At 50.7% G+C, this 57671-nt stretch carries 41 protein-coding genes, 1 tRNA gene and 1 pseudogene (1 of these 43 running past the window's edge); 23 read left to right on the forward strand and 20 right to left on the reverse strand.

Annotated features, from left to right (window positions below; all coding sequences use genetic code 11):
• Nucleotides 1–88 precede the first annotated feature (88 nt).
• Complete coding sequence (locus JSQ97_RS05580) at nucleotides 89–691, reverse strand: hypothetical protein (protein ID WP_205075146.1); 603 nt, start codon at nucleotides 689–691, stop codon at nucleotides 89–91.
• 45 nt (nucleotides 692–736) lie between these two features.
• Between JSQ97_RS05580 and JSQ97_RS05585 the strand changes: the two genes are divergently transcribed.
• A complete protein-coding gene (locus tag JSQ97_RS05585; protein WP_205075147.1) occupies nucleotides 737–2566 on the forward strand; it encodes a hypothetical protein in 1830 nt (609 codons plus the stop codon).
• Here JSQ97_RS05585 and JSQ97_RS05590 read toward each other — a convergent pair.
• Together JSQ97_RS05590 and JSQ97_RS05595 are read right to left on the reverse strand one after the other, a co-directional pair.
• Nucleotides 2556–3107 (reverse strand): MBL fold metallo-hydrolase, encoded by a 552-nt coding sequence (locus JSQ97_RS05590; protein ID WP_205075148.1) that lies wholly within the window; start codon nucleotides 3105–3107, stop codon nucleotides 2556–2558. The genes JSQ97_RS05585 and JSQ97_RS05590 overlap by 11 nt on opposite strands.
• On the reverse strand, nucleotides 3104–3769 hold the full coding sequence (locus tag JSQ97_RS05595) for a pentapeptide repeat-containing protein (protein WP_205075149.1): 666 nt from the start codon (nucleotides 3767–3769) through the stop codon (nucleotides 3104–3106). The genes JSQ97_RS05590 and JSQ97_RS05595 overlap by 4 nt, the downstream gene beginning before the upstream one ends.
• A gap of 23 nt (nucleotides 3770–3792) precedes the next feature.
• Between JSQ97_RS05595 and JSQ97_RS05600 the strand changes: the two genes are divergently transcribed.
• Complete coding sequence (locus JSQ97_RS05600) at nucleotides 3793–4107, forward strand: hypothetical protein (protein ID WP_239446981.1); 315 nt, start codon at nucleotides 3793–3795, stop codon at nucleotides 4105–4107.
• The gene (gene murI / locus JSQ97_RS05605; protein ID WP_205075150.1) at nucleotides 4104–4949 is read left to right on the forward strand and encodes a glutamate racemase; all 846 of its coding nucleotides are present in this window, start codon (nucleotides 4104–4106) and stop codon (nucleotides 4947–4949) included. Before JSQ97_RS05600 ends, murI begins: the two co-directional genes overlap by 4 nt.
• A gap of 155 nt (nucleotides 4950–5104) precedes the next feature.
• Here the strand turns inward: murI and JSQ97_RS05610 are convergent, their stop codons facing one another.
• The 3 genes from JSQ97_RS05610 to JSQ97_RS05620 all read right to left on the reverse strand — a co-directional run bounded on the left by JSQ97_RS05610 (nucleotide 5105) and on the right by JSQ97_RS05620 (nucleotide 13951).
• A complete protein-coding gene (locus JSQ97_RS05610) occupies nucleotides 5105–5794 on the reverse strand; it encodes a metallophosphoesterase (protein ID WP_205075151.1) in 690 nt (229 codons plus the stop codon).
• A 112-nt stretch (nucleotides 5795–5906) separates the two neighbouring features.
• Nucleotides 5907–8267: a penicillin-binding protein 1C gene (gene pbpC, locus JSQ97_RS05615; protein ID WP_205075152.1), complete on the reverse strand. Its 2361-nt coding sequence runs from the start codon at nucleotides 8265–8267 to the stop codon at nucleotides 5907–5909.
• Nucleotides 8264–13951 carry an alpha-2-macroglobulin family protein gene (locus tag JSQ97_RS05620; RefSeq protein WP_205075153.1) on the reverse strand — a complete coding sequence of 1896 codons (5688 nt, stop codon included), beginning with the start codon at nucleotides 13949–13951 and terminating at the stop codon, nucleotides 8264–8266. The genes pbpC and JSQ97_RS05620 overlap by 4 nt, the downstream gene beginning before the upstream one ends.
• A gap of 211 nt (nucleotides 13952–14162) precedes the next feature.
• Between JSQ97_RS05620 and JSQ97_RS05625 the strand changes: the two genes are divergently transcribed.
• The 9 genes from JSQ97_RS05625 (at nucleotide 14163) to amrB (ending at nucleotide 24706) form a co-directional block, all read left to right on the forward strand.
• A complete protein-coding gene (locus JSQ97_RS05625; protein WP_205075154.1) occupies nucleotides 14163–15317 on the forward strand; it encodes an iron-containing alcohol dehydrogenase in 1155 nt (384 codons plus the stop codon).
• Between the two features lie 234 nt (nucleotides 15318–15551).
• Nucleotides 15552–16406: an ATP phosphoribosyltransferase gene (gene hisG / locus JSQ97_RS05630; RefSeq protein WP_205075155.1), complete on the forward strand. Its 855-nt coding sequence runs from the start codon at nucleotides 15552–15554 to the stop codon at nucleotides 16404–16406.
• A 101-nt stretch (nucleotides 16407–16507) separates the two neighbouring features.
• Nucleotides 16508–17131, forward strand: coding sequence for an imidazoleglycerol-phosphate dehydratase (locus JSQ97_RS05635; protein ID WP_205075156.1), 624 nt, complete (start codon nucleotides 16508–16510; stop codon nucleotides 17129–17131).
• A gap of 8 nt (nucleotides 17132–17139) precedes the next feature.
• Nucleotides 17140–17847, forward strand: coding sequence for an SGNH/GDSL hydrolase family protein (locus tag JSQ97_RS05640; RefSeq protein ID WP_205075157.1), 708 nt, complete (start codon nucleotides 17140–17142; stop codon nucleotides 17845–17847).
• A 98-nt stretch (nucleotides 17848–17945) separates the two neighbouring features.
• Nucleotides 17946–19700 carry a S1 family peptidase gene (locus JSQ97_RS05645; RefSeq protein ID WP_205075158.1) on the forward strand — a complete coding sequence of 585 codons (1755 nt, stop codon included), beginning with the start codon at nucleotides 17946–17948 and terminating at the stop codon, nucleotides 19698–19700.
• Nucleotides 19701–19804: 104 nt separating this feature from the next.
• A complete protein-coding gene (locus JSQ97_RS05650; RefSeq protein ID WP_205075159.1) occupies nucleotides 19805–20371 on the forward strand; it encodes a hypothetical protein in 567 nt (188 codons plus the stop codon).
• Nucleotides 20355–20927 (forward strand): hypothetical protein, encoded by a 573-nt coding sequence (locus JSQ97_RS05655; RefSeq protein WP_205075160.1) that lies wholly within the window; start codon nucleotides 20355–20357, stop codon nucleotides 20925–20927. The genes JSQ97_RS05650 and JSQ97_RS05655 overlap by 17 nt, the downstream gene beginning before the upstream one ends.
• A 282-nt stretch (nucleotides 20928–21209) precedes the next feature.
• Nucleotides 21210–23846: a DUF3160 domain-containing protein gene (locus JSQ97_RS05660; RefSeq protein ID WP_205075161.1), complete on the forward strand. Its 2637-nt coding sequence runs from the start codon at nucleotides 21210–21212 to the stop codon at nucleotides 23844–23846.
• Between the two features lie 74 nt (nucleotides 23847–23920).
• Nucleotides 23921–24706: an AmmeMemoRadiSam system protein B gene (gene amrB / locus JSQ97_RS05665; protein ID WP_205075162.1), complete on the forward strand. Its 786-nt coding sequence runs from the start codon at nucleotides 23921–23923 to the stop codon at nucleotides 24704–24706.
• Between the two features lie 83 nt (nucleotides 24707–24789).
• Here the strand turns inward: amrB and JSQ97_RS05670 are convergent, their stop codons facing one another.
• The 8 genes from JSQ97_RS05670 to JSQ97_RS05705 form a co-directional block, all read right to left on the reverse strand.
• Nucleotides 24790–26046 carry a M48 family metallopeptidase gene (locus JSQ97_RS05670; RefSeq protein ID WP_239446990.1) on the reverse strand — a complete coding sequence of 419 codons (1257 nt, stop codon included), beginning with the start codon at nucleotides 26044–26046 and terminating at the stop codon, nucleotides 24790–24792.
• A gap of 249 nt (nucleotides 26047–26295) precedes the next feature.
• Nucleotides 26296–27795, reverse strand: a complete 1500-nt coding sequence (locus JSQ97_RS05675) for a dihydroorotase (protein WP_205075163.1) — start codon at nucleotides 27793–27795, stop codon at nucleotides 26296–26298.
• The gene (locus JSQ97_RS05680) at nucleotides 27792–28247 is read right to left on the reverse strand and encodes an aspartate carbamoyltransferase regulatory subunit (protein WP_205075164.1); all 456 of its coding nucleotides are present in this window, start codon (nucleotides 28245–28247) and stop codon (nucleotides 27792–27794) included. Before JSQ97_RS05680 ends, JSQ97_RS05675 begins: the two co-directional genes overlap by 4 nt.
• A gap of 78 nt (nucleotides 28248–28325) precedes the next feature.
• Complete coding sequence (pyrB, locus tag JSQ97_RS05685) at nucleotides 28326–29249, reverse strand: aspartate carbamoyltransferase (protein WP_205075165.1); 924 nt, start codon at nucleotides 29247–29249, stop codon at nucleotides 28326–28328.
• A gap of 101 nt (nucleotides 29250–29350) precedes the next feature.
• A complete protein-coding gene (gene fabV / locus JSQ97_RS05690; protein ID WP_205075166.1) occupies nucleotides 29351–30568 on the reverse strand; it encodes an enoyl-ACP reductase FabV in 1218 nt (405 codons plus the stop codon).
• A gap of 111 nt (nucleotides 30569–30679) precedes the next feature.
• Entirely contained in the window at nucleotides 30680–31948 is a 1269-nt protein-coding gene (gene fabF, locus JSQ97_RS05695; RefSeq protein WP_205075167.1) for a beta-ketoacyl-ACP synthase II, read from the reverse strand.
• 129 nt (nucleotides 31949–32077) lie between these two features.
• Nucleotides 32078–33040, reverse strand: a complete 963-nt coding sequence (locus tag JSQ97_RS05700; protein WP_205075168.1) for a formylglycine-generating enzyme family protein — start codon at nucleotides 33038–33040, stop codon at nucleotides 32078–32080.
• Nucleotides 33041–33219: 179 nt separating this feature from the next.
• Nucleotides 33220–34170: a magnesium transporter CorA family protein gene (locus JSQ97_RS05705; protein ID WP_205075169.1), complete on the reverse strand. Its 951-nt coding sequence runs from the start codon at nucleotides 34168–34170 to the stop codon at nucleotides 33220–33222.
• Nucleotides 34171–34679: 509 nt separating this feature from the next.
• On the opposite strand from JSQ97_RS05705, the gene JSQ97_RS05710 reads away from it, so the two are divergent.
• The 3 genes from JSQ97_RS05710 (at nucleotide 34680) to JSQ97_RS05720 (ending at nucleotide 37185) form a co-directional block, all read left to right on the forward strand.
• Nucleotides 34680–36116 (forward strand): glycine--tRNA ligase, encoded by a 1437-nt coding sequence (locus JSQ97_RS05710; RefSeq protein ID WP_205075170.1) that lies wholly within the window; start codon nucleotides 34680–34682, stop codon nucleotides 36114–36116.
• A gap of 70 nt (nucleotides 36117–36186) precedes the next feature.
• A complete protein-coding gene (locus JSQ97_RS05715; protein ID WP_205075171.1) occupies nucleotides 36187–36948 on the forward strand; it encodes an aldo/keto reductase in 762 nt (253 codons plus the stop codon).
• A gap of 163 nt (nucleotides 36949–37111) precedes the next feature.
• A tRNA-Ile gene (locus tag JSQ97_RS05720) sits at nucleotides 37112–37185 on the forward strand.
• Nucleotides 37186–37373: 188 nt separating this feature from the next.
• On the opposite strand, the gene JSQ97_RS05725 is transcribed toward JSQ97_RS05720, so the two are convergent.
• The 5 genes from JSQ97_RS05725 to JSQ97_RS05745 all read right to left on the reverse strand — a co-directional run bounded on the left by JSQ97_RS05725 (nucleotide 37374) and on the right by JSQ97_RS05745 (nucleotide 44525).
• Complete coding sequence (locus tag JSQ97_RS05725; RefSeq protein ID WP_205075172.1) at nucleotides 37374–39512, reverse strand: methyl-accepting chemotaxis protein; 2139 nt, start codon at nucleotides 39510–39512, stop codon at nucleotides 37374–37376.
• Between the two features lie 150 nt (nucleotides 39513–39662).
• The gene (gene pyrH, locus JSQ97_RS05730; protein ID WP_370586936.1) at nucleotides 39663–40361 is read right to left on the reverse strand and encodes a UMP kinase; all 699 of its coding nucleotides are present in this window, start codon (nucleotides 40359–40361) and stop codon (nucleotides 39663–39665) included.
• Between the two features lie 95 nt (nucleotides 40362–40456).
• Nucleotides 40457–41596 carry a molecular chaperone DnaJ gene (gene dnaJ, locus JSQ97_RS05735; RefSeq protein WP_205075173.1) on the reverse strand — a complete coding sequence of 380 codons (1140 nt, stop codon included), beginning with the start codon at nucleotides 41594–41596 and terminating at the stop codon, nucleotides 40457–40459.
• Between the two features lie 219 nt (nucleotides 41597–41815).
• A complete protein-coding gene (gene dnaK / locus JSQ97_RS05740; protein ID WP_205075174.1) occupies nucleotides 41816–43765 on the reverse strand; it encodes a molecular chaperone DnaK in 1950 nt (649 codons plus the stop codon).
• A gap of 16 nt (nucleotides 43766–43781) precedes the next feature.
• Nucleotides 43782–44525, reverse strand: coding sequence for a nucleotide exchange factor GrpE (locus JSQ97_RS05745; RefSeq protein WP_205075175.1), 744 nt, complete (start codon nucleotides 44523–44525; stop codon nucleotides 43782–43784).
• A 355-nt stretch (nucleotides 44526–44880) separates the two neighbouring features.
• On the opposite strand from JSQ97_RS05745, the gene JSQ97_RS05750 reads away from it, so the two are divergent.
• The 5 genes from JSQ97_RS05750 (at nucleotide 44881) to JSQ97_RS05765 (ending at nucleotide 53313) form a co-directional block, all read left to right on the forward strand.
• Complete coding sequence (locus tag JSQ97_RS05750) at nucleotides 44881–45918, forward strand: ABC transporter substrate-binding protein (protein WP_205075176.1); 1038 nt, start codon at nucleotides 44881–44883, stop codon at nucleotides 45916–45918.
• A gap of 104 nt (nucleotides 45919–46022) precedes the next feature.
• On the forward strand, nucleotides 46023–46154 hold the full coding sequence (locus tag JSQ97_RS13060; protein ID WP_255519636.1) for a hypothetical protein: 132 nt from the start codon (nucleotides 46023–46025) through the stop codon (nucleotides 46152–46154).
• Between the two features lie 178 nt (nucleotides 46155–46332).
• A complete protein-coding gene (locus JSQ97_RS05755; RefSeq protein WP_205075177.1) occupies nucleotides 46333–48018 on the forward strand; it encodes an ABC transporter permease in 1686 nt (561 codons plus the stop codon).
• A gap of 78 nt (nucleotides 48019–48096) precedes the next feature.
• Complete coding sequence (locus JSQ97_RS05760) at nucleotides 48097–49167, forward strand: ABC transporter ATP-binding protein (protein WP_205075178.1); 1071 nt, start codon at nucleotides 48097–48099, stop codon at nucleotides 49165–49167.
• 210 nt (nucleotides 49168–49377) lie between these two features.
• Nucleotides 49378–53313: a histone H1-like repetitive region-containing protein gene (locus JSQ97_RS05765; RefSeq protein ID WP_205075179.1), complete on the forward strand. Its 3936-nt coding sequence runs from the start codon at nucleotides 49378–49380 to the stop codon at nucleotides 53311–53313.
• A 328-nt stretch (nucleotides 53314–53641) separates the two neighbouring features.
• On the opposite strand, the pseudogene JSQ97_RS13220 reads toward JSQ97_RS05765, so the two are convergent.
• A pseudogene (locus JSQ97_RS13220) lies at nucleotides 53642–54118 on the reverse strand (UvrD-helicase domain-containing protein); the annotation flags it as partial.
• 274 nt (nucleotides 54119–54392) lie between these two features.
• Between JSQ97_RS13220 and aroA the strand changes: the two are divergent.
• The 3 genes in view from aroA to JSQ97_RS05790 are tightly spaced (at most 60 nt apart) and all read left to right on the forward strand, a layout consistent with a single transcriptional unit that may run on beyond the window.
• Nucleotides 54393–55679, forward strand: a complete 1287-nt coding sequence (gene aroA / locus JSQ97_RS05780) for a 3-phosphoshikimate 1-carboxyvinyltransferase (RefSeq protein ID WP_205075181.1) — start codon at nucleotides 54393–54395, stop codon at nucleotides 55677–55679.
• A 46-nt stretch (nucleotides 55680–55725) separates the two neighbouring features.
• Nucleotides 55726–56715: a TAXI family TRAP transporter solute-binding subunit gene (locus tag JSQ97_RS05785; protein WP_205075182.1), complete on the forward strand. Its 990-nt coding sequence runs from the start codon at nucleotides 55726–55728 to the stop codon at nucleotides 56713–56715.
• Nucleotides 56716–56775: 60 nt separating this feature from the next.
• Nucleotides 56776–57671: the 5' end (the start) of a TRAP transporter permease gene (locus tag JSQ97_RS05790; protein WP_205075183.1), read on the forward strand. The gene runs 994 nt beyond the window's last position; only the first 896 of its 1890 coding nucleotides appear in the window; the start codon lies at nucleotides 56776–56778; the stop codon falls past the right edge of the window.

Consider the following 57671-nt stretch of genomic DNA (forward strand, 5'->3'; position numbering starts at 1 on the left):
TCATTGTTCAGTGCGAATCATTTTTAAAAATTTTCCTTATTATATCGGTGATTAAAGGTCTTTTATTTGTAAATTTGTTTTTTGCATATCACCGTCCTACCTTTACCCAAAGCGATGCGTTTATGTGCCACGTGCGCAGCTCTATGCCGTCGGTGTTTGCAGGTTCAACGTTCGTATTTTTTGCTGCGGCTTTATCGGTTCCACTCTCATCGTTTGCGGCTTTGCTTTCACCGATCTCCGCATCCGCAATTCTGAACACGCAGCAGGAGCGCGGAAAGCGGGTGAATAATTTTTTCCCATTTTCGCAAGTATGGGACGAATCTGCCTCTTCATCCGTCTTTTTCCCGGCGAGTATTTTTCCGCAGGCGGCTTCGCCGTTTCGAAAGTGCAATATTGCGGGGAAAAAAAATTCGCCGTTTGAAACGGAGGGTATACCGATCGTAAAGGACTCGATCGCATTTCGCATCGTTTTCAGCTGCGTCGCATCGAATGCCGTATTCACATTGCCGCCTGTTTGCATGATCGTATCGCTTTCAGCCGCGGAGTAATCGAAATTATTAAAAAACGCCCACAGCGGAAAGAGCGGGACCCAGCAAGGCTTTCCCGCTTCGGCATTAAGGCGTGAAAGAGATGCTTTTTGCGCACGTGACAGGATGAGCGCTTCCGTCGAGTGCGGGATAACGGTGAACATGACCACAGTATAGCTATTTTTGTAAAAAAAATGTAGTATTGCCGGATGGTGTCTTTTTTTAAAAAATTAACAATAAAACAAAAAATTCTTTTAAGCGTGCTTACCGTATTGCTCGCCTGCGATATCGGTTTGCTTGCCAAAAAATATCGGTCGAAAACTTCTCCGCTTTCGCTTATTTTCCCGGAAGAGATGCAAGTGTCCGCATCGAAGCTTGGGGCATTGAACGCAAATGCGAAATCGAAAAAGGTGCGGCCGGGCTGCGCGTATTATCGGTTCAGCGGTGAACAGCAGCGGCAGCTTGATTCCTATATTCAACGCAGCGGTGATGCTTCTCTTTCGGTGCACATACGGATTGCACGAGATGAGGCGGCGGGCGCGGATAAAGCGTTTATGCTCGGTTTTTTATTTGCCGACGATTTTACGTTTCGAGGCAGACTGCAAAAAGAGATCGAAAAACGTCCGCTTGCAAGTCTGCATATAAAAGATATTTCCGAATTCGCTCTCGCGCTTTCGATCGAAAAAGACGAAATGAAAAACGGCAAAAGCATACCCTGCGGTTTTTTCGTGTATGCTGCCGTTCCGGCTTCGATTATCGCTGCCGAAATTCGAAGAGGGGCGATAGGCTGGGATAAAAGCGCTTCCGTACCCCTCTTTGCGTTTGCGCCGAACGGAGGCGTGATGGGCGAGTCGCCCGATGAAGCGGATTTTTCCGGCGCATCGCTTGTCTTTCCTGCTCAAAATACGGATACGGCCGTTATGCCGAAAATCACCGCGGCGTTTTATGCGCCGGAGGATTGGGGTACGGCGCAAAATCCCGTAAAGACGGAATTGAATGCGGGCGGTGAAAAATTAATAATATTTCGTACGGATAAAACGCGGGTGTCGGGTTCCGGAAATAAAACGTACGCATACGATATACCGACGGCGGCTCTTGCGAATCCTTTTTCGACGTTTTCCTGCAGTGATAAAATTAATAATATTTCCGTTCTCATGATGACGCGGAACGATGTCAAAAACGAATTGAATGCGGGCGGAAAAATTTTTGCACCTTTTAAAACCGATCCGGGATTGATCGTTTCGTGGCCGAAAAATCGATGGCGTACGGGCGATTACGAACTCTTCGAATGGGACAGATTTCCCGGCGTGCTCATCATCGATACGAAAGACTTTGCCGTGCAAAACGATTTTTTCAAGCGGCTCGCATTTTTTTCCGAAAAGATGGGTTATCGCGGTACGCTTCTTACCGACGAAGCGCTCGAAGGTATGCACGGTTTTAACGCGCACGATTACAATGCTCTTTCCCTTGCCGCCTTTTTTACAAAAGCGAAAGCTGAGAATTTTCCGCTCAATGCGCGCGAACTTCTTTTGCGCGATATCCTGCTTGCAAACGGCGTGATCGTTGCCGACGGTACGGCGTATACGGCGGGGCGCGGAGCGCTCCTTTCGATTTCACAGGAATCGCCCGAATGGCTCCGCAATCGCTATATTGCGCATGAAGGATGGCACGGCATTTTTTTTACCGACGAAAATTTTCGTAACGCGACGGCGGCCGTTTTTTATACGACGGACGAAACTTCGCGCGATTTTTTGACGAGCTATTGGCAATTACATCCCAATCTCAACTACGATTTGAACGACGAATATCTCGTGCACAACGAATTTATGGCGTACATCATGCAGCAAAACGTTTCCGCCGTCGCCGCATACTTTGTCAATCTTGCGAATTGGGCGTCGGTGCAAAAAGCGATTCCTTCGCTTGCAGCATACGTGCGGCAGACGCACGGTATTCCGTTTGAAGATGCGGCAAAAGTATTCGATGAATACGCATTCGACAATTGGGGACTTTCGTGCGGCCGCGTGTGGCTCATACGATGAACATGCGTTCCGCACCGACGCAGGTCGGCGGCCCGTGCCCCGGCATGATGACGGTCGCGTCGTTTTCAGACAGGATTTTTTGTTCGATGTTTTTCCGGAGTACGAAATCGGAATAGCTGCTGTTCGTACTTCCGATTTTTCCGGCAGAGAGACTGTCGCCGGTAAAAAGGACGTTGCCGATTTTGTAGACCATGGAATCGGCGGTGTGACCGGGCAGCGCCATGTAGCGCACCGTAAGACCTGCGATGCGGATTTTTCCGTCGCCCGTGATGACGTGCGTGTCGTTTCCCGCGACTTCCCAATCGGCCGCATAAACGGCGGGCGTATATATTTTGCGCAGCGTTTTTAATCCGTGTACATGACTTCCGTGATTGTGCGTGATAAAGACGCCTGTGAGTTTGTACGATCCGTCTTCGATGCGTTTGATGATATCGTCCGTGATTTTTCCGGGGTCGATGATGATCGCTTCTTTGTTAAATTCGTTTTCGATGATGTAACAGTTTGAAAATCCGCCGATGTTGAGATGAAAATATATTTTCATATACCGCCCCTCATCTTCGGCGCGATCCCCTGAAAGAGTTCGCTGCCCTTGCGGTCGAAAACGGCTTCCCTCGTGTTCGACATTTTCATTGAAACGTTTTCGCACGAGCATTCGAGAAAAAGAGTGTTTTTGATATTGCAATTTCTAAGCGATGTGTCGACGAGGCGCGCACCGATAAAGCGCGAATTGTACAAGTCCGAATCGTCGAACGATGATTGAAAGGCCTGCACGCCGTTGAAATTGTTTTGCACCATGTCGCTGCCGGTGAATATCGTGTGAGAGAAGGTACAGCAGGCGAACGACGTAAACTGCATAGTGGAACCGGCGAGCATGCAGTCGGCGAATGTTGCAAAATCGAACATGCACAGTTTGCCGCGCAAACCTTCCGAGCGGAGATCGGTAAACGTGCAGTGCTGAAAATTGCAGCCGTAAAATCGCTTATTCGATAAATCGATGTCACGGAACATAATGCCTGCGGCGTTTAAACCGACTATGACGTCGTGCGTTTTAATATAATCGTAAATCGATTTTTTTGCGCGGCCGGGATCGGGCGTGTGATCGAGACAGTATCCGCGTTCTTCGGTCATACCGTTCGTTTCATCGAAGACGGAAAGCGAAAGATTTTTGCACGAGTGAACGAAGCACTTGTTCAGCGTAAACATGGTTTTATCGTACGCTATTGCGTTTGTTTAGTCAAACGATTACAATCGATTCCATGTGTTGGAAGTGCAAGCGCGCGATACGCAGTTCCGAAAAAATATTCAGGACATCGGTATGTGAATTTTGCGGAGCCGATTTGCATGTCTGCCGCAACTGTACGTTTTATTCGCCGGGCGCGCATTACGATTGCCGGGAAACCGTGGAAGAACTTGTAGCCGACAAAGAGAGGGCGAACTTTTGCGCAGCGTTTTCACCGCGCACCGATTTTGCATCCGGCGGCGACAAGGCGGCAAAAGCGCGCGATGCGTTCAACAGTTTATTCGGCGGTATCGTGTTATGAATTTTGCGTTTTTGGATTCGGGTACCGGCGGCATCCCCTATATGCTTCGTCTCAAACGGCTCGCTCCCGACGCGACTTGCGTCTACCTTGCCGATACCGTGCATTTTCCGTACGGAGAAAAAACCGTTCCCGAAATAATCGAATACTCGACGGCTGCCGTTTCGCACATCATCGACACGTGGCGTCCGGAAACGATCGTTGTTGCGTGCAATACGATTTCCGTTTCCGCCCTCGCCTCCCTTCGCGAACGCTTTCCCTCCGTGCCGTTTATCGGTACGGTGCCTGCGATAAAGCTCGCCGCTTCGGTGACAAAAAATAAAAAAATCGGTTTGCTTGCGACGAACGCGACTGTGCGCGACGCATACATACGCGAGCTCGAAAAAGGTTTCGCATCCGGTTGTACGATATATTCACGCGGAGATGCCGACCTCGTTTCGTTTATCGAACGGAAGCTCGTTACCGCCGACGAAAACGAAAAGATGCGCGCGGTTATGCCGGCGGTCGATTATTTTGCGGAAAAAGGCTGCGACACGATCGTGCTCGGCTGTACGCATTTTACGCACCTTGCGGATATCATGCAAAAGGCTGCGGGAAAAAACGTAAACGTCGTCGATTCTCGTGACGGCGTTGCGCGTCATGCGATCGAAGTACACGGCGATTTTATTCATTCGGAAAAAAAGAAAAACGAAAATATTTTCACTGCAGCAGCCGATTTTCTTTCGGACGTGCCGGACGGATCGTTTTTCGTTACCGGCATTTCGGACGATAAGGCGAAAGCTTATTACGAGGCGTTTTGCAAAATGCTCGCGATCCCCTTCGGCGGAATACTTCCGGTTATTTAAGGAGAATGCTCCCTTGGAGCCATCGGTTTGACGAGAAATTTATTTGCCAGGCTCACTGCCGAATTTACGGGGCTGTTCAAACTTTCAGTGTTCGGACAGTTTTCTTAATTTACTATATTCTCAATTATTAATTTTCTCCTCGGATGAGAGCGCCGCTATCGCTCCGTCTTTCGAAGTTCCGCGTCTGCGACGCTCCACTCGCCGTCTTTTTCGGCGATTTCCATAACGGCATAATTTCCGTCGAGGAGTGCGCCGGGGTTGATCACCGTCGTCGCTCCGATTTTATCGATCGCCGCCCCTTCGTGAATATGTCCGGTGATAACGGCGAGCGGTTTTATCCGTTCTATAAATTCGCGGAATTTTTGCGAGCCCGCGTGCAAAGCCGGATTTACCGCATCGCACTTTGTATCTTTCGGCGGATTGTGGGAAATGAGTATGAGATTTTTCCACGTGCCGCCGCTCTTTGCCGAAGCGCGTTCGATGACGTCGAAATCCGACAGGAGTTCGTCTTCCGTTCGTTCGTTCGGTGTCGTACCGGTAAACTTGCTGCCGCCGCCGCTTCCCGCGATACAAATGCCGTCGTGGTAGACGAGCGCGCCTTCGACGCTGATATCTTTTTTTTCGATTTCGTGTAAAAAATCCGGTTCGTCGCAGTTTCCGATAACGGAAAAGATGACGTCGTGCTTTTTGCACAAAGCTTCGAGCGCGGGCAGACCCGTTTCCGCGTGCTTGAAGGCGGCGAAGTCTCCGCCGAACAAAACCGCATCGACCGCTTTAAACTCTCCCTCGAGTTTTTCGAGTGCCGAAATATTTCCGTGTAAATCGGATATGACTAAAAACTTCATAGGCTTCTCCCGTTTTCTCAGAACAGTATACACCTGTTTTAATAAAAAAGACAGCGGCGAAAATCACATGCGATGCGCACATGGCTCTTCAACGGAGTCCGAAGTGCCGGCTCTAGTCCGCGCTTCGAATCTTCACCGTACAAGAATCGCTTCTGCCTTTGCCGTCGGCGACGGTGAGTTCGTAAATGCCGGGAGACGGTCTCCATTCGTATTTTTCGCCCGGCGCGCTTTTGCAGATAAACGACGCGCCCGAAAACCAAAACAATTCTTTCGTATCGGCATCGGCGGACGCGCTCAAAACGATGGTACTGCGCGCGGGATCGGAGGAGCGGAACACGTATTCGGTATGTTTGAGAGGCGAGCGTATTTCCGGCGGATAGCCGCTTTTGTATAAACCGCTTTTGCTTTGCTCGGGCGGATAATCGGGAGGAGAAAGCCGCGGCAGTCCCGCTTCGGCAAAAAGCGCCTGTAAATCACTCGGCCAAAATTCGCGCACGACTTCTTTGCAATACGGCTTTCCGGTTTCATCGGTACGGTAGCCGCTTCTCGTGTCGATCGTTATCTTTCGATGAATGCGGCACTTCGCTATCGGCGACACTCCGGGGATAAACCACGCTTCTTCGGTATTCGGGCAGTCGTCGGTCGGAACGGCACCCGACACGGAACACACGCGTATCTTCGTCACTCCCTCAGGCGGAAACTTCGGGGATGCACCGACTCTGCCCGACGCGATCATACTGTCGGCGATGGCAAAAAAAAGAGGAGCTGCGGCACTGCGTCCGAGAAAGGCATTGTTTCCGACGCCGTCGAAATTTCCTATCCACACGCACATTACGTACTTGCCGAAAAAGCCCGCCGTCCACGAATCGCGGAAGCCGACGGACGTTCCCGTTTTGTAGGCGACAGGAACGGCTTTCGCTTCGGCAGGTCTTGCTTCTACGGGCGGAGGATTTTGCTCGAGCATTTTGCACACGATGAACGCCGCTTCGGGCGAAAACAGTCGATGTTCTTTAAAATTATTAATTGTTAATGCGTCGCCGATTGCCGCACGGCTTTCGCTCATAACCGTTTTAAGCGGCCGCTCCGTACCCCCGTTTACGAAAGAAGCGTACAACGTCGTAAGTTCGAAGGGTGTTACGTCCGCGCTTCCGAGCACGATCGAAAGCCCGTAGCTGTCCTTCGCTTTGAGGGCGGAGATACCTGCGTCCGCTAAAAAATCGTAGAGATCGGGATTTTTCAATTTCCGTGCAAGCGTTATCGCGGGGATATTGCGGCTTTCCGTAAGCGCCTGCCATGCTTTTATCGGGCCTTTAAATGTGTTGCCGTAGTTGTCGGGCGTATATTCGCTGAAACTCGACGGCGTGTCTTTGAGCATCGTGTCGTAATGGATGATCCCCTGATCGAGGGCGAGCGCGTATATAAAAGGTTTCAGCGCGGAGCCGGGCGAACGCTTTGCAATGTTTCCGTCTACCTGCCCCTGAATGGCGTCATCGTAAAAACGCGCCGAACCGACTGCCGCAAGCACTTCCATCGTTTCGGAATCGGCGAGGAGAACAGCAGCGTTCGCAATGCCCAAATGCCGCTTCCTGTTGATAAAAAAGCGGATGCGCGATTCAACGAGTTCCTGCAAATTCGAATCGATTGTCGTCTTAATAATTTTTTGCGGATGTGCAAGATGCGGTCTTTGCAATTCGAGCATGCGGGTATAGTGCGGCGCTTCGTCGGGAAAAGCGCAGACGAGCTGAGGGTGAGATGCGACGAAAGAGCGCTCGCCGCTTGCCGCCGGACGTTCCTTTATCCATTCGTCGAAAAGCGAGAGTCTCGCGTCGATGAGTTCGTCCGGGACATGAAATGCGGAGGGACATCGCTTTGCGGGATTTTGCGGAAGTACGCAGAGCATGAGGCGCTGCGGCAGATCCGTTTTTTCGATGCTCTTTCCGAAAAAATAATAAGAAGCCGCTTCGAAGCCTTCGATGTTCTTTCCGCAGGGTGCGAGGTTGACGTACGCGTCGAGTATGTCCTGTTTCGAATACAAAACTTCGAGACGGAGCGCTAAAAAAATCTGCGCGAGTTTTCCGGGAATACTTCGCGTGTACAGGCGGTATTTCAATTTTGCCGTCTGCATCGTGATCGTTGACGCGCCTATAACGCGCGATCGCTTTACGTAGGTTTCCCAGCCCGCACGTATGAGGGATGCGGGATTGATACCGTGATGCACATAAAAGCGCCGGTCTTCCCGAAGCAAAAGCGCTTCGAGAAATTCTTTCGGAAATTCCGTAACGGGTTTATAAATGCGAAAGCGTTCGTCCGGAGTGAGGTATACGCGGAGAAGTTTTCCGTTCCGGTCGGCATAGGCGCCGGAAAATGAGATACCGTCGAGGATGCCGTTCGCTTTGCTGCGGACGACATCGACAATGCAAAAAAGCAGCAGCGCTCCCGCAATGCCGAGAGCTGCCGCATGACGCTTTTTCATTTATCGGAGATAGTTATGCTTTTTTGCGGACGGAGCGCGCGCTGCGTGCCGTCGTACATCGCTTCGGCAAAGAGCGGCGGCACCGTGTACTTCCCTGAGTTGACGGCTCGCACTTTGTATACGAACGTTTTAAGTTCCTGCGTCACCGTGCCGAAGAGCACGATGCGATCTTCGCGTATGTCGACGTAATCGGGTTTCCAGCCGGTATCGCTTTCGCGTACGGACGCGATATCCGCTTCCAAACCGCACGGCAGCATATCGACGACGGCGACGTTGCGTATCGATCTGTTTTTCGTCGAACGGACGTTTACCTTTACCGTCACTTCATCGCCGAGTTTTACCGCATCGATTTTTTTGCCGTTCGCATCGACAAATTCGCGGTACACTTCGATACCGTCTTTCGTTTCGCCTGAGGGGATATCGTGTAAAAATCCGCCCTGCGTTACTTGATAAAAGAGATTTGTCTTTTCCTCGTTCGTCAAGCGAAGTTTTTGCGCATCGGATGCGAACTCGGCGGTAAAGACTTTCTCGCCCTGCGGCGTAAGTGCTTTCGTCGTTTTGCCCGATTCTTCGACAACGGTAAATTTTCCCGTTTCAGATGTGGGCATTGCCGCAAGATAGCTTTTTATCGCGATGAGCGTCATTGCAGCCGAAAGGGATGCGTAACGGCGGTGAACGATTTCGTCTTCGATCGATTCGAGCAGATGTGCGGAAACGGCGGAAAGTTTTTCGGGATAATATTCCGAAATGAGGTAAAGGTACGCCGATTTGAAATACAAGTCATCTTCGAAAAAGCCGATGCTGTCGGCCGTTTTGACGCCGCGTTTTACGCGCGAGACGAGCTTTTCGCCTTCCGACGCCATGCCGAGCATTTTATACGATGCGGCGAGGAAAACGCCCGCGACGGAAGCTTTATCGTCGCGATCCATATCTTTGCGCAGAGAATTGATATAATCCGTCGTCACCGTTTCGTTCCGCGTGAGCACGTAAACGCAGAACGCGCGGCCGTATACGCCGCCGTCCGTGTCGGCCGCCCTCTTTTTCAAAACGCCGAGCAGATTGTTAAAAAATACGTCGGGGACGTAATAACCGTTTTCGCGCGCGTCGGTTAAAAACATGGCGCAGTATGCGTCGAGCGCAGCCCAGCTTTCCGAACGGTGCGTCCAAAATCCGATCGAACCGTCGGACTTTTGTCTCGACTGAAGAGCTGCGACGACGTTGTCGACCGCTTCCTGAGCGTCCGCTTTCGTTTTGCCCGACTCTTTGAGCAAGTCGGGGAACAGGTACGGATAGGCCATACTCACTTGCTGCTCCGAACAGCCGTACGGATATTTTTCAAGGTAAAACTGCAAACCCTTTGCCAGCCCGCTCGGCAGGTATGAAAGCGCGATTTCCCTCGTCGCGTATTCGTTGTACATTTTTTTATCGACGTCGACGCTCGCTTTGTCTTTTGTGACGCGCCCGCTCGTAAGCCGCACTTGATACGGCATGGACGGACGGACGCTCATCGATGAAGCGATGCGCGACGAATGCGAAGCGCCCTTTGCAGTAAACGCGATATCCGCAGCTCCGAGTACGTCATTCGTTTTTATGCCGAACGTCGCCGTCGCATCCCTCCCTTCGGGGATCTTGAGCGTGACCGACTGCGCGGATGTGATCGAAAAGTGAGCGGTCGGAACGGCGCTGAGCACGACGGATGCATCGCTTCCCGAACCCTTATCGTTGTTCGTTACCGTCACCGATATGTCGAAAGTATCTCCCGGAGAGGCGAAGGTCGGAGCATTCGGCACGATGACGTAAGTGTCTTTTATCTCCGACGATGCCTGTGCGACGCCGATCGTATCGGACGACACCGCGACGGCCATAACGCGGAGGCTTCCGTTGAAGTAATCGGGAATGCGGTAGGTAAGGTTTCTCTTTTGGGGTCCCGTATCGACGATGCCCGACCAATAGGCGACCGGCTCGTTTTGTTTTCGCTTAAACGGATTCAAATTGTGCGCGAGCAGATCGTAGTCTTCACCGCCGCCTGCCGCAGCGAGCGTACGGAGGATATTGTATTCGGGCAAAACCAAATCGAGCACTTGAGATGTCGAAACTTCGAGCGCGCGCTTTTTAAAAAAGTATGCAAGCGGATCGGGCGTTTTATAGCGCGCAACTTGCAAAATGCCTTCGTCGATCGCCATGACGACGATTTTTCCCGGCCTCTTACTCGAATACGAAATCGTGTAATCGGTTCCAGGCTTCGCTTCACGCGCTACATCAAGCGTGATTTCGTTTGTACGCCGCTCGAGGCTGACCGAAAACGGAACGGCCGCATAGCAGAAGGGACTCATGTAGATTTCTTCGGAGTCGTAGGAGCGCGCGTACATGATCGTGATATAACCGTTTCCTTCAAGTCCCTGCGGGATTGCGATCGACTGCAGAGAGGACGCGCCGTCGGAACGGAACCATTTGTACGTATACACTTTATCGCGTTCGACGGCGATGAGACCGCTTCCCGCATACGGCGCTTTGATAAAAATCTGCGCCGTGTCTCCCGGACGGAAATCGCTTTTTTCCATCTTTACTTCGAGCTCCGCGGTACGCGACAGGCTTCGCTGCAAATTCTTTTCGCCGATAACGGAATACGGCGTTTTATTAAATTCGAGACCTTCTCCGTTTTTCAGCGTCAACGTAAAATCGCCTTCATCCGAAACGGGCAGCCGATATTTCAATCCCGCTTCGGGGATCGTAACCGTTTTCGTAAATACCGGATATTCTTTTTTTACCGATTGATATTTATACGCGCCGTTCGGCTGCTTGACGAGTACGGACACGTAGCGGTTTTCCGTGACGGCAAGTTCGACTCCCGACACTGCTCTCTGTTTGAGGTCGGGGCCGACTGCGATGAGCGTCAGTTCGCGTGCCGAATCCTTTTTGATGTACGAAAGATCGCCGTCGGCTTTTACGCCGATGAGATATTCGAGCGGAGAAACGTATACCGACGACTGTGAAGAGACCGCGCGGCCGCTGCCTTTTTCGTAACCGTCAGCCGTAAAGGTCATGCGGTACGATGCTTTGGCAAATTTTTCGACGTCGATCGCAAACTCCGCCCGTCCCTCATCGTCGGTCGTCTTTTCGTCGAGCTTTTCCGTATACGAATCTTTTCCGGTATACGGATCGGAAAATACGTAGCCGCGGTACTGCGGAAAGCGCATATATCCCGGAGCGAGCGAAATCTCCGCCGAAACTTTATTGCCCGCCGCGACCGTGCCGAAGAGGTTTCGAAGCTTTACGACGCCCGTAAGCTTTGCCGGCCGGATCCAGCCTGAAGCCGGAAGCGGATCGAAAGCCGTCGAGATCGAAAGCGTATCCGGCAAAAATTCTTCGACTTTGACCGTTTCGTTTCCGAGAAAAACGCGTTCGATTTTTCCGTCGGAACGCTGTTTTCTGAAATATGCGGAAACGTTGTATTCGCCGGTCGGAGAGTAGGACTGCGTGGCGAATTTGATTTCTTCAAAGCCCGCGTCGTTGAGCGCGAATTCTTTATCGACTATCTCCGTGCCGTTCGGATCCGTAACGACGTAAGCGAGAGGAGTACCCGCAAGACTCTTCGCCCAATCCCCCGCTTTGACGATGAGACCCAGCTTTGCCGTATCTCCCGGCCGATAGATGCCGCGGTCTGAAAAAATATAGGTGTGGATCGCATCGGGATCGAGCGCGCCGTATTCGCCGCCCGTATTGAAATCCGAATAATCGAGCGAGCGTCCGTAATCGGCATACGGCATAAACGCGAAGTCGTTTCCGTTTATCGCAGTATAGGCGACGGGACGATGTTCCTTGTTGTTCATCGAAAGAGCGGGAAGCGTTACGTGACCGTCGGATGCCGTAACGCCCGAAGCGAGCGTGTCGCCGTTGAGCGCTACGACTCTTATTTCGGAACCCGCGACAGGGCGCCCCGTCGCGATCGACTGTACGAATACGTCGCAGGTTTTATCTGCATTTCTTTTTACGATGATCCCCTGATCGGTTACGAGGATGAGCCGCTCGTCGCCGCGCCCGTTTTTTTCGCTCGACACGCGGAACAAAAAGAGACCGTACTTGAGATGCTGCGACGGGATCGAATTCAAATAGCCTGAGAAATCGAAGTTCGTGTACGACGGTTTTTTCGCGCTCGTCGCAGCGACCGAAGCGTCGGAACGATAGACCGCACTCACATTGTTTTGATTGAAGATATAGTCGTAGTTGAACGAAAAATTTTTCATATCGCCGTTCGACATCGATGCGATGTGATTGATTTCGTCGCTCTGCATGCGCCACACCGTGTAGTACACTTTGTCGACGCCGCGCGTGAGCACCGGAATCTTTTTGCTGCCGCGCATCGAAATGATCGTACCGTCCGATAAAATCGTCGTCTCTTTCGGATAGGAGCGCACCTTCACGACTTCTCCGTGAGGATCGGTCAGATAATAATCGCCGTAAAATTTCGCACCGTCTTTTACCGCGACGTACAGATACGCGCCCGGTTTCGCATCGATTACAAACGAATGCATCGTATCGTATTCGAGTTCCGACGGCAGCGCCGTAAACGAAAGCGCTTTACTGTTTTTAATAACGGTGTCGGTAACTTCTTCTTCGCTGTACCACTCGTAATCTTTTTCGCCGCGTCTGCCCGGTTCTGCAGGTTTATCCTGCGGCAGCTCGTATACCGAAAGCGCGCTTTGCAAATTGTCGGCGCTTATCTTCGCCGTCGTTTCGATCGCGATCACCTGCTCGTATTCCTGCGCGTCGTTTTTGACAAGGGTAAAATCTATCGATTCGATTTTGGCATAACTTGAAGAACCGGGAACGGTAACCGAAGCCGTCATCTTTTTCAAAGGCGATCCGCCCGAAGCCGATTTGATTCCCGCCGCGATCGCAATGTTCATCGTTACGTCTTTTGCAGGCACGCCGAGCGGTTCGGACGCAAAAAACGCGGTGCGCTTGTCGTCGCTCAAACCCGCCGTGACCGTATAGCTGCGTTTTTCGAAAGTACCGCTTTTCGGATTTTTCATATCGGGAGAAAGCGAGACGAGCTTTTCGATGCCGTCGGAGTTTATAGGAAAATTCGCGCGGAGCGAAAACGAAATATATTTTTTTGCGGGGTCGGCGGCGTCGATGCAGAATTCCTCATCTTCGATTTCCGCATAAAAATCGTCGGTTGAAAATTTTGCCGTATACGAACGGATTTTAACATGGTCTGCAAAATCTTTTTTTGAAAACGAAATCTGATACTGCGTACCGAGCGGCCACGGTTCGGAAGGCGTAAAGACGAGTTCGTCGGAACCGATCCATCGCCATTCGCCTGCCATATCGGGTTTCATCGCTATGCCGCCGGCAATGATTTTATCGGCATCGTCGATTTTCGCCGCGGAACCGTTGAATGAAATGACGAGCGGATCTTTCGCGTTTTCGAGCAAATCCGGCTCTTCGACCGAATAACCTATTTCCATTTTGACCGGCATCTTCGACTCGATAAACACCCACGCGAACAAAGCCGCAACGGCGAGCACGATGAGACCGACAAGGGACGCGAGCGAAATGAGCGCGATTTTCCGCGCTTTTTTAAATCCGGCTTTATTGCGGAAAAAGAAACGACCGATCGCCTTCATCCATTCAGGCGCCTCATACTTTCCGAAAATTTTCGACCATGTGATTTTACCCATACAGGCATCTCCAAATTAATAAAATGCGGTATGCGCCGCAGCTGGTTTTACCGAAAAATTATACCGTTTTAATCTTTACTAAACAATCGCAGATCACTATGATAAACGGGACGAAATCGATCGAATACATATATACGGCTATGCGGAAGAACGCTGGAAGAGACGCCTGCATCGGCGCCGCTTTCAGCTCATATACAAACCAGGAGGTAATATGAAGTACGCAACGTTCAGTATCCCCAACAGGATCGTCCACGGCGCAGGTGCATTGGAGTTCCTTTCCACGTTGGAAGGGAAAAAAGCGGTCATAGTCACCGGCGGAAGTTCGATGAAAAAATTCGGATTCATCGACGAAGCCAAAGGCTATTTGGAAAAAGCGGGAATGCAGGTGCAAGTCATAGACGGCGTCGAACCCGATCCGTCCATTAAAACCTGTAAAGACGGCGGGGCGAAAATGGCCGAATTCAAACCCGACTGGATCATCGCATTGGGCGGCGGCTCTTCGATGGACGCAGCCAAAATCATGTGGGTGTATTACGAATATCCCGGCTATAATTTCGACGATTTGGTCGCATTCAAATTTCCGAAGCTGCGGACAAAAGCAAAACTGATCGGCATCCCGTCCACGTCCGGTACGGCGTCCGAAATCACGGCATTTTCCGTTATCACCGACAGAGAAAAAAATATCAAATATCCTTTGGTCAGTCCCGATATCATTCCCGACATCGCCATCGTCGACGATAGAATCCCGGCAAAGATGCCGCCGCTCGTTACGGCGCAAACCGGTATGGACGTCATGACGCATGCGATCGAAGCGTATGTTTCGACCGCCCATGACGATTACACCGATCCCTATGCGCTCGAAGCGATCCGGCTCGTATTCGAATATCTCGAACGGGCAGTCGCAAACGGCAGCGATATGGAAGCGCGCGGAAAGATGCATACGGCATCTACCGTTGCGGGTATCGCGTTCAGCAACTGTTCGCTCGGCATCGTGCATTCTATGGCGCATAAAATCGGCGGAGAATTTCATTTGACACACGGAGAGGCGAACGCCATCATGCTTCCGTACATCATCGACTACAACAGAAAGGAAACCGACCGCTACAGTAAATTGGAAGGCGCTTTGGGCATAGATGATATCGCAAAAGCGGTGACGGCTTTAAACAGAAAGGTCGGCATTACGCGCACGATTCAAGAAGGCAAAAACACCGTCATCCCCGAAGATGCATTCCTCAAAGTATTGGATCTGATGAGCGAGCGGGCATTCAACGATGCGTGTACGCTTACCAATCCGAGAAAAACATCGCCTGCCGATATTAAAAAGATTTACCTCGCTGCATACTACGGCAAAGACATCGACTTCTAAAAGCAGCCGCGCGCTTTGTGCAGCAGCGTGATCTTACCCGCAACGGAGATACAATCGCCTTCGTTGCGGTTTTTTTTCGCATGGGATTGTCCCCGACTTTTGAAACAGTTCCGTCTTTCCGTTTTGACAGACAATAGACGAATGATGTAGCGCGATAAAACCTGCACGCGCGAATGAACAACGCGCGAACGAACGATTGATTTATCCGAGCCTTTGGGCTATAGTTTAAAATCTATGGAAAAATTAAAACTGCTCCTTCCGAAAGGAAGGATATACGAAAACGTCGTCGGCCTCTTAAGCGGCGCGGGCATCAAAGTCGATTTGCCCGAACGCGCGTACCGCCCCATCGTCAATCAAAGCGATTTGGAAGCGAAAGTGATGAAACCGCAGAACATCGGCAAACTGCTCGAACTGGGGTCTCACGATGCGGGCTTTACCGGCCGCGACTGGATCGAAGAGTCGAAAGCCGATGTCGAAGAGATCATGGACTTGGGCTTCGACAAAGTGCGCATCGTCGCGGCAGTGCCGAACGCGCTCGACGATCACACGCTTCAAACGAAGCGCGTCGTCGTCGCAACCGAATACGAGCAGATCGCGCGCAAGTGGCTCGAAAGCAAAAAAATCGACAGTATCATCGTGCGGACATACGGCGCGACTGAAGTGTTCCCGCCGGACGACGCCGACATGATCATCGACAATACGGCGACGGGGCGCACGCTGCAGGAAAACGGGCTCCGCATCGTCGACACGATTTTGAAAAGCTCGACGTGTTTTTTCGCATCGAAGACGGCGCTCGCAGACCCGCAAAAAAAGCAAAAGATCGACGAACTGAAAATGCTCTTCGAAGCGGTGCTCAATGCGCGGAACAAAGTGATGCTCGAAATGAACTGCTCAAAAGACATCTTCGATACGCTCATCAAAGAGATCCCCGCGATGAAAAGTCCGACCGTTTCTCCGCTGTACGGGGACGACGGCTACGCGATCAAAATCGCAGTCGATAAATCCGAAGTGCCGCTCCTTTTGCCGAAACTGAAAAAGCTCGGTGCGGTCGATATCCTCGAATACGAGCTTCGAAAGGTATTGGCGTAGATTAACAAATCGAATGCCGAGTTTTAAAGAACTCGAAATTAAGCCTATTACAATAAATGCCGAGTTTTGAAAGTATCGGCTGACGGATCATGGAGCGTGCTATGGCAGGACGAATCGCATCGATAGAACGGAACACGGGCGAAACGCGGATAGCGCTCACCCTCGACCTTGACGGGAGCGGAAAATATACGGTAGAAAATCCGATAGGATTTTTCGATCACATGCTGCGCTCTTTTTGCAAACACGGTCTCTTCGATTTGAGCGGCACGCTTTCAGGCGATTTGAACGTCGACCAGCATCACCTCATCGAAGATACGGGTATCGTGCTCGGAAGCTGTTTCGCAAAAGCGCTCGGCGACTGCGCCGGTATCTCGCGTTCGGGATTTTTTATCTACCCGATGGACGAAACGCTTTCGCGTGCCGCAGTCGATTTCGGAGGACGTTCCTACCTCGTCTTCGACGGAAAAATTTCGGGCATACCCCTCGTGTCGCTCGGCGATGACGGAAAAGAAGCGAGCTTTCAAACGGACTGTGTTGAAGATTTTTGGCAGGGCTTTGTCGGAGGCGCAAAATGCAATCTGCATTTGGACACGCTCCGCGGCAGAAGCGATCACCACAAAATCGAAGCGATGTTTAAAGCAGCCGCCCGCGCGATACGGAGCGCCGTCGAACTCGACGTGCGAAGGTGCGGAGAAATCCCTTCGACCAAGGGCATCATCGTCTGAGGCGCAGTATGGAAAGCGGAATACACACGATAGCGGTCTGGGGAGATTCGATATTAAAAGGGGCGGTCACCGGTTACAGCGAAAGCCGCTTTGACATCCTTGAAGAAGAAAACAGTCTCGCCCTCGCTCAAAAAAAGCTCGGCTTTACGCTCATCAATAAAAGCGTATTCGGCAACATCATCAATAAAGCGCTTCGCACGCTCAAGCGCGATATGGAAAAAGGTTTAAGCTGCGATCTCGGTATCGTCGAAAGCGGCGGCAACGACTGCGATTACGATTGGACTCCGATAAGCGAAAACCCCGATGCTCCGCACAAACCTCGAAATCCGCTGCCGGACTTTTTGCGTATGCTCGATGAAGCGGTCGAAACGCTCCGCGCACATAAAATCACCCCGCTTTTGATGACGATGCCGCCGCTCGTTCTCGACCGCTGGTATAAAACGATCACCTCGGGTCAAAACAAAAAAAACATCGACGCCTTTCTCTCCGGCGATGTCTTCGAATTGTACCGTGCTCACGAACTCTATTCGCTTTCGATCGAAAAATACGCCCTCAGTCACGGCGTCCAGTACATCGATATGCGCATGGCCATGCTCGAAGCGAAAGATTATCGTTCGCTCATGTGCGAAGACGGCATTCATCCGAACGCTTCGGGTTACGCATACATGGCGGACGTGTGGATCCGGGAACTTCCGCGTCTGCACAAGGAATTTTAAACGGCAGACCGATGTGCGGTGCAAAGACACGGAAGATTGATTTTAAAGGCGTAAGCGCTCCGTTGCATAAGTATCTCCGCGTCGTTATAATATAAGGTATGGAGATCAGCAATTTTAACAAAAAGCGCTTTTACGGCGTCTTGATCCTGTGCTTTTTAGCTACAGCAGCTTTTACGGCGCCGCTGCGAAATTATGTTTGCATCGTGCGTAGCAATTTACCGAAAGATACGGTCACCTTTTTAGAGGATTACCGCGACAAACTTTCAAACCGCGGATACGCTTCGTATGCGAAAGATATCGACGCGTATTTGAAGGGATCGTTCGGTTCGGGCTTCGTATTCTATGCATCGAACGGCAAACCTTACGTCGTCACTAACCGGCACGTTCTTAAAGAAGCCGAAACCGTCAACGTCGAATTCGAAAACGAAGACGGATCCAATTCGAATTACAAAGAACTCAAAATCATCGCGGTGGATGAAGACATCGATATCGCCCTCGTCGCTCTGCCAGACACGTATGCGCGGAAAGGTTTAACGTTGAGCGGCAGTACGGTGCGCGACGGCGACGAAGTGTGGTCTGCGGGCTTTCCCGGACTGGGAGGAGAGCCGATGTGGCAGCTCGGCAAGGGTACGGTAACCAATGCGCGTGCAAAAATCAAAGAGCTCCTCTCTCCCGATATTTCCACGCTCATCCAGCATTCGGCACAAGTCGATGCGGGAAATTCGGGCGGTCCGCTTTTGACGGCGGATGCAAAATCGGAAGCGGGATATTCGATCATCGGAATCAATACGTGGAAAGCGACATACCGGGAATCGACGAATTTTTCGATCCCCGCGTCGATCATCAAATCTTTCGTCGAACGAAATATCGCAGGAGATAAAAAGCAAAATATCGATGAACGTGCAAAACAATTTGTAAAATCGACTGCAGATAAAAACACGCTCTTCTTTTCGCTCGGAAAATATATTTCGAACGAAATGGTTTCGAAAACGGGCGGCGATGAATTCCTCGATGTGCTTGCAACGGCTCCTTCAGCCGTCCGTTCCATCATCGTCGAAATATTCGCTTACGATCCGATCGAAGGTTTGCGCTATGCGCTCGCATACAAAGTGTGGAAGGCATTTCAAGGAGATGACGGCGCGCTTACGACCGAAGCCGGTGCTGCGGAAGAATCGACGAACGGTATGAAAGTCTCTTTTACGCCCGAAGGCAAAGAAGCAATCCCGTCTCTGTGGACGGAAGAACAGGGTGTCTGGCGACTTTCGGAATTCGGAGAAGCGAAAAATACCGGAACCGCGAAAAAGAATTCCAAAAAGAGAGGCGGAGCGTCCAGCGTAAACGGTCTTGAAATCGACGATCCCTATCTTATCAATATTTCTGCCGGCGCGCTCATTCCGTTCGAAACGAAATCGACCGGATTCAATCTGTCGGTATTGTTTATGAGAAAATTTTTCGGCGGCGGTCCTTTCATCCAAACCGAAAAAGTGGACAATGTCACCGTAATGAATAAATACAACGAAGAAAAATACAAGGAAGCGAAATCGATGACGACCGTCGGCGGCGCGATCCGTTTTCAAGTGCCGCTCGCATTCAACAAATTCATCGTCGCGCCCTTTGCGGAAGCGCGGCTCGGTCTCACGAATACGACAACGCTGACAGGCGATGATCGTTCCGACCGTTTTTACTTCGGTATCGGCGGGGGTGCATACGCGGCGTACCGTGTGACCGATTGGTTCGCACCGATGATCGGCGTACAGTATATGCATTCGAACTACTCCGTATTTTTTAAAGACACTTCGGAAAAATCAAACAGCGTTCTCATATTTGCAGGTGTAAAATTGGTTGAACGATAACAACATAACATACAGATCGAGGAAGCCGTTCGAAATCCGATTTTTCGGGCGGTTTCATTTTCTTCGAATGTATATCTTATTATTGATAGGAGACAAACAGCAAGATGAAAAAATTGATCGGAATCGTTGCGCTCATCGCAGCGACAATGACGGCGACAAGCTGCTTTTCGACGGGTTATAAATTCGGCGCAAGCAAAAGCGATGTCAAAAAAGCGGTAACGAGCGGAAATTGGGGAAGCCCGAAAGATTGCGTCGTGTTATTCGGGAGCGAATATGTCGATTTCCACGTATTTCAGCAAAATCCCGCTTTCGGTTATCAACGCTATGATGCGCAGGTAAGCGGAACAACGACGGGAACATCGATTTTTCTTGTGGCCGTCGCAAAAACGAAATCGATGTTTTTTATACGGCCATTACCGGTAGGCAGTGAAATTGCAATATATGCATATAGAAACTCGGGTGCATATGGCGATACGGTCATGTATTGCGGCATACAAGGAGTCGATTACGTCTTTAACAAACCGGGACTTTTGTATTACGATAAAAACGATCCGGAACATAAGAACGAATACGAATCGTTGAAGTCGATGCAGTCGTATTTTAAAAACACGGATTGGGAACCGGTGATTGAAAAACGTATGGAGGAATTGGCAAATGAATCGAAGAAATAAATTATTAATTTCAGGCTTATGCTTTATCTTTACAGCGGCAACACTGTTTGCAGCAGACGTAAAAGAAAAATCGGTAAAAATTCCGGGCGGCAATAAGGTCGTCATCGTCGGAAGGATTTCTTTTAAAACGCCTATCGATATCGAAGGACGCAGAAAAGGGCTGTATGCTGAGGAAAATAAAAACCCGAGTACCTATTCAATGGGTGAAACTTTTAAACCCGTGTGGGAATTCGAAGAGCCGTTTTATTATACCGCAAAAATAGATGCGGACGGAACGGTAACACTCGACTATGCACGGTGCAGACTCTTCAGTACTTATCAGGATTTTTTTGATGTTCCGCTCTCAGTGAAAATCGTCATTCCCGAAGGCGCGCAGTTCGTCTATATCGGAAACTTCGAATACGATCTCGACTATGCGCTGCGTATTAAAGGCTTTCAACATTACGACGAATACGAAAAAGCAAAAAAATGGATCAACCGCGCCGTCGGTAAAGATGTTACACTTGTACGCGGCGAATTGAATTTCATTAAAGCGGAAGACAGCAAAAAGAAATAAAATCAGTTAATCCGATAAAATCCTGCCTTCATCGGGCGGGATTTTTTTTGCCCGTTTGTAAGTCCCCGTTCGCATATTGCCGATCTCCTGTTCCGGTGCGCGGAGGCGGTACGCATATTGTTTATATCGTATGTAGCATCGATAGTGCGCCATCCGTATATTGTTAAATCCCCGGTACGACGATATACTTATGTAATGCGTGCATACATATTTCTTTTTTTATCGATATTGTTTATAAGCTGCACAAAAGCGAAAGTCGATCCTGCGCGACAGGAGACGAAAATGAGATCGACCAGCGAAGCGGAAACGACCGAAGAAATCCTACCGCTCCCCCGCTATAACAATACAAGCGTCGTATCATTCGAACGGCTCGATGCCGCCGACGGTGCCTTTCATACCGACGCTCACGCAGCGTATGTAAACGATGCACTTACGTTCGTGCCTTTTCCCGATCAGGGGATGAACTATGCTCGCACGGCTGTAGTCGGAAGCCGCGTATGCATGCTCTATCCCGAATCGGATTTCGATATCGATATATCGAACGGAGAAGCTTCGATCAAAAACGAAAACGATATGCACGGCACCCCTATTCCCTTTGCTTCTATCGTCAGGATATTCGGAGAAAAAATCATCAATGCCGATACGACGCTGCCGGATTACACGCACCGCACATTTCCGTTTCAAGACAATTACAATTGGTTTTATCCCGTCGAGTGGCAGGGTAAAACGGGCTATGTATTCGGTGCCGACCTCTTCGGTCTCGACGATCCGCCCGAAAAAAACAGGATTTCCGCAGAGCTTTATCGAACGCATTCCGACTACGATGCGTTTTATCCCGTCGCAGGCTACACGCCCCTCGGCGAGGATGTCGCAGCGGCGCTCGAAGCGAACAGAATCGCCTTTCAAAAAACGCCGCTTCGGAAATACTACCGGCCGGACGATATGATTTCGTTTTACCGCGAAATCGGCAGGCAGGATCCGTTTATCCCGTATTTTATATCGACGGATTTGATTGCGCATTCGCAGCATCTCATATTCGACAGAATGCTGCAATACACGGAAGAGTTCGCATTTATGCCGAAACTGCTGTCGTTGACGCAAAACTGTATCGCTGCTCTTCAAGCGAATGCGGACGCCGATGCCGAAACGAAAAACAAAGCGATCATGTATTTCCAAGTCGCCGAAGCGCTTCTCCGTACGGCACCCGAAAGAATCGAAAAAAACATACGCTACGAAAAAACCGTAACATACGAAGAGCGCGATGAAAATAAAATTCTTTCCGAGTACCCGAAAGAAGTCGTCGAAGATTACAAGCGCATAAAAAAAGCGGAAACGGAAGCGGGCTTCGGTTCGGCGCTGCCGCTTTCCGTATTTCCGAGCGTACGGGAAGACTTTTCGCAGTATAAAGCGCGCGGTCACTACACGAAAAACGGAGCGCTCGAAGCGTATTTTCGTGCGCAGATGTGGTACGGGCGCATTCACTTTTTGATCGCCCGTGAAAAGGTCGATTCAGGCGAAACGCTCGAAGCGGAAAAAGCCGCGCTTTTTATAATCGATACGGTGCGGAAAAATGCGGCGCTCTATGATCAATGGGCTTCGCTTTTCAATCCGATCACCGACCTCATCGGTCTTTCGGACGATTTGAGTTTTTACGACGTGCTTCCGCTGTGGAAAGAGGCGCGCACATCCGATTTCGCATCGTGGTCGTCCGACAGAAAAAATATTATTAATTTTATGAAGCTGTGCCGGGAAAAACTCCGTCCTCCTGCGATCGGTTCCGAAAGCGCGCTTTACGGCAGATCAAACGATGGGGCAGAGCCGCCTGCGGGCTGGAGACTTTTCGGTCAGCGCTTTACGCTCGACTCGGCAATTCATTACAGAGTTTCTTCTCCCCGTCTTCTAAAAATCGTCGGCGATACGATCTACGGCCGCACTATGGTAAGCGGTCTTGATATCATAAAAGCGTTCGGTTCCCGATCGGCGGATCTGCTTTTGGAAAATGAATATAAAGAGCATGAAGCGATCGGGTTCCGCGAAACGCTCGATGCGATCGAACGCGAAATCGATTCGTACGGCGATGACTATTGGAATAAAACCTATTATACGCAAGTGCTGCGTCAAATCAAAACGCTTGCACAATTTGAAAGCGGCGCCGGATTTTATTTTACCGAAACACCGCTGTGGAATTTAAAATCTCTTATAACGGCTCACAGCGCGTGGGCGGAACTTCGGCACGATACGATTTTATATACCAAACAGTGCTATGCGGAAAAAGGCGGCGGCGGCGATTTCGAACCGACGTTCAGGACCGAGCCGATCCCGCGCCCGACGCATTACATAGAACCGAATATCCCCTTTTGGATCGCATCGCTCAATTCGGTACAAAAGCTGCGCTCGGTGTACACGACTTACGATCTGCTCGACGCCGATGCGGAAATCGTGCTCAACGGTCTTTTGAAAATGTATCAAAAGATACTCGCGATATGCAGAAAAGAAGCGGCGGACAAGCTGATAAGCGATGAAGAAAATCGATGGATACCCGTAATCGCCGCCGAACTCGAAAAATACGTTTTGGTTCACAACGGTTTCGACGCTGCGTACACGAACGACGAAGACGCTTTTAAAATGGCATGCATTGCCGATGTATTTACGGATGCGGAGTCGGGAACGGTTCTCGAAACGGGCATCGCCTCTCCTTTGCGCATCTATGTCGCGCTCAACGACGGACAGGGCGGCAAGCGTATCGCAGTCGGCTATTGTTTCAGCTACGCGGAATTCGCCGTACCGATCAACAAACGTATGACCGATGAAGAGTGGAAAAAAATCGTATATCGAAAAGACGGAAATATCGAAGCGTATTATCCGTTTTGGGAAAGAGGATGGATCATACCCGACGACGGCGTTTTCTCATATTATTAAGCCCACTCTTTGCCGCCGCATTATTAACAATATGTATGTGCGCTTTCCGCCTGAAGAGGAAACAGGCGGATACGGTGTATTTCATACCGACGTGGGCGGCAGAGCAGGATAGCGAACCGTATTCGATCGAACTTCCCTTCGAAGCGCTTCCGCCCTCCGATTCGTTTCCGTGGGCGGCGACTGTAAGCCACCACTTGCTCGCGCACGGGCAAATCGACGCTCTCTTTCGCGAGATCGCCGCAAGACGGAAGGTGCGGACGTTTTTTATCGTAAGCCCCTCGCATTGGGATCTTTCGACAAAACCGTGGTCTCTTGCCGATGTCTCGTGGAATGCAGGAGGCGGACGCACGACAATGACCGAACGAAAGACGGAAGCCGACATCGCAAAGGTGCTCGGCGTTTCATACGATGCGCAAGTGTTTCCGCTCGAACACGGCATCACGACGCTCATCCCCTATATCGCGCGGTATTTTCCGAACGCCCGCGTCGCAGCCGTCGCCGTTGGCGGAGAACCGCCCGTAAACCAAAGCGATGCCGAAAAATTGACAAGTGCACTCGCGCCTTACTTTACACGCCGAAACAGAAAATACAATTTTTTATTGATCTCGACCGACTTTTCTCATTTAAGCGGTATAAAAGAGACCGCTCGCAAGGATGCATCTTCGCGCATCTTTTTCGATGCACCGTCGAAGAAGACGTGGATATACGCGGTGTGCGATAATCGACCCGGCATCTACGTGCTCACGCATCTCATCGACGAAGATACGAAATGCGCCCTTTTGTTTCACACGACATCGTACGAGCTTTCGGGAAAAGGGGAAGACGACATTACAAGTTATTATTTTTCGCTGTTTTATTAAAAGGGTAAATGGCGAGCTTGGAAAGTATCAGAGCGCACGGCAAGCCTCAGAAAGCCCGAAATCAAGCGCAGCGAAAATCACCCCTACTCCAGCGCGCGAAGGCGTTCGAGCAGCGTCGGGTGCGAATAGGTAAACGCGCTGTAGATTTTCGCCGTCCGTACTTCGCCGTTGTTTTCCCGATTCAATGCGATGAGTGCGGACGAAAGCGCTTTTCCGGAACCGCACAATTTCTTTGCGTATGCGTCGGCTTCGTATTCGTCTTTTCGCGAAAAGAAATTGGAAACAAGCCGAACAAAGATGCCGTAGCCGCCGAAAACTTCCGACAACAAAAAGAGCGCGATGAATTTCATGTACGGAAGCGCCGCATCATACGAAAAGCCGAATCCGCTGTAGAGCGCTTCGTATGACGTGAGGCGGGCGGCGGCAAAGAGGACGGCGTACACAAGCGGGATCGTCACGGCAAAACGCTTTACGATGTGATGTTTTTTGTAGTGTCCGAGTTCGTGCGCGAGGACGGCGCCGACTTCATCGACCGAAAGCTGTTCGACGAGCGTATCGTAAAGCACGACGCGCTTGGTTTTTCCGAAGCCCGTAAAATACGCGTTCGAGTGTTTGCTGCGTTTCGACGCATCCATGATAAAAACTCCGCTCGATTTGAATCCCGTACGCTCCATAAAATCGGAGATGCGCGACTTGAGCGCACCCTCTCCGAGCGGAGTAAATTTATTAAAAAGAGGAGCGATGAGGCGCGGATAGATAAACGACATGAGAAGCGAAAACGCGACGTAAACGCTTGCAAGCACGAAGGGCCATGCGCTCACGTGTTCGAAGATCGCCGTCATCGCCGAAAATAAAAGCACCGACACGACGAGGGCGACGGTAAAAGATTTGAGCTTATCCGCGATCCAAAGCCGCAGCATCATCGAAGAGAAACCGAAGCGCTTTTCGATGACGAACTCTTCATACCATTCGAACGGGAGCGATAAGACGGCGGACGGGATCGATACCGTAAACGCAAAGATGAGCGTCAGCGCATACGGATTATCGGATACGGACTTAAGCGCACGGAAAACGTGCGGATAAAAACCCGAAAGCAGCAAAACCGCGCCGAGCGTCGTCGATGCACCGTATTCGAAAACCCAAAGGCGATAGCGCGCATCTTTATACGCACACGTTTTTTCCGCATCATGCGATGTGATATACGGCGCGAGTTCCGGAGGTATGTCGCGTCCGTATTTTTTTCGAAACACGTATTGGGTTCGCTCAATAAAATTATTTAATAAAAACGAAAGAAAAGTTCCGACACAATAAAGTACGACAAAAAGGTTTGAAAATTGCATGGAACGAGTATAGCACGCAGCGTTTGCACGGAGCAAGCGCGTGAAATGAAGTCTGCGCTCGGCGTTTGCACAAGATGCGTCCCGTGCGCGGTATTCGCTCGGCGTTTGCACGGAGCAAGCGCGTGAGACAGCGCATAAGATGCATCGCGTACAGTGTTTGCGCGGCATTCGCTCGGCACGTACGACTTTTACGCAGCATTTGTGCGACACGATCGCGTTCACCCGACAGCGACGATGCGTGAGCATCCGTTACAGTACCCGCCTGCCTCCGACAAAGAGCTCTTTTACTTTGCCGACGAGTTCCCGTCCGTCGAACGGAGTCGCTTTCCCCTTACTGAAAAAAGCGCTCGTATCCACCGTCCACTTTTCTTCTGGATCGACGAACACGATGTCGGCATCGAAACCGGGAGCAAGCACGCCTTTATTGAGACCGAGAATGCGCGCGGGATTTGCCGACATGAGAGCCGACAATCGCTTCGCTCCGAGCTGACCGCCTGCAACGAGAACGGTATTGCACACCGCAAAGGCCGTTTCGAGTCCCGTAAAGCCGGGACTGCCCGCGGCTTTGTCTTCGAGCGTATGCGGCGCGTGATCGGTTGCGATGACATCGACCGTACCGTCGCGGAGTCCTTCAAGGAGTACGACGCGGTCGTCTTCGCTCCTGAGCGGCGGATTTACGAGCGCGCGTATAAAAGGTTCGTCGGTACCGCAGAGAGCCAAGTGATGCGGAGTTACTTCGCAGGTAACACGGAAACGTTTTTCTTCCCTCGCTTCGGGTACATAGCGCGTACCGTCGAGGACGGCTTCGTACGCGGCGTCCGCTTCATCGGCGAGGTAGTCCGCTTCATCGTCCGAAAGCGATTCTTTTGCGCTGCGCACCGCGTCGAGGGCGGCGGCCGTACTCACGTGCGCGATGTGCACGCGGCATCCCGCTTCGCGCGCGATCATGATATTGCGGATCGTCGCGCTGTTTTCCGCGAGCGCGAGCAGATCGTTCGCTTTTGTCAAAAGGCTCGCGATTTTGTCGAGTACTTCGTCGGGAACGTCATCGTCGTCGTCCGCTCCCCACGCGGCAAGGTGATAGGCTTCCATCAGTTTGAGCGCTTCACGGCGGTAAGTTTTTGCCGCGGCCGCAAGCGATGCGTCTTCGCTGTGACAGCTTACGATGATGCCGCGCCGGGCGGCTCTCGTCATAGCGTCGAGCATGACGGAAGCGGATGCGACATCGTTTCCGTCTTCGGTAATAAGCGGCACGCGAGATGCGTCGAGGTCTTCGATGTGTCGGGTATCCGAACCTCCGAAATCCTTCGTGATGCTCACCGACTGTATCACTCCGGCAAGTCCGAGAGAAGCGGCTTCCCGATCGATTTCGAGCGCGCTCATCTGCGACGAAACGACGGGAGTCGTATTCGGCATCGCGACGACGGTACCGAAGCCTCCGGCACAAGCTGCGCGCAATCCGCTTGTCAAATCTTCTTTTTGGGTCTGCCCGGGATAGCGCAAGTGCACATGCATATCGATAAAAGCGGGCATGAGCGTGAGCCCCTGCGCGTCGACATATTCGACGGAGGGATGCTCATAGCCGTCTTCTGCGAGCACGGAAAGAGCGAGAGCTTCCGTCGTTTTTTTATTCGTAAAATAGCCGGTATAGACCGCGCGGATTTTATCGTCCACGACAAGCAACGCACCGGGCGTGTCGATCGCTTCGTCAAGGAGGCGCGCATTGTAAAAAAGGAGAGCGCGAGTCACGACTTCGCCTCCACGGGATTTCCGCCTTCCCCTGCCGTATACAGCGCGTCGCAGAATTCGCAGCGGTACAATCTCTTCGTGCGGTCGACGAGCAGAAAGGTCGACGGAACGAAACTTTCGCTCACGGTGACGCAGCGCGGATTTTTACAGCGGAATACGTTTTGCACGCGCGGCGGCAGGGCCATATTGATTTTACGAACGACTTTTTCGTCTTTAATAATATTGACGCAGATATCGGGATCGATAAAACCGAGTACCGAAAAATCGATGTCGATGATATTGTCGATTTTGATCATATCTTTTTTGCCGCTCTTTTGCGACGGCACGTTCATGATGAGCGCCGACGTAAAAGAAGAAGCGTCGAGGCCGAGCCGGCGGAAAATACGCCAGCCCGTACCCGCTCTGATGTGATCTATTACCAAACCGTTTTTAATCGCCGTTACGTTCATCACCGCCTCCGCTTGTATCGGGAACCAAAAAAACTGCAATGTAAGGCCGCTTAAAAAACCGACCGAATTTTTAAAACCGCCCTACAAACAGCCCGTCAATTTTGCAATGAGCGCCATGCGCGCATACATGCCGTACTTCACCTGTCTGAAATACGCAGAGCGCGGATCGTCGTCGACTTCCGGCGCTATTTCGTTTACGCGCGGCAGCGGATGAAGCACGATCATATCCGGTCTCGCAAGCTTCATCTTCGCTTTATCGAGGATGTAGCTGTCCTTTAAGCGGATGTAATCCTGCTCGTTGAAAAAGCGTTCTTTTTGCACACGCGTCATATAGAGGATATCGATTTTATCGATGACGTCTTCGAGGCGGTTCGCGCTTTCGTATTCGGCGCCGGATGCATCGAGCACGCTTTCCCGAATGTATTCGGGGATCGCAAGTTCGCTCGGACTGATAAAGACGAATTTATTATTTTTATAGCGGCACATGGCCTGCACGAGACTGTGCACGGTGCGCCCGAATTTCAAATCCCCGCAAAAGCCTACGGTAAGATTTTCAAAACCGCCGCGAAGCTCTCGTATCGTCACCAAATCGGTGAGCGTTTGCGTCGGGTGGAAGTGGCCTCCGTCGCCCGCATTTATGATCGGACACGACGAAAAACGGGATGCGAGGAGCGCCGCACCTTCTTTCGGACTGCGCATCGCGATGACGTCGACATAAGATGAAACGACGCGGATCGTATCGGAAAGCGATTCTCCTTTTGCCGCGGAGCTTGACTGCGCATCCGAAAATCCCTCGACTGCGCCTCCGAGACGGAGCATCGCCGCTTCGAACGAAAGACGCGTGCGCGTGCTCGGTTCAAAAAAAAGCGCCGCAAGAATTTTCCCGCGGCACACATCTTGAAACGCTGCAGGATCGACGATCATCTGTTCGGAAAGAGAGCAGATTTCATCGATCTCTTCGACGGAAAGATCATCCGGCTCTATAAGGTGGCGTCCTTCCAACATACGAACCTCCCGCAGCTTAGGCGCCGCCCCGACTCTTGCGCTCGGCACAAAAGACGGAGCGGTATTATTAATTAATAATTTTTATCGGCATCAAGCGCCGTTCAATCGATCGTATCCATACGCGCGACATCCTTATCGTAATCGACGCCCGCGATATCGAACCCGTTTGCAGCGAGAAAGTCGTGCTTGTAGCCTTCGAGGTCGCAGAGCTCGCGGATATTTTCCTGCGTCACCGACTTCATGCTTTCGAGACATTTTTCCTGCACGTCGTCCGCAAGTTCGAGATCGTCGATTCTGATGCGGTGCTCGCTGTCGGTCGGAACCGTACCGTCGGCCGTATAGAGTCGTTCGGTAAAGAGACGCTCCATCTGTTCGATGCATCCTTCGTGTGTTCCCTTTTCTTTCATCACTTTAAATAAAATCGACAGGTACAGCGATATGATCGGGATGACCGCGCTCGAACGCGTGACGAGTCCCTTGTTGACGGAAATGTACGCGCCTCCTCCGACCGACGATTTCAACTCTTTATCCAAGTCGAGCGCCGCTTTTTCCAAATCGAGCTTTGCAGTGCCGATCGTGCCGTCGCGGTAAATCGCATGGCTGAGTTCGGGTCCGATATACGAATACGCGATCGTACGGCAGCCTTGCGCAAGGACTCCCGCATCGGACAGCTGTTTGATCCAGCGCCTCCAGTCGTCTCCGCCCATCACTTTGATCGTACTTGCGATTTCTTCTTCCGTCGCCGGCTCCGCGCTCGACTCTTTGAGCGTTTCGGTCATAATGTCGATACACTTTCCGCTGTAGGGTTTTCCGCGCGGCTTGATCACCGATTTGTAAAGCACTTTCGTATCGGGGTCGGTGCGCACGGGACTTGCAAGACTGTAAATTATCAAATCGAATTTGGCTCCGAGTTTTTTCACTTCGTCGATGACGCGCGCTCTCGTTTCGTCGGCAAAGGCGTCTGCATTCAGCGTGACGGATGCAAGTCCTTCTTTTTTCGCCGCGCGATCGAAAGCCGCATTGTTGTACCAGCCGGGTGTGCCGCCCTTCGTTTCGGTTCCCGCTTTTTCGAACGAAACGCCGATCGTGTCGGCTCCGTATTCGAATGCGGCCACGATGCGGCTTGCAAGTCCGTATCCCGTCGAACAGCCGAGAACGAGCACGGTTTTCGGCCCCGCCCCGCCTTCTTTTGCACCCTTGATGCCGCGCTTTTCTTTTTGCGTCTTGATATACGCGATTTCGTTTTCCGTTTCTTTTGCACAGCCTACAGGATGCGCGTTGATACAGATGCTGCTTCGAACCATCGGTTTAATAATCATAACTACCTCTCATAAAAACTTTTGCAGGAAGCTAGAGCCTCCGGCTCGTTCTGCAAAGAACTGATTCTACGTGTCCGCTTTCGCGGACTTCGAATCAACTTCCGCCTCTCTTTATTCGTACCGCTTAACGATGACGCACCCGTTATGTCCGCCGAAACCGAGCGATACGCTCGCCGCCGCGTCGATGCGCATTTTTCTGCCTTTGTTCGGAACGTAATCCAAATCGCAGCCGTGCTCGACATCGGGTTCGTCAAGGTTCATCGTCGGAGGTGCAAAACCGTCTCCGATCGCTTTGACGCAAAAGAGCGCTTCGATAACGCCCGCAGCTCCGATCATGTGTCCGGTCATACTCTTCGTCGAAGATACCGCCAATGTATACGCGTGATCGCCGAAAGCGCGCTTTATCATTTTCGTTTCCGTTTCGTCGTTCGCCTGGGTCGACGTACCGTGCGCGTTGTAATACTGAACCGAAGAAGGCTGCATACCCGCGTCGGCAAAAGCGCGTTCGATACAAAGCGCTCCCCCCGAACCGTCGGGAGAAGGTGCGGTTATGTGATAAGCGTCGCTCGACGACCCGTAACCTGCGATTTCCGCATAGATGCGCGCGCCGCGCTTTTTCGCGTGTTCGAGTTCTTCGAGCACGAGGGCGGCGCTTCCTTCGGCCATGACAAAGCCGTCTCTTGCTTTATCGAAGGGGCGGCTCGCTTTTTCCGGACAATCGTTGAACGAAGACGCGAGTGCTTGCAGCACTTGAAAGCAGCCGATGCTGAATCCCGTGATGCACGCTTCCGTGCCGCTTCCGATGCATACGTCCACTCTGCCGCTTCGAATCAAATCGGACGCGAGGCCGATCGCATCGGTTCCGGAAGCGCATGCGGTCGAAATCGTCCATACAGGGCCGTGTACGCCGAGAAGCATGCTGACGTTCGCGGCAGCTTCGTTTTGCAGCATCATCGGAGCGGTGAGCGGCGGCAGCCGGCTCACGCCGAAGCGGGGATCGCAGTATTTTTTAAAACCGTCTTCGATCGCGTCGTAGCCGCCGATGCCGACGCCGTTTACAATGCCCGACGCGTCCTGCCCGAAAGACGATCCGTCGTAGCCCGCATCGCGAACGGCCTGCAGAGAAGCGGCTGTAAGAAAGCGCGTAAAGCGCGCCATTTTTCGCACGACTTTGTGATCCGAACCGTACGCGTCGAGTGAAAAATCTTTTACTTCGGCCGCGATCCTTACGGGATAATCGGAAGCATCGAAAAGAGTAATTTTTCCGATGCCGCTTTTGCCGGCTTTAATACCCGCCCATGTCGATGCGACATCGTTTCCGAGCGGAGTGACGGCACCCAAACCCGTAATGACGACACGCCGCCGTGATTGAATATCCATTGATTCAGTGTACAAGGTATGACGTTTTTATTCAATAAGGCCAAATGTCGCGTTTAATACTCTTTGTTGTGACGCGGTATGTGAGACAAGATCCCGCACGAAAAAACTCGAATTTTCCGATCATCTGCGTTATTCGCTCGATGCGATTCGAAAGCCCATGTAAGTATACGCTTCGTTCGGATCGAATGCGTAGCGGTCGCCCGCGTTGATAAAGGGTGTGTATTCCGAAACGCTTCCGCCGCGGCTTACGCGCTTTGAACCGTATGCGGGGCCTGTATACCGCACTTCCTTTTTTTGCTCCGTGTAATCGGCAAACCAATCCCAGCAGAATTCGAGTACGTTGCCGCTCATATCGTATATGCCGCTTCCGTTTGCATTGCCCGATCCGGGAGCAGGCGGCGCTTCCGGCGTAAATACCGTGCCTGCCGTTCCGACGATCCGAGGGGCATCCGCATTGCTGCAGTCCCATGCGACAAGCGACGCGTCATCTCTTCCTTCACCCCCCGTTTCGCCGCTTGCCTTATCGCCTCGCTGCATGCCGCTTTTCGTTATACGGGCGGCGTACTCCCATTCGGCTTCCGTCGGCAGCCTATAGCCGTCGGCGTTCCAGTCGCATACGGACAGGTCGCACGAAGCGGTATCGGTCGAATCGCGCAGCACTTTTCCTTTATACGAATAGCACGGCGTTTTATTTTCGATTTCGCTGAGCGCATTGCACCACACGATCGCATCGTACCAATTTATCGCCGTAACCGGTAAATATTTATCCGCGTCCGTCGGCTCTCCGCCGCGTCTGCCTTCCGAGCCGCCCTGTCCGGGGTTTGCAAAAACATAGCCGCGCCCTTCCGCGTCTATACGCACGGCGTACCAAAGCGCGTATGTCGTTTCGAATTTATTGATTTTAAACGGCAAAACGGTACGTTCGGCCGTATAGGTTTGACTGTTTTCGCCGATGATGAAAGTACGGGCGGCGTTTCCGTCGGTCGGCCGCGTCATATCGAGGCCGCCGAATGTATCGCTTCCGCCCTTCGCGCAGAGCGGAAATGCCGTACAAAAAATTACTGAAATCAGTACGATAGCATATTTTTTCATAAGTTCTCCAAAAGAAAACGCTCAAGCAATTTTTGCATCCGACCTCAGCGACGACGATATTTCGGACGGCGTTTTTTTATCATATCTTCTCGTTAGTAAAATATAAAAAATTACGAAAGGTTTCAACGTAATTCGATTCGCCGAATGAACCTGCAGGCCGAGCGCAGATGCGGTGCCGATTATTTTTTTATCGACGTACGGTCGCGGAGCATGAGTGCGGTGATGATCGTCGTGAGGATGCAGCCGCCTGAAATGACGAACATACCGACCCACCCGTTGCTTGAAAACGGCAGCGGTACGTTCATACCGAAAAAGCTCGTGATAAACGTCGGCACCATGAGTACGAGATTGATGACGGTGAGGCGTTTCATGCTGACGTTCAAATTGTTCGAAATGACCGACGTAAAAGTGTCCATGAGTCCCGCGAGGATATTGTTGTAGGTTTCCGCCATACCGATCGCCTGCTTGTTGTCGATGTCTACATCGTCGAGCCAATCGTAATCGTCTTCGTCGAGATTTAATAATTTCGTTCTGCGAAGTTTTTGCAGCAAAAGCTGGTTGCTTGTAAGAGACGTCGTAAAATATTCGAGAGACTTTTGCAAATTGAGAAGCTTTACGATTTCTTTGTTTTCGATCGGTCCCTGCAGTTCGCGCTGCATGGCGGTCGTCTGACGGTTTATCTCTTTGAGATAACGCAAAAACGTCGTGTCGGCGCGGCTCATCAGTTTGATGATAAAATCCGGAAAATCGTCGAGCGTGATCCCCTTTACTTGTCCCGACGCGATACCGCCGAGTATGTCGCAGCTTGAAGAGCATATCGTGATGATCGTATTTCCTTCGATCACGATGCCGAGGGGGATCGTATAAAACGATACTTCCGCAGCCGCATCGTACACCGGCATCCGTATGATGACGAGCACGTACGAGTCTCCGTCTTCGATGCGCGAAAGCTCGTCGGGGTCGAGGATATCGACGATGTGGTCGTAATCTATGCCGCAACTTGTTTCGAGAAGCGAAGCGTCAATGCTCGAAACGTTGCGGGCGTCGACCCACGTGCGGTTTTCTTCGTCCAATCGTTTTCCGGAAACGCGGACGAATTGTCCGTTTTTTTGCTGCCAATAAGAAATCATCGCGGATGAAATCTTAGCAGAAAAAAGCGCAAAGCGCAATCAACGAAAATGGAACAATATAAAATGTTGTCTTTTCGGGTGATGCTGTGGTTATAATAAAAAATAACGGTGTTGTTGTATGATTTTTATACGACGATTTTGCCTAATAAGCGGATTGTGACGGATATGGGGAAGAGTCGTTATGTAAACGACTTACTGAACCTCTTGGAAGCGGAAAAATGTTTAAAAGAAAATTGAAGATACTGTTTTAAAAGAATACAGAGATAATCTGAAAGTTGAAGTACGATGCGTTGCGTGCGATCGGCGAGCTGTTTAGATTTATGCGAATAAGGCGAAATGCCATATGCCTGCCGTTTTTCTTTTATTTTATTGCTACAATCGATTTTTTTTGGTAAAATCGCCGTCATAGCGAATGAACGTTTTGAACGGAACGCTTAATAATTTTTTGTGACGGGAGCTTCTAAAGACTGCGGTTTTCGGAAGCAGCCCGGTACGTACGGGAGACGGCTATGGCGGAAACGAATCACGAATGCACGCTTGATAAAATCATCAGTTTGTGCAAGCGGCGCGGCTTTGTATATCAATCGAGTGAAATTTACGGCGGACAGGCGGGCGCGTGGGATTACGGTCCGCTCGGTATCGAACTCAAACGCAATATCCAAAACGCGTGGTGGAAAGAGATGACGCAGCTCCACGACGATGTCGTCGGCCTCGACTCTTCGATCTTTATGCATCATACGACGTGGGAAGCGAGCGGACACGTTGCGCATTTTTCCGATCCGATGATCGACTGCACCGAATGCAAAGCGCGTTTTCGCGCGGATCAGCTCATCGAAGATTTTTGCGCTTCTCACGACGTAAAGCCCGAAAAAGCGGTAGACGCGATGTCGCACGAAGAGATGAAAGCGTTTATCGACGAACACGGAGTGAATTGCCCCGTATGCGGCAAGCACAGCTATACCGCCGTGCGCGAATTCAATTTGATGTTTAAAACGCATCTCGGCCCCGTCGAAAGCGACACGTCCGTCGTATACCTGCGTCCGGAAACCTGTCAGGGCATATTCGTCGATTTTAAAAATATCGTTCAATCGAACCGGATGAAGATCCCGTTCGGCGTCGCGCAGGTCGGAAAATCGTTCCGCAACGAAATCATCTTTAAGAATTTTATCTTCCGCACCTGCGAATTCGAACAGATGGAAATGGAATACTTTTGCAAACCCGGTGCCGACGACGATGCGTTCGCGTATTGGCGGGAACAACGCTGGAACTTTTACAAGCGGTACGGCATCTCGGAAAAAAATCTTCACTGGAAGCACCACGATAAACTTGCACACTATGCAAAGGATGCATACGATATCCAATACCGCTTTCCGATCGGCTTCGAAGAGATCGAAGGCATCCACAACCGCACGGATTTCGACCTGTCGCAGCACACGAAGTACAGCGGCAAAGATATGAGCTATATCGATCAGGACGACGGCAACAAACGTTACACTCCGTACGTCATCGAAACGTCCGCAGGATTGAACCGCAACTTTCTCATGTTTTTGTGCGAAGCGTACGAAGAGCAAAACGTCGCATCCGACGGCGGAGAAGATTACCGTACGGTGCTGCATCTCCATCCGCGTCTCGCGCCAGTCACGGTCGCCGTACTCCCGATGATGAAAAAAGACGGGCTCGTGGAGATAGCGGCGGACATCCGCAAAGCGCTCAAAGAAGATTTCGTCACCGATTACGATACGAGCGGTACGATCGGCAAACGCTACCGCCGGCAGGATGAAATCGGCACGCCGTTTTGCGTTACGGTCGATTATCAAACAAAAGACGACGACACCGTGACGATCCGCTTTCGCGATTCGATGGAACAAACGCGCGTCAAGCGAAGCGATTTGGTTTCCGAAATTCACAAAGCGATCGCCTCGTATACGCCCGTCATTAGAAATTAATAATCATGTATCGTATCTGCGCGGGCATTTTGCCGGTGCGTTTACGGTGCCTCCGTCCCACGGATAAAGTATGGAATACGTTCGGCTCGGCAAAACGAATCTCCTCGCAAGCAGAACGGCGTTCGGCGCCATGTCGCTGAAGCATACGGGAGATGTCGAAACGGCTTCGACGCTCATTCGAAAAGCATACGAAGCGGGAATCAATTTTTTCGATACGTCGCGCAGCGACGGTGCAAGCGAAAAGCTGCTCGGAGATGCGCTGTACGAAGTGCGGGAAAACGTCATCATCGCGACGAAATCGAAAGCCGCTTCGGGACAGGAACTCCTTCGCGACTTGGACGAAAGCCTGGGCGCGCTGCACTGCGATGCGATCGATCTGTATCAATACGAAACCGAAAATTTTGTCCCGACGGCAGACGGTAAAGACGGCATCTATCAAACGCTCCTTACGATGAAAGCCTCCGGTAAAATCAAACACATAGGAGCCGTAACCGAAGATTTCGATACCGCTTCGAAAATTATTAAAACGGAACTTTACGAAACGATTCAATTTCCGTTCAGCATGATAAGTCCCCTCGTCACGTCGTCACTCGTCGGTCTGTGTGCGGAACGCGATATGGGCTTCATCGCGATGCAGCCCTTGTGCGGGGGCGTGCTTTCGAATATCCCGCTTGCGTTCGGTTTCCTTCATCAATACGAAAACGTTTTTCCGCTGTGGGGTGCTGAAACGTCCGAAGAGCTTTCGCAGATTTTGTATTTCAACGATCGACCTCCGGTCATCGATGAAGCGTTTCAAAGAGATGTCGAAAAGCTGCGCACGTTTTTTAATTAGCGGGAAAGGCGGTTTGCGGGGCGGTTTTCTTTTTTGGCAATTTTTTTGCGTCTCGATAGGTACGGTTTTATCATCGCATTGATTTCCGTGGTATAGAAAATCGTTAACAGAAAATCGTCATGTTGACTAAAAATCCGCTTTTCTGATACAATGCATTCCGCTCGGGCCATTAGCTCAGTCGGTTAGAGCAGAGGACTCATAATCCTTTGGTCGTTTGTTCAAGTCAAACATGGCCCACCTCAAGGATTTGCGATTCGTTTCGGATTGTAAATCCTTTTTTTTATTCGTGCGGAGGGTTTAATACCCCGACGCTCGCCTCGGGGTGTTGATTAATTTCGGGAAAGCAAACGTTCATTGAAATTCAACAGTCGAACAAAATATCAATTTTGGAGAATGTTGAATTAGTGCGCACCTTGCGGACGTTCCTATATCTTAAACTTCCCGACTTCACGCGCCAAATTGTCGATACTCTGTTTGTTCTTTTGTGTGAGCGTACTTACTTCCTGTACGGCTTTATTGATTTCCACGGCGCCCGTAGCCATCTCGTTCATGCTGTCGGTAATGATGCGCGTCAAATCGTCGAGCTTGTGTATTTCCCGTGCGACGCCTTCACCGCCTTTGAGCATCTCTTCGGAACCCGTCTGAACTTCCATTGTGACCGCGGTGATTTTTTTAATTGCGCCGAGCACTTCTTTGCTGCCGTTTTCCTGTTCTTTCATCGCTTCGGTGAGGCGGGTACTCATGTCTTTAACCTGTTCGGCTAAGTTGAAAATCGCATTGAATTTTTCTTCGACGGTTTTGGAAGACGTCGAAAGCGTTTCGATCTCTCCGGAGAGCGTTTTCAGCGTCGACGTTATCGCTTTTCCCTGAGTCGCCGAATCTTCGGCAAGTTTGCGGATTTCATCGGCGACGACGGCAAAGCCCCTTCCCGCTTCGCCCGCATGGGCCGCTTCGATGGCGGCATTCATGGCGAGCAGGTTCGTTTGACTTGCAATATGCTGAATGACGCTCGACGCTTCCATGAGAGAACCGGATTCTTCGGTGATTTTTTGCGCTATGTCGTTCGATGTTACAAGCGTACCTTTGCCCTCGCCGGTGGCGGCTGCGAGATTTTTTATGGCTTCATCGGTTCTGTCGAGCGTTTGTCCGATCGTAGCGATGTTCGCAACCATCTCTTCCACCGATGCGGAAGACTGAGTAACGCTCGCCGCCTGTGCTTCGATGCTGCTGTTCAGCTGTCTTATCGTCCGGATGATCTCTTCGATCGTTGCCGCCGTTTCGGTAACGCTTGCGCTTTGCGTCAGCGTCTGTTGTTTTACGCCGTCGATATTCGCGCTGATTTCGTGAACGGCGCTCGCGGTCTCGGTCATGTTCGATGCGAGGTCGTTTCCGATATCGGTCATCGTATCGCTGTTCGTATCGACGGTACGTATGGACGAGCCGATCTTTTCGATCGTTTCGTTAAAGTATTTGCATACGTCCGTCACTTCGTCGTTGCCGCTGATCGGCAAGCGCACGGTCAAATCTCCTTCACCCTGTGCGATATCTTTCAAAGCGTTTGCCGCGAGCCGAACGGGTTTGACCATTTGCGTAGCGATAAAATAAATAATACCGAATACCGTAATTAAAATGAGTATGCCGATGATAAGCATCCAACGGCTCAATGCATTCACTTCTCCCATAAATTCTTCATGCGGAGCGTTGATAACGACCGTCCAGTCCGCCGTATGCATCTTTGCGGCTGCCGCGACTTTTGAAACGCCTTCGTATGTATACGAACCTATGACAGGTTCCGCCGAAGCTATGGCTTTGGATTCAAATGTTCCGATGGAAACCAGTGAGGGATCGGTTTTTGCCTCTTCGGAAGCGTTGGACATTTGCGTTACAAGTTCGGCATCCTGGTCGGCGATGGATGTTCCCGTCGGACCGATAATATAGCAGTTTCCCGTTTGTCCGATGACGATATCTTTGATATTATCCCGCAGTTGGAGACCGGAAATGTCGGCGGACAAAACGCCGCAGATGTTTTCGCCTTCATCGTAGATCGGAACGGCGACCGTAATGACGAGCGTATGATTTGCCCGTTCGATATACGGTTCGGAAATAAAATCTTTTCCCGAAAGCGCGTTTTGAAACCAGATTCTGTCGGCAACTTGGACGGTACCGCCGTCATAATAAAACGTTCCCCGCGGATCGCTTATATCGAGTTCGACGATGGAAGCGTTTTGCGCCGCTTCTTTTTTTAACAATGCGACTCGTTCCGCGTATGAATAGGAAGAATCGTACAGTGCGGGTATGCGCGCTATGCCTTCGAGAAATTGGAAGAGAGCATTTATTCTGCCGTCGACGATTTCAGTCGTGTCGATAGCCTTGTCGGTGAGATGCGCTTCTACTTTTTCGATGACCGCTTTACGCGCGGTATGAATCGCAAGAACGCTTTCGATCAATATGGCTAGGGCGATCAGACCGCCGAAAACAATAATTAATTTTTTACGGATCGAAAACAGCTTTTTCCCGGTTGCATCGTTTATCCCAGTCTTAATGGGCGCGGCATTCTTTTCCATAATTCGGCGAGGCTCCTTTTTTCGTATATCTGTCGGAATGATCTTTCACTCTGTTTGTTCAGTATATGTATTTTAGCGAATTACGTCCACTTGCGCAAACGTATCCGTTTTCAAGCGTGACGGGCACGGCTGTTCCGTACGATCGCCGTTTCAGTCTGCAATCTTCGTTCCGATAAAGCTTTTGCCGTCGAGGATATTTTTTATATTTTCGATGTTTTTTCCGGATGCGCAAATCACCGTCAAAGAAAGAGAAGCGGCTTTTTTGCTTGCGATCGGATCGAAAGGCACGTTCTTCCCCGGCGTCCACGTATCGCCGACGATTTTTCGGAAGTCTTTCCATGAGATCGTATCGATGGGCTTTGCATCCGGATTGGTGCGAGGATCGTCGGTGTACACTTTTTCGATATTCGAAAGATTGACGACCGTGTCCGCGCCGAATTTTTCGGCGAGCAGTACGGCATCATTATCCGTCGAAAAGCCCGGCTTCCATCCCGACGCGACGAGAATTTTTCCGGTGAACGATATATCCGCTGTCGGATCGGAGACGACATCGTCGAGGCACAGCTCGCCGCAGCAGGCTTTTAAAAGCTCGGCATTGAGCTTAGTCGCCATGATACCGATCCGGTCGGCCGCATCGTCCTGCATTTTTCCGACCGATTTTTCGAGCACGTCTCTGTAGGCGCTTTGATAGATGCGGGCGGGCGCGCCGCCTCCCGAAACGAATATGAGGCGTCGTCCCTGCTCTTTACCGAGCCACGCGCGCGCCATTGCGATAAAGCTGTTCAGGAATTCGACATCAGGTTTATCCGGGGCGATGATCGATCCGCCGACGGAGAGGATTTTCGTTATCATAGCGCCATTATAAAACCAATCGATTGCAAATGCAAGGTGTCGGGTGTAAACCCATCCTTTTCGAAAACCGCACGCTTTACGAAATCGAACTGCTATCGACTCAGCGATTCGAGCGGAATGAGAGCCGGAGACGTCGTCGGATTTTCGAGTGCGAGGTATTGTTCGAGGAGCGCCTTTTGCTGTGCGCTCAAACGCGAGGGCACCTGCACGACGATTTTAACGTAGAGGTCTCCGCGGCGGGACGTGCCCGTGTACGGTACGCCTTCGCCCTTGATACGTAAGAGTTTGCCGTTCGACGTTCCAGCAGGCACTTTGACGCTCACGCGCTTGTCGTCGAGGAGCGGTATCGTTATCTCGGCACCGAGGGATGCCTGTGCCATCGTGATCGGGACGGCGCAGTAGAGATCCTGCCCCGAACGCTCGAAAAAGCGGTCTTCGGCGACGTGGATGACGACGATCAAGTCCCCCGCCGGGCCGCCGTTTTGTCCCGCATCTCCCTGATGGGGGATGTCGATACGCTTGCCGTTGTCGACGCCTGCGGGGATCGTCAGCGTCATCATTTTATTTTTTTCCTGCACGCCCGACCCGTGACATACGGAACACGGCTTGTCGATGATCGTTCCCGTTCCGCGGCACGTCGGGCAGGTTTGCTGCATTGCAAAAAATCCCGAACTTCGCCTGATCTGACCCGTTCCCTGACACGAGGGACAAGTTTTGCGGCTTGAGCCGGCAGCGCCGCCCGTGCCGTGACAGGTCTCGCAGACTTCATTATGCGTAAAGCGGATTTCGGCTTTCGTACCGAATACCGCAGCTTTAAATGATATTTCCAAATCGTAGCGGAGCGTCGCGCCCTGAGCATGCCCGTCGGAAGTTCTGTGCGAAGATGAGAATCCGCCGCCGAAGATGTTTTCGAATATGTCGCCGAAGCCGCCGCCCATGCCGCCGAAAAGATCGCTGAAATCGTGAAACGCGTGAGAATATTGCGCCCCGCCGGATGCCGCGCCGTCGACGCCTGCAAAACCGTATTGATCGTAAAGGGGACGCTTTTTGTCGTCGGAAAGCACTTCGTAGGCTTCCGTCGCTTCTTTGAATTTTTCTTCGGCCGCTTTATCGCCCGGGTTTCTGTCGGGATGATATTTTATCGCAAGTTTACGGTACGCCTTTTTAATTTCGTCGAGCGAAGCGCTTTTTTCGACTCCGAGCACTTCGTAATAATCACGTTTTTCCGCCATATCTTCTGCCAAAAATCAATATTGGGCAAAACCGTCTCTGAAAACTGCAATTTTCAGAGATGCCCTATTAAAAAAAACTATAGCATAAAAAACACCTCCGACGCAATCGTACGGAGGTGTTTTCACGCCTTACGGGAGCCGCCGGATACAACGCCTGCGGCACTCATATCCGTTGCAACATACCGGACTTCGCAAAATCGCCGAAGCTCGATATGTGTTTTATTTGTCGTCGTGCACTTCGTATTCGGCGTCGTCGGCTTTGCCTTTATCGAAACCGCCGGACTGCGAGGCGCCCTGATCGTGGCCTGCACCGCCGCTTTGGGCTTGGCCTCCCGCGCCCTGCTGCTGTGCGGCTTGTTGTTTGTACACTTCTTCGGCGATCTTGTAGGACGCCTGCTTGAGCGCTTCCGTTTTCGACTTGATCTCTTCGACGTTGTCGCCTTCGAGCGCTTTTTTCAGCGCCGCAACGGCATCGTCGATCGCCTGCTTGTCCGCAGCGTTTACTTTGTCGCCCAAATCTTTCAGCGTCTTTTCCGTCGCGTAGATAAGGCTGTCCGCATCGTTTCGCGCATCGACGCTTTCGCGTTTGGCTTTATCGGCGGCGGCGTTCGCTTCCGCATCTTTTACCATGCGGTTGATCTCTTCTTCGCTCAAGCCGCTCGATGAAGTGATCTGGATGTGCTGCTCTTTACCCGTGCCCAAATCCTTTGCGCTGACGTGGACGATACCGTTCGCATCGATGTCGAAAGTAACTTCGATCTGCGGTACTCCGCGAGGAGCGGCAGGGATGCCGACGAGGTCGAAATTGCCGAGCGTGCGGTTTTGCGCCGCCATCTCGCGTTCGCCCTGCAGTACGTGAATCGATACCGCCGTCTGTCCGTCGGCCGCCGTCGAAAAGATTTGGCTCTTTTTCGTCGGGATCGTCGTATTGCGCGGGATGAGCTTCGTAAAGACGCCGCCCATCGTTTCAATGCCGAGCGAAAGAGGCGTTACATCGAGGAGGAGCACGTCCTTTACGTCTCCGCCCAAAACGCCGCCCTGGATCGCCGCCCCTACCGCGACCGCTTCATCGGGGTTTACCGAGCGGTTGCCTTCTTTTCCGAAAATCGCTTTGACGACTTCCTGCACTTTCGGCATACGGCTCGAACCGCCGACGAGCAACACTTCATCGATTTTATCCGGCGTAATGCCCGCATCGCTCATCGCTTTTTTGCACGGCTCTTTCGTCGCGTCGAGCAAGTCCGCCGTCATCGCTTCAAACTGCGCCCGCGTCAGCGTTTTTTGCAAATGCTTCGGACCGGACGCATCTGCGGTGATAAAGGGCAGATTGATGTCCGCCGTCGTCTGCGACGAAAGCTGGATCTTTGCGTTTTCCGCAGCTTCGCGCAAGCGCTGCATCGCCATAGCGTCGTTCGACAGATCGATGCCGCCGGTATCTTTTTTAAACTCGTCTACGAGCCAGTTGATGACTCGCCTGTCCCAGTCGTCGCCGCCGAGCTGCGTATTGCCGTTCGTCGATTTGACTTCGAAGACGCCGTTGCCGAGTTCGAGGATGGAAATATCGAAAGTACCGCCGCCCAAATCGTAGACGGCGATCGTCTTTTCTTTGCTCGAATCTTTATTGAAACCGAAGGCGAGAGAAGCTGCAGTCGGTTCGTTGATGATCCGCTTGACGTCAAGACCTGCGATTTTGCCGGCATCCTTTGTCGCCTGGCGCTGCGCGTCGTTGAAATACGCGGGCACCGTGATGACCGCTTCCGTCACCGGCTGACCGAGGTAATCCTCCGCCGTCTTTTTCATCTTTTGCAAAATGAAAGCGCTGATCTCCTGCGGGCTGTACTGCTTTTTTTCGCCGTTCTGTTCGATTTCGACTCTTACGTCTTCACCGTGGTCGATGACTTTATACGGCAGCTTCGTCGCTTCTCCCTTCAATTCGGAAAAGCGGTGCCCGATGAGGCGCTTGATGGAATACACCGTATTTTTCGGGTTCGTCACCATTTGGTTTTTTGCCGGAAGCCCGACGATGCGGTCGCCCTTCGACGTAAAGCCGACGATGGACGGAGTGGTTCTGCCGCCCTCCGAATTCTGAATGACGACCGGTTCGCCGTTTTCCATAACGGCGACGCATGAATTCGTTGTTCCTAAATCAATACCGATAATTTTTCCCATTTCAATATCTCCTCAATTATTTCGAATCGGATTTCTGTCCGGCTTTTTCGTCCGATTGAACCGAACCGTCGGGCATTGTCACCATAACTTTTGCGTGTCTGATAATCCTGTCTTTTAACTTATATCCCTTTAAATATACTTCTTTTAAAACCGGTTCGGCAACAGCACCCTGTACGCTTCCGATCGCTTCGTGTTCGTCGGGATCGAAGACATCGCCGGGTGTCCCGTAGCTCGACAGATTGTATTTGTCTTCGAGCATTTTGACGAGCGACGCGTTTATCATCTTTACGCCGTCGGCGATCGATTTGACGTCTTTCGCGTTCGCCGCCGCGTCTGTCGCACGGTCGAAATTGTCGAGGCTTTCGAGCAGATCGTGCAAAAGATTTTCGTTTGCGTAGTCGAATACGTCCTGCTTTTCTTTCAGCATACGCTTGCGATAATTGTCGAAATCGGCCGCACGGCGCAACACTTGATCTTTCAAATCGGCGTTTTCTTTTTTGAGCGTTTCGATTTGCGTTTTAAGTTTGGAAACCGCATCCCCGCAGGATCCTTCCGACGAGGATTTTTTGTCCGATTTTTTCGCCGCTGTTTCGGCTGCGCAGGCGTCCGCCTTTTCAGACGGTTTACAGTCTGCGCTGTTTTTTCCGCCGCTTTTCTGCGTTGCACCGTCGTGCGCTTTGTCTTTCGGCGGCGTTCCGGCGTGTGCCTTACCGTTCAGAGACGCTTCGTTTTCCGTTTTTTCTTTTTCCGATTCACCCATGTACTGTCACCTGTAAAAATATCTGAAGAATACAAAACAGACCGAAAAGTCCGGCTTTCATAATGTATTCTTTATACTATAAAAATACTAACGGAGCGGAGCAAGCGTCAAGAAATTTATATACAGGGGGAGGGCGTTTCGACGGGATGCCGAAAAACCGAGTGACTTTTGAAACGGCTCCGGCAGCAATCCGTGTTGCGCGGCACAGCGTAGGGGTGTTAAATCCTTCGCACGAATAAATTTTTTTCTTGCGTTTTGAAAATATCGTGATATAATCAAAGTATTGATCGGAACCGAAAGGATATTCAATCATCGATATGTCGTCAATTCGGTTTTTCTTATGATGGAGGATTTTATGAAAAAGTTGGCAGGGGTACTCGTATTGTTTGCGCTGGTCTTCGTCGGATGTAAAAAAGCCGATAAAAAGGCAGCTGCAAGCGACGTAACCGGTAAAGTCGTTATCTATACGTCGATGTACGAAGACGTTATAGATGCGGTCAGCCAAAAGCTCAAAGCGCAATTTCCGCACCTCGAAGTGGAATTCTTTTACGGCGGTACCGGAAAGATCCAAGCCAAAATCGCTGCGGAAAAAGACAGCGGCAAACTCGGCTGCGATATGATGATGGTCGCCGAACCCGCTTATTCGCTCGAATTAAAAGAAAACGGTATGCTGCACAATTATATGTCGCCGGAAGCGAGCGCACTTTCGTTCGAATACGATAAAGAGGGCGCATGGTATCCGGTACGCATCTGTACGATGGTTCTCGCCTACAATCCCGAAAAATATTCTACAAGCGACATTCCGACGACGCTCAAAGATTTCGCGCTCGATCCGCGCCTTACCGGCTACAGTTCCATGTCGAACCCGCTCACGTCGGGCACGGCTATGGCTTCGATCGTCGGTCTCCTCGACGCATACGGCGAAGATTATTTTGTCGGCCTCGGAAAACAGCGCGTCGCCATCGAATCCGGCTCCGTCGCGCTCACCAAGCTCGAAACCGGTGAATGCAAAGAGATCATGATACTCGAAGAATCCGTATTGAAAAAACGGCAGGAAGAGGGTTCGAAGCTTGCGGTCATCTACCCCGAAGACGGAGTATTGTGCATCCCGTCGACGGTTATGACGGTCAACGAAAAATGGTGTGCGAACAACAACATCAAAGCGTGCGAAGCGGTGACCGACTGGCTGCTCGGCAAAGACGGACAGCAGTGCATGGTGGACGGCTGGATGCATTCGGTCAGGGGCGATGTCGATTACGTTCCCTACGATTCCATCCCGAACAAAGAAGCGTACGCGAAGACGATCCCGATCGATTGGGAAAAATGCTACAAAGAGCGCGATTCGATCCGCACGGCATTCGAAGAGCACGTCACGATCAAAAAAAATAAATAATTATCGATTCCGAACTGCGCACGAAGCGGCATGCTTTGTGCGCGCTTTTATTTTTGCGCTCACGCGCACGAATGCGCCATCTCCGGAAGTTGATACTTCCTGCGATGTCGCATTTCAAGGAAAGTTTAAAAGTGCCGCTCAAATGGCGCGGCACTTTTAACTTCGAGTTTTCTTTCGAAAACTCGCTGATGTACGTGTGCGCTCACGCGCACGAATGCGCCATCTTCGGAAGTTGATACTTCCTGCGATGTCGCATTTAAGGAAAGTTTAAAAGCGCCGCTCAAATGGCGCGGCACTTTTAATTTCGAGTTTTCTTTCGAAAACTCGCTGATGTACGTGTGCACTCACGCGCACCGATACGGTATTTTCGAAAATTGATATTTTCTGCAATACCGTATCCTATAGGAAAGTAAATTGGAAAGTCAAAAAAAACTGTATTTCGATTACAAATGGGTGATCATCTTTTTGATTGTGGGATTCCTGATCATCTTTCAAGTGCTACCGCTTGTCTACCTGCTTGTCCGCTCCATGTTCATCGACGGACGTTTTTCGCTCGAAGGATTTAAAAACATCTACTCATACGCGCTCAACTGGACGTGCTTAAAGACGACGCTCGTCGCGGCGACGCTCACGATGATCTTCGGCGTACTGCTTTCGTTTCCGCTCGCGTGGCTTGTCGGACGCACGAATCTCTACGGTAAAAAAATATTCCGTACCGTCTTCGTCATGACCTATATGGTGCCGCCCTATGTCGGAGCGATGGCGTGGCTCAGGCTTTTGAACCCGACCGTCGGTACGATGAACGTCGTCCTCGCAAAAATTTTTCACTTGTCGCAGAATCCGTTCAACATCTACACGGTCGGCGGCATGGTATGGGTGTTGACGACGTTTTATTATCCTTATGCGTTTATCACGATTTCGCGCGCTATGGAAAAAATGGATCCGTCGCTCGAAGAAGCGTCCCGCATATCGGGAGCGTCTCCGCTGAAAACGCTTTTTACCGTTACGATCCCGCTCGCGCTTCCGAGCCTCATCGCCGCAGCTTTGCTCGTATTCGTCGCAGCCGCTTCGTGCTACGGCATTCCGTCGATCATCGGAGCGCCGGGACAGATATATACGGTGACGACGCGCATCATCGATTACGTGCAGATCGGAAACGATGAAGGACTCACTCATGCGACGTGCCTCGCCGTCTTTCTCATGGCGGTCGCTTTGATAATTTTGTACGTGTCGAATTTCATCGTCGGAAAAAAAGAGTACATCACCGTGTCGGGAAAATCGACGCATCCGTCCATCGTCGATTTGGGAAGATGGAGAATACCCGTTACGATCCTCGTCGTACTCTTTGCGATCCTCGTCGTCGTCATTCCGTTTTGGACGGTCATTTCCACGTCGGTTACGATGAACATGGGCAAAGACGTGTTCGCCGAAAACAATATCACGTGGCGTTATTGGAAAATCATCTTTTCGCGCAAATCGATTTTAAACTCGTTTAAAAACAGCATCACTTATGCTTTCCTTGCCGCGACTTTCGGTATGCTCGTCAGCGTCGTTATGGCGTGGCTTTTAAAACGTACCGAAGCGAAGGGGCGCGAAATTCCGGACTTTTTAATAACGGTCGGAAGCGGCACTCCGAGCGTCGTCATCGCCCTTGCGCTCATCATGACGATGACCGGCAAATTCCGCATCAACATCTACAATACGATAGGCATCATGGTTATCGCGTACATGATCAAATACATGATGATGGGGATGCGCACCGTCGTATCCGCTTTTACGCAGATAAGCCCGTCGCTCGAAAGCGCCGCTCAAATCGCAGGCGCGGGCTGGGTGCAGCGCTTAAAAGACATCGTGCTGCCGCTTATAAGCCCTTCGGTCGTCGCCGGCTGGTTTCTCATCTTTATGCCGTGCTTTTACGAGCTGACGATGTCGACGCTTTTGTATTCGAACAGTACGAAAACGCTCGGCGTGGAATTGTTTACGTATCAGACTTTCCACAGTCAGCAGACGGCGTCGGCGCTTGCAACGGCGATCCTCGCGATCGTCATTGTCATGAATACGGTGCTGAATAAATTGACAAAGGGCAAATTTTCGATTTAGCTTCGAGCGCGCGGGGCGCAGGTCGCCGCAAGCCCTGCGAAATTTTTATTTATAAGTTAGGATAGTTTAGGAGAAATTATGTCAACGGTGAGTATTAAAAACGTAACGAAAGTATACGACGATGAAACGGTCATCGATACGTTCAACGCGGAGATAAAAGACGGAGAGTTCATAACGCTGCTCGGTCCTTCGGGCTGCGGCAAAACGACGCTTTTACGTATGATAGCGGGCTTCAGAAAACCTTCGACCGGTTCGATTTCGATCGCCGGAAAAATCGTGTCGGACGATACGACTTTCGTGCCGCCTGAAAAACGCGGCATCGGTATGGTCTTTCAAACCTACGCGGTGTGGCCGCACATGAACGTGTTCGATAACGTCGCCTATCCGCTGAAAATTCAAAAGCTGAAAAAAGATGAAATCAAAAAGCGCGTCGGTGCGATCCTCGAAATCGTGCATTTGAGTCAATACGAAAAACGTATGCCGTCCCAGCTTTCAGGCGGTCAGCAGCAGCGCGTGGCACTCGGAAGAGCCCTCGTCGCCGAACCGAAACTGCTCCTTCTCGACGAACCGCTTTCAAACCTCGACGCCAAGTTGAGAGAAAGTATGCGCTTCGAAATCAAAGATATTCAAAAAAAGCTCGGCATCACCGTCGTCTACGTCACGCACGATCAAGTCGAAGCGATGACGATGAGCGACCGCGTGTTTTTAATAAATAACGGCGTCGTACAGCAAGTCGGTTCTCCGCTCGAAATCTACCGCAATCCCGTCAATCAATTCGTCGCAAACTTTGTCGGAAAAGCGAACTTCCTCAAAGGAACGGCATCCGGCGGGTGCATTGCGATCGAGGGAACGAATCAAAGCGTTCCGTATTCGGGAAATCTTTCGGGCAAAGTTGTGCTGACGCTGCGTCCGGAAAACGTAAAGATCGTTCCGTCGGGAGGAGATCTCACCGGCACGATTCAAAATATGTACTATCTCGGAGATGAAAACGACTGCCGCGTCGACTTGGGCGGCGTTTCGCTTCGCATCATCGCGGATCCGCACAGCTTCGATTCACTTTCAGCCGGTCAAAAGATCGATATGAAAATTCAGGATGAATTGGTATACGCCGATGACGGCAAAGACGATCAATATAAAATTTTGACGTGATGAAAGGACGGGAGCCGCATCTAAGTGCTTTGCGGCTTCCGTTTTTCCGCGCGCAGCTTGTATTATTAAATTTTCCGCCTTATTATTCTTCGTTACGGCAAGGATATTGAAGTCGCCGTACCAATAAAAATCAGCAAAAAAATCACCTTTTTTTCTCATATCGTGTTATAATTTACGAGTGTACGTCGATAAAGCGAACACGGAGATGCGGTGAAAATTTCGAACAATGAATTTCATGTAAGTAAAAAAGTCAGAGACCTCTGCCGTTTCAACGAAACGCTGTTCGCTTCCTCCGGCAACGTAATTTTCTCCGACCTGTATCAAGTGCGCACCTTTGTCGAAAAACTGAACGCCTACTTCGATAAACGAAACGAACACGAAAAGCGCGTGTCGGCAGGCGAACTCAACGCGATGGGTCTTATCGATGAAATCTTCCATTACGTGTGTATGCTGTATCGAAGAGATGCGGCAGGGGATTCGTTCAGCGCCCTCCTTGCAAAACTCGACGACGAATTCGGAGTCGCACAGACGGACGCTCTCCTCTTGTCGTTTATCGCCGAGTTTCCGCCGGCGGCCGTTCGTAACGGTACGGTGAGCGCCGAAGAGTATCTTTCCGAGACCGCATTCGACGAAGGTGTGAATCGCGAGCGGACAAATCGTGAACAGACGCTTGAAGAACTTATACTCCTGCACCTTGCAAACGAAAATCCCGCGTTTAAAAAATTCGCGATTTTGTTTGACGATGCGAAACTCGCTCAAAACCCGTTGTATGGAAAGTCATGGGAAAGTATAAAAACGCATTTCGCTCTGCTTCCGCCGTTCGGTCCCTTCGCTCACGACCTCATTTCCATGCTGAAAGAACCCGTCGTCTACAGTCCCGAAAGCCTTAAAGGGCAGCTCGATTACATCCGCCTGCACTGGGGGACGATGCTCGGGGATATGATCAAGCGCCTGCTCGCCGGCATCGATACGATGCAGGAAGAAGAAAAAGCTGCGTGGCAGGGCGGAGGTGAGATCGAAGCGGTGCCGTACAGCTACGAAAATCTCACAAAAGAATACGAGCGTTTCAGCGCGGACAGCGCCTGGATGCCGCGCGTCGTGCTCATTGCAAAGATGGTGCTCGTGTGGCTCGATCAGCTTTCAAAAAAATATTCCCGCGCGATCACACGCCTCGACGAGATACCCGACGAAGAGCTCGACATACTTCGGGACGAAGGCTTTACGGGGCTCTGGCTTATCGGCTTATGGGAGCGGAGTTATGCGAGTAAGCGCATCAAGCAGATCAACGGAAATGCGGATGCGGGGGCAAGCGCATACAGCCTCTATGATTATGAAATCGCGCACGATATCGGCGGCCGGGATGCGCTCATAAACCTGCGTACACGGCTATGGCAGCGCGGCATCCGCCTCGCATCCGACATGGTACCGAATCACACGGGTATGGATTCGAAGTGGGTCGTCGAAAAACCCGACCTCTTCGTTCAGCGAAGGGATTGCCCCTTTCCGCACTACACGTTCAACGGAGAAAATCTTTCGCGCGACGGGCGGGTCGGCATCTATCTCGAAGATCACTATTATACGAAAACGGACTGCGCCGTCATCTTTAAGCGGGTCGACAACTATACCGGAGATGTGCGCTATATCTACCACGGAAACGACGGCACGGGTCTTCCGTGGAACGATACGGCACAGATCGATTTTTTGAATCCCGTTGCGCGAGAAGAAGTGATGCGGGAGATCGTCAACGTCGCGAAAAATTTTCCGATCATCAGATTCGATGCGGCGATGGTGCTCGCAAAAAAACACATCAGACGGCTGTGGTACCCTGAGCCGGGGCACGGAGGGGACATCGCGACGCGGAGTGAAACTTCTCTTTCGGCGGAAGAATTCAATCAGGCGATCCCGAACGAATTTTGGAGAGAAGTCGTCGACAGGATCGCAGCCGAAGTTCCCGACACGCTCTTGCTCGCCGAAGCATTTTGGATGATGGAAGGCTACTTCGTCCGTACGCTCGGTATGCACCGTGTCTACAACAGCGCGTTTATGAACATGCTCAAAAAAGAGGAAAATCAAAAATACCGCGATACGATAAAGAATACGCTGCGTTTCGATCCGCAAGTGCTCAAACGCTTTGTAAACTTCGTCAACAATCCCGACGAAGAAACCGCCGTCGCGCAGTTCGGTAAGGGCGACAAATACTTCGGCGTGTGTACGCTCATGGTTACGATGCCCGGTCTTCCGATGTTCGGACACGGCCAGATCGAAGGTTTCGAAGAAAAGTACGGCATGGAATATACGCGCGCATATCGGAATGAAGTTCCCGACGAAGGGTTCGTCGCGCGTCATCGTCGCGATATTTTCCCGCTTATGAAAAAGCGCCGCCTTTTTGCGGACGTCGAAAATTTTTTATTTTACGATCTGTGGAACGAAGGCAGCGTCGATGAAAACGTATTCGCCTATTCGAACTGTGCGGACGGAGAATGTTCGATCGTCGTCTACAACAATACGTACGGGAGATCCGCAGGGTGGATCAAAGATTCCGTGCCCTATGCCGTTAAAACGGGAAGCGGCGAAAACGACAGACAGCTTGTAACGCGGACTATAGCCGATGGACTGCATCTCAGCAGTGAACGCGATACGTACTGTATTTTCCGCGAACAGCGGTCGGGGCTCTATTATATACGCGAAAACGGCGACATTCGTGAAAACGGATTGTTTATTTCGCTGAACGGATTCGAATCGCAGGTCTATACGGGTATCCGTCAGGTTAAGGACACCGACACGCATAAATACCGCACTTTGTGTGAAGCACTCGCAGGTCGAGGCGCAGAAGATTTGGACACGCTTTGGGAAGAGATCGAATACTGGGAATTGTATATGCCACTCGAAGCCTTCGCGATTTTTTTGATTGCGAAAACGGAATCACTGCTGTATTCTGCGGACAGGCCGTACTTGGATAAAAAAGCACTTGCAGATAAAGTGCAGTCGCTCATGGATGAAGTCGGAGAAACCGCGCTTGCATTCTACGCCGTAGCACGACGGTTTGCCGAAGACGCGGGTTTTAAAGTCGCGCCGCCTGAAAAACAATTTCGACAATTTAATAAAATGTTTTCCGCCGTCGTGTCGTCCGTTACGGATGCCGCTCTTTGCGACCTGCACTCAGACGATTATGAAAAATTATTAAAATCGAAATCCGTCGGAGATTTTATCGCATTTGCGGCGTCTGTCGAAAAATCGATTCCGTTATTATTAATTTGTCTTGCATCGGTCGGGGAGCTCGCCGCGTGCGGCTGTGCAAAAGAATTCAATTTTGCGCGAAAATTTGCCGAATATATAAAACGAACGGGATGTGCGAACGCGCCCGACAGGCATCAGCTGATGCGTGTCTTTGCTCTTGCACCTCTTGCCGAAAAAACAGTATTATTAAATAATTTGAAGAAAGCAGCTTACGGGCTTGCGGCGCTTTTCGTGCAAAGCGAAGACGCGGCGCTGCTCTCGGGGAATAATTTCTTCGACGGCATACAGTGGTTTAATAAAGAGTTGTCGGACAGCAGCTTGATATACTTTGCCGCTGCGGCAACATTGTATGCACCGGAAGGGAAGAAGGACTTTGTTCGTGCATTGTATTTTCTTCTCAATGATGCTAAAATAAGCGCATCGTTTAAGAGCGAATTATTTATTAATCAATTCGCACCCGGAAAAGGTTCTAAAGCTTTACCTCCCGTCGGGAAGAGAGAAGCTTCAAAGATAACAACCGCCGGAGTATCCGGCAAGAAGCACAAGGAGCTGACTATGGAGACAACCACAGCAAAAAAACCGGCTGAGAAAAAAGCAGCGGTAAAAAAGACCGTTGCTAAAAAAACGACGGCGAAAAAGCCGGCGGCAAAAACTGCAACAAAGAAGGCTGCAGTAAAAAAGGCACCCGCGAAAAAAACGGCTGCGAGCAAAACCGTTGCAAAGAAAGCGACGGCAAAGAAACCCGTTGCAAAGAAGACGGCAGCAAAGAAAACCGTCGCAAGCAAGACGACGGCTAAAAAAACGACCGCTAAAAAGACTGCGGTAAAAAAGACAGCTGCAAAAAAAACTCCGGCAAAAAAGACCGTTGCTAAAAAGACGACGGCAAAGAAAACAGCCGAAAAAAAATAATCAAAAATAATTAATTTTTTGTAATAAAAGCGGTGTATGGACACCGCTTTTTGTTTTACGAGGACGTTTCCTCTATCGTAAAAAATGCGGTTTCGCTTTCCCAATCGAAGACGGTGTTTTCGCGCGCGCTTTCGAGAAGGCGTACGATTTTTTCAAGTTCTTTCGGCAAAAGCGCCTCTGCGATCCGTGCGCCGTATGCGGACGATTTTGCATCGAACCACTTTGCAAGCTCAGCTTCCGTGATCCGCCGTTTTTCGACAAAGCGGCGCGATAAGCTTCTTACGGTAAAGCCTTTGTTTTCGAATGTGCGGACGACGGACGACGCATCCCAGTTGAAAAGCGGGTTTTCCGTATCGCCGAAAAATTCGTCTTCCGCCGCTTTCATTTTTGCAAGCGTGTCGGGGTGTTCATGGAACAGGCGGGATCGGCAGCATGATGAGATTGTCGAAGTCGACCGCGTTGTGCAGCTTCAATCCCTGCTCGTACGATTCGTAGAGCGCGCGGTACATATCGTTTGTCTCTCCCAATTTTTGATGTCTAAAAAGAGGTTCGCGATTTTGTAAACGGCGAGCACGTCGGACGTAAACTGCAGTTCGCGCGCGGCTTTATTCGTAAAAGTCAGCGCAAGGATCGCGCTTTGAGGGAGGCCCTTGTCGAGGATGTGCGCGATGCAGTACGTGATGACGCGCGTTTTGCCGCTTCCTGCTCCGGCGATGATCAAAATCGGTCCGTCGATTGTCATGACGGCTCGTAGCTGTTCGGGGTTGAGTTCCGTTTCCAATGCATGTATGTCGAGTTCGGACATGGCGCACAATGTAGTACTCGGAACGCTTTTTGTGCAAGCGCACGCGGGGTGAAAATGAAAAATATACAATATATCTCCATTTTCCGGATAATGTAAACGTTTATCATTTATTTTTTCGGAAATAAGGCGTGTTACTATGTATTATATTGATAATATTTGATATTTAGTGATAAATTTTTTTATAATTTTATTTTTTTTTCTTGACAACGCTATATTATGTGGTATACTTGTTGGTAAAGTGTAAACGTTTATCAATTTATCGGAGGCATACCCTATGGAGTATGTTGTCAATCGTTCCGTTTTGTCGGGGCGGAGCGCGATTCCGGGAAACAAATCCGGTACGGCGCGCGGAATCGTTTTCGGTTCTCTGGCGAGCGGCAGAAGTGTTTTATACAATCCTTTAAATAATTTGGACAGTTATTCGATCGTATATATGATGCGTGCGCTCGGAGCTGAAATCGATACGTCCGATAATGCAAAATGGATTATCGACGGCGTGGACGGAAAACCGAAACAGCCGGCATGCGTGCTCGACGCGCAAAATTCCGGAACGGGATTTTATTTTGCATTGGCCGTAGCGAGTCTTATCGACGGATACAGCGTTCTTACCGGCGACTATCAAATTTGCTACAGACCTGCACAGCCGATGATCGATGCGATCAATTCGATGGGCGGTACCGCTTTTTCGACGCGCGATTCCGGTACGGCGCCGATTGTTGTGCGGGGACCTATCAAAGGCGGAGAATTTTCAATGCCGGGTGTCAACTCGCAATGGATGACACCGTTTTTATGCGCATGTGCTTTGACGGAAAAAGGCGCGCTGATTCATGAAACAAATCTATTGGAGCATCCCTATGTCGATATGACAATCGGTATGCTGCGAATTGCCGGTGTTACCGTTGAAAATCGCAATTACGATGAATTCTACGTACCGGGAAACCAAAAGTTTCATGCGTTTGAATATACGCTGCCGGGAGATTGGGGTTCTGCCGGTTATCCGCTGGTTGCGACCGCGATTTCGCCGGGTTCAAAAGTACGATTTACGGGTCTCGATATCAATGATTTTGCGGGAGAAACCGCGTATGTACAAATTTTAAAAGATATGGGCGCTCATGTCGAAGTTATCGATGAAGGCAGAGGCGGTGTCATCGTTGAGGGATGTGCCGATTTGCACGGCATAGAAATAGATTGCTCCGGTACTCCCGATGCGGTTCCCGCGCTTGCCGTACTCGGAACACAGGCTTCGGGAAAAACGGTGCTGAAGAATATCGGTGCCTGCCGTTTAAAAGAAACCGATAGGGCGAAATCGATAAAAGAAGAATTAACAAAAATGGGCGCACACCTTGAAGAAACGGAGGATACGCTGACCGTTTATCGTTCCCGGCTGCACGGTACGCATATCAGCGGGCATAATGATCATCGCATCGTCATGGCGATGAGTGTCGCCGGTCTTGCTGCAGAAGGAGAAACCGTCGTCGATACTGCCGAGTGTTCTGCTGTATCCTTTCCGAATTTTTTTGAAGTGATGACTTCGATACGGGCTGATATAGTACGCAGGTGATTTTGAATACTTGATGTTTTCTGCAAAATTTTTTATAGGAGGTTATATGAAAAAATTATTAAGTGCGTTGTTGATTTGCAGCGCAGCGATGACGGGTGTTTTTGCCGACGGTCAGTCTAAAGTGAAGAGAATCTCCATCGGCACTGCAGGAACTGCGGGATCCTTGTATCCTATGGGAGTCGCAATGGCCGCGACGATTACCAAACATGTTCCCGGTATTGCATGTACGGGTGAGGCGACTGCCGCATCCGTAGAAAATATCAGAAATTTGACTTCCGGAAAGCTTGCGATGGGGATATCGCAAAGCGAAATAGCGTATTTGGCATATAACGGACTCGGGGATTTTTCAAAGAGAAAAGCCGGTGATCTCCGTGCTATGTTCAGTACCATCTACAGTTATGTTCAGATTTTTACAAAGGACGGCAGTCCGATACATAAAGTCCAAGATTTAAAAGGCAAATCCGTCGGTGTCGGTGCGGCAGGTTCCGGAGGAGAGATGGCAGCGCGCATGATTCTGGATTATTATAAAATCACTTACAAAGATATCAAACCTCAGTTTATTCCCGAATCGGAAGCCGTGTCCGCTTTGAAAGACGGTAAAATCGACGCATTTATCTGTACGCATCCGCTGAAATCCGCCGCTTTGACGGATCTGACAACATCGACAAAGGTGAAAATGATTTCGATAGATGATGCCGATTTTTATAAACATTTTCCGTTTTGGACACGCTATACGATTCCGGCGGGAACATACGAAAACGTATCATATCCGGTCGTTGTCCCGATAAGCCGCGTCAATATGCTGACTTCGACGAAAAGCACTTTGACGGAAGACGATGTATATGCCATTACAAAAGCCGTTTGGGAAAATCGTGACGAGTGGAGCGGTGCAACGAACTCCGTAAAAAAGCAAGTCGTGTGGGATACGGTGATAAACGAAATTTCCGTTCCGCTGCACGCCGGTGCGGTAAAATATTTTCGAGAAAAAGGCTTAACGATTCCCGCTTCTTTATTGCCGCCTGAAGCGCAACGGTAAACTTGCAGCGCTATCGTACGATTTGCCGAGTTTTCTTGCAAAAGCAATGGGGCACTGAATATGGAAAAAAATAAACAAAAGAACGATATCGTTTTTGCGACTATCTTGATACTTTCGATTTTTATTTGTGCTTTTCATATATTCATTACATTGACGGTGAGTGTCAGCGTAATGCAACAGCGAGTTGTGCATGTATTTACATTGATGCTTTTGTGGTATGTCTATCGTCTTAAAGAAAATCCGGCAATCGATTTGAGACGAATACTTTTTGCCGTTGCAGCGGTCGTTATATGTACGGGCGGTATTTATTATGTACTCCAGTGCCGTACGGATGCGCTTATGGAAAAAGGAATTTTCGGCATCACTTTCAGCGATATCGTTTTCGGTGTACTGTTGATGTTGTTTGTTTTGGAAATTGCCCGTGAAACGATAGGGATCGCGTTGCCTATTATAGCCGCCGTGTTTTTGCTTTATGCCTTTAGCGGTCCCTATCTTCCCAATATTATAGCGCATAGAGGATACGATATACCGTACATTATAAACTATGTGTGCTGGACAAATGAAGGAATCTTCGGAACGCCTGTGGGAGCTGCCGCTTCGTTTGTCGTTTTATATATCATCTTCGGTGAACTGCTCGATCAGTTCGGTTCCGGTAAATTCTTTATCGATATATCGTATGCGTTGACGGGGCGGATGCGGGGCGGGCCTGCCGAAGCATCTGTTTTGTCCAGTGCATTGATGGGATCCATCAACGGCAGTGCAGTCGCCAATGTGGTTACGACGGGGACGTTTACGATTCCGCTCATGAAAAAAGTCGGGTATCGCAAAGAATATGCCGGCGCCGTGGAAGCCGTTGCATCTACCGGCGGGCAGATTTTACCGCCGGTTATGGGCGCAGCCGCTTTTGTTATGGCGGATATGACCGGGATTGCGTATTCAACGATTGTCATTTCCGC

It is taken from the genome of Treponema sp. Marseille-Q4523 (assembly GCF_016901105.1).
Classification (GTDB): Bacteria; Spirochaetota; Spirochaetia; order Treponematales; family Treponemataceae; genus Treponema_D.

Bases quoted from the DNA above. Each gene is read 5' to 3' on its own strand.
- JSQ97_RS05580 (WP_205075146.1), bottom strand. From the start codon at position 691: ATGTTCACCGTTATCCCGCACTCGACGGAAGCGCTCATCCTGTCACGT.
- JSQ97_RS05585 (WP_205075147.1), top strand. From the start codon at position 737: ATGGTGTCTTTTTTTAAAAAATTAACAATAAAACAAAAAATTCTTTTA.
- JSQ97_RS05590 (WP_205075148.1), bottom strand. From the start codon at position 3,107: ATGAAAATATATTTTCATCTCAACATCGGCGGATTTTCAAACTGTTAC.
- JSQ97_RS05595 (WP_205075149.1), bottom strand. From the start codon at position 3,769: ATGTTTACGCTGAACAAGTGCTTCGTTCACTCGTGCAAAAATCTTTCG.
- murI (WP_205075150.1), top strand. From the start codon at position 4,104: ATGAATTTTGCGTTTTTGGATTCGGGTACCGGCGGCATCCCCTATATG.
- JSQ97_RS05610 (WP_205075151.1), bottom strand. From the start codon at position 5,794: ATGAAGTTTTTAGTCATATCCGATTTACACGGAAATATTTCGGCACTC.
- pbpC (WP_205075152.1), bottom strand. From the start codon at position 8,267: ATGAAAAAGCGTCATGCGGCAGCTCTCGGCATTGCGGGAGCGCTGCTG.
- JSQ97_RS05620 (WP_205075153.1), bottom strand. From the start codon at position 13,951: ATGGGTAAAATCACATGGTCGAAAATTTTCGGAAAGTATGAGGCGCCT.
- JSQ97_RS05625 (WP_205075154.1), top strand. From the start codon at position 14,163: ATGAAGTACGCAACGTTCAGTATCCCCAACAGGATCGTCCACGGCGCA.
- hisG (WP_205075155.1), top strand. From the start codon at position 15,552: ATGGAAAAATTAAAACTGCTCCTTCCGAAAGGAAGGATATACGAAAAC.
- JSQ97_RS05635 (WP_205075156.1), top strand. From the start codon at position 16,508: ATGGCAGGACGAATCGCATCGATAGAACGGAACACGGGCGAAACGCGG.
- JSQ97_RS05640 (WP_205075157.1), top strand. From the start codon at position 17,140: ATGGAAAGCGGAATACACACGATAGCGGTCTGGGGAGATTCGATATTA.
- JSQ97_RS05645 (WP_205075158.1), top strand. From the start codon at position 17,946: ATGGAGATCAGCAATTTTAACAAAAAGCGCTTTTACGGCGTCTTGATC.
- JSQ97_RS05650 (WP_205075159.1), top strand. From the start codon at position 19,805: ATGAAAAAATTGATCGGAATCGTTGCGCTCATCGCAGCGACAATGACG.
- JSQ97_RS05655 (WP_205075160.1), top strand. From the start codon at position 20,355: ATGAATCGAAGAAATAAATTATTAATTTCAGGCTTATGCTTTATCTTT.
- JSQ97_RS05660 (WP_205075161.1), top strand. From the start codon at position 21,210: ATGAGATCGACCAGCGAAGCGGAAACGACCGAAGAAATCCTACCGCTC.
- JSQ97_RS05670 (WP_239446990.1), bottom strand. From the start codon at position 26,046: ATGCAATTTTCAAACCTTTTTGTCGTACTTTATTGTGTCGGAACTTTT.
- pyrB (WP_205075165.1), bottom strand. From the start codon at position 29,249: ATGTTGGAAGGACGCCACCTTATAGAGCCGGATGATCTTTCCGTCGAA.
- fabV (WP_205075166.1), bottom strand. From the start codon at position 30,568: ATGATTATTAAACCGATGGTTCGAAGCAGCATCTGTATCAACGCGCAT.
- fabF (WP_205075167.1), bottom strand. From the start codon at position 31,948: ATGGATATTCAATCACGGCGGCGTGTCGTCATTACGGGTTTGGGTGCC.
- JSQ97_RS05700 (WP_205075168.1), bottom strand. From the start codon at position 33,040: ATGAAAAAATATGCTATCGTACTGATTTCAGTAATTTTTTGTACGGCA.
- JSQ97_RS05705 (WP_205075169.1), bottom strand. From the start codon at position 34,170: ATGATTTCTTATTGGCAGCAAAAAAACGGACAATTCGTCCGCGTTTCC.
- JSQ97_RS05710 (WP_205075170.1), top strand. From the start codon at position 34,680: ATGGCGGAAACGAATCACGAATGCACGCTTGATAAAATCATCAGTTTG.
- JSQ97_RS05715 (WP_205075171.1), top strand. From the start codon at position 36,187: ATGGAATACGTTCGGCTCGGCAAAACGAATCTCCTCGCAAGCAGAACG.
- JSQ97_RS05725 (WP_205075172.1), bottom strand. From the start codon at position 39,512: ATGGAAAAGAATGCCGCGCCCATTAAGACTGGGATAAACGATGCAACC.
- dnaJ (WP_205075173.1), bottom strand. From the start codon at position 41,596: ATGGCGGAAAAACGTGATTATTACGAAGTGCTCGGAGTCGAAAAAAGC.
- dnaK (WP_205075174.1), bottom strand. From the start codon at position 43,765: ATGGGAAAAATTATCGGTATTGATTTAGGAACAACGAATTCATGCGTC.
- JSQ97_RS05745 (WP_205075175.1), bottom strand. From the start codon at position 44,525: ATGGGTGAATCGGAAAAAGAAAAAACGGAAAACGAAGCGTCTCTGAAC.
- JSQ97_RS05750 (WP_205075176.1), top strand. From the start codon at position 44,881: ATGAAAAAGTTGGCAGGGGTACTCGTATTGTTTGCGCTGGTCTTCGTC.
- JSQ97_RS13060 (WP_255519636.1), top strand. From the start codon at position 46,023: ATGTCGCATTTCAAGGAAAGTTTAAAAGTGCCGCTCAAATGGCGCGGC.
- JSQ97_RS05760 (WP_205075178.1), top strand. From the start codon at position 48,097: ATGTCAACGGTGAGTATTAAAAACGTAACGAAAGTATACGACGATGAA.
- aroA (WP_205075181.1), top strand. From the start codon at position 54,393: ATGGAGTATGTTGTCAATCGTTCCGTTTTGTCGGGGCGGAGCGCGATT.
- JSQ97_RS05785 (WP_205075182.1), top strand. From the start codon at position 55,726: ATGAAAAAATTATTAAGTGCGTTGTTGATTTGCAGCGCAGCGATGACG.